Genomic DNA, 44,036 nt, shown 5'->3' on the forward strand with positions numbered 1-44,036 from the left:
AACAGGAGGACACCACCCCCGCAGAACTCACCGCCTGACCGAACAACCGATCACGCGGTGACCAACTCCGTTACACCACACCCCAGGACTTGACCCACCGACAGCCACCGGCACCGTGTGCTGCGCTCGCCGTCGACATCGTCCTCATCCCGCCGCAGAAGCGAGACCACTGACATGTCCCTCGCGCTCTCCGGGATGCCCGACTTCCACGACACCCTGGAATTCCTGCGCCACAAGCGCCAGCTATCCCGCGAATCCACCGCCAACAAAGCAGGATTCGGCATCTCCCGCCTCAACCAGATCATCCAGACCCGCACCAAACCAGGCCCCAAGGTCCAGACGGGCCTGTTCGCCTTCTTCGACGACCTCACCCTCGACCAACAGCGACACCTGCAAGAACTGCTGCACCCCGCCGCCGAGCTACCACCGATCACCGGCCTACGCCAGTACCTCACCAACGACGGCGTCCACCACCACCTCGACTACCTCGACCGATGCGAGGTCATGGGCGCCTACCTCGACCCACTCCAAAACGTCCTGCACGCCAACAAAGTCTTCTACCGGATCATGCCCGGCCTCGATGACGCCGACCACAACATCGTGCGATGGATGTTCACACCCACCGCCCACGACCTCATCGAGGACTGGCACGAACACCTGCCCTACAACATCCGCAACCTACGCACCGCGCTCGGCCGCTACCGCGACTCACCCCGAGCACAAGCACTGTTCCGGACACTGCGCGACAACCCCGGGTTTCGGCAAGCATGGGACACCACACCCCTGCAGGTCAGCTACAACTGGCACCGCGCGATCCCACTCCGTCTCCACCCACCCGGCAACGCGCACCCGATCCAGCTGAACCTCGAAATCGACCAGTACGGAGCATGTTTCGAGATCCTGTCCGTCCATGGCCTCTACAACACCAACGCCATCGCCTGCTGAGGTTCACCTCGACCGTTCCAACAAACCGACACCGCCGGTGAGGCCCCTCGGTTCTGGGCCCCGCCGCGCGGTGGGACATGTTCGTTTGCAATCTCGCGGCGTGTCCGTGTTAGGCGATCGGGTGCCATCCCGACCACGGTCGTGGGCCATAGGTGCCGCGTAGGCAGTCAACTCGATGTTGCGCTTGGGCAGCGTGGTTCGGCTTCGTTCCTGCTGCTTGGGCCGCCATACAGGTCATCCGCAGCTCGCGAATGTCTCTCAACAGTGAGAAGCCCTCCCAAGTCGTGACGTCGTGGCCGTATGCGTCACAGAAGGCACGGTAGCGTTCGGCCGAGATCCAGCCGAAGGAGCTTTGTTTGATCGCGGTGGAGACGAGGTCCCATTCGGGCGGGCCGACCGAGGCTCGCTCCAGGTCGAGGAACGTGGTCACCCCGGCCTCGGTGGTGACCACGTTGCCTTCCCAGGCGTCGCCATGGATCGGCGACCATGGCATGCCCGTCGGCAACCTTTCCCAACCTGCGCGCAGGTCCGCGAGCCGCTGGTACAGCCACCGCCGATCTGCGTGACTCAGCGATGACGCGCTGTCGATGCGCTGCTCGAGCCGGACGAACGGTTGGACTTCGGGTAGGAATGGCGGCGCGGCCAGCTGGTGCAAGGCGCGCAAAGCCCTCCCGATCTCGCGCTCGCTGCCGTTGTGGTGGGGCGGCAACTCTTTCCACAGCGTCACCGGGCGCGAGTCGATCACCGCGAAGTCGGCGCGAGTGCCCATCGGCTGCACAGCCGAAATATGCTGTTCTCGAAGCCATTCCGCGATTTCCACCTCGCGGCGTGCAGCTTCGGTCTGGCCCGCCCGCGCGACGCGGATGACCGTGTGTTGATCAGGTACTCGGAATATCGCGTTCTCAGCGAGTTTGATCGGGACCATCCCGGCTGGGTCGATGCCAGCTGCGGTGCAGGCTGTGCGGGCGATGCGTTCGACCTGCGAGCTGTTCATGTGGTGGTGGTGGCGGGCGTCGGTATCTGGACTTTTGCGCGGTGGGCGTAGCGGCGGAGTTCGGCGATGTCCTCGTTCGCGCGCTGGGACTTGAGGTCACGTGCTCGACCGAGGGCTTGGTTTGCGATGGTGGTTGCCTCGGCCGGGTCACCGGTGGCCATGACCAGTGACGCGAGTTTGATCGTAGACATCGTCCGGGACCGTGCGGCGGTGTCGGCGTGGCCGTCGACGGCTGCGGTCAGCCGGTCGCGTGCCTCACCGACGAAGCTGCCGTGCACGGCGATGTCGAACAGGGCGTGGCCGGTATCGCCCGCGTGCTGCGCACTGTCGTAGTAGCGCATCCACGCCGGATCGTTGCCGGGCACGCACCGGCTGAAGTCGCGGTCGGCGTTGGCGACGGAGGTCAGCGTTGCGGGAACGTCGCCCAGCTTCGCGTGCACCCGTGCTTCGGTGGTGTGCAGCATCGCGCGTTCGGTAGCGGTGAGCTTGTCTGCCTCGGTGAACGCCCTGCGGACGTATCCGAGTCCGTCGTGGTTGCGGCCGGTCCAGATCGCATGGCGTGCCATCGAGGACAGGATCTTCGCTCGCAGGTTCACCGCCCCGGACTCTTCGGCGCAGTCGAGGGCCAGGGCGAACATCGAGTTCGCGTCGTCATGTGCGCAGGCGTCGAAGGCCATGAACGCCGCCGTGTGCGCGAGTGACCCGACAGCCATCTGCAGGGCCGCGCGGTCGCGCGCGGAACAGTTGGCTTTCAGGTAGGCGACCGCTACGCGTAGTTGCGCGACAACGACATCGCGGACTAGGCCGCCGCCATAGGTGGCGTCCCACCGGGCGAATAGCTGGGCGGCTTCGTGAATCTGTTTGATCTCCACTGCGCCCACTCGCGTCGGGTTGACGGTGGTGCGGGCTTGGCTGAGCATCTGGGTGAGGCGGTCCGGTGACACGATGACCGTCGCAGCGGTAGCTGCGGCCACACGCAGGAATCCTTGTCGGTCCACGGGCTCCACGGTAGCGACGTTCGGCAGCTTGAACCACAGCAGATCTGGCGGGATGCGCAGGACAGTTGCCCACCTGACCAGCTTGGAGAGTGTCTCGGGTGCTGGGCCGTTCTCGATTCGGCTCAGCTGGGCCTGGCTCAGGTCCAGCCACTGTGCTACCTGGATCTGGCTCAGTGGTTGCCCGTGGGCGGGGTGATTGCGGTACTCCTCGATGACCGCGCCCATATGCCAGTTCGCCAGTGCCTCGCGCAGCGGGCCGTGAGCCCAGAACTCGGCCGGCATCTCGGGCGGTCCGTCCGCCGAGGCGATGGGCGAGCAGTTGCCACACCACGGGCCGATGTTGAACCGGCTTAACGCACTTCCGCACGTAGCGCATGTGCGCCCATTTCCGGCTGTTTCCGCCATCGCTTCGCTCCCGTCGCTCCGACCCCACACAACGCGAATATTTCGACGCTATCACCAGCACACGCGGCTGGTATGCGTCCGGCGTATATCGGTTATGCCTTGTGCGCGTTGCCCATAACCGCATGGTGGAGCGACTGTCAGTTCGTCCGCATCCCCCACCGACACGGACTCCGTGACTACTGGCAGCCGACCGAGGTGACTAATGACAACCGCCCTCGAAAAAGATGTGTTCGCCCTCCTCCAGCCCGGAGGACCACTGACCGTCGAGACGATCGCGTATGACCTGAGTGTGCCGCCGTGGACCGTCGCGCGGGCGTTGGATGCTCTGCGCCACAACGGCGATGTGTTCCGCAACCGGCGCGCGCAATGGCAGGTTTCGGCGGACAAGCGCCGCCCGGCTCGACAGGCGAGCCGATGAGCCGCCTCACTCTGCCCGGCCCGAGGACTCCACTGTCACGGAAGGAACTACGCACCGCTCTGGAGATAGTGGTTGGAGGCTGTCGGCGCACGGGTGTGGTCACTGTTGCCGTGAACTCGGTCAAGCAAGCTTCATCCCGCTGTTGGACGGAAACTCCTACGGTACGCCAACGCTACGCCAACACTGTGCGGTTACTTCCGATACCGGTGGCGGGCCACGATTTTCACCAGGAACCCAGTCCGGGGGAAGCCGAGGCACAACCGCCCGATCCCGCTTCCCTCCACGTCGGAAACGCCATCAGGGAGGCCGCGCATGAACGGCAGCAACGAGCCGAACGCACCGCAGCCCGCGGTGAGGCAGGCCGAGCCGGGCGAGTCGGCCGGCGCCCTCGCCGGGACAGAGATCCCTCACGCAATCGACTGCTCGCTGCCGACGCTCGTCCAGCATTTCGCCGCGATGAAGACCGCCGGATGGTTGACCGGTGTGACCGAGCCCTCCGGAGAGTTGCAATGACACCGATCTACACGCGGATGCACCCGTTCACCGAGTCGCCCCGCAGCCGGTCCGAGTTCTACCGTCGTATTTGCTCGCTGCCGACCGTGGTCGACCCGCAGACAGGGCGGATCACGATGACGGCGGGATCTCTCGTCGCGGCGGTGATGATGCCGACCGGACTGGCACAACAGGTCAAGAACAGCCTCGACATGCGAGGCGTCACTCCGTTGTCGATCATCGGCCACCCCCGCGCAGGGATGTGGACCTTCCTCGTGCGAGCCGACATGCAGCCCATCGCCGATCCCAGTGTCATCGCGCAGCTGTGGCACGCCCGGGTGGTGGTCATCCGCGACGGAGACATCGCCCTACCCTCCCCGGTCCCGGACTCACAGGTGATCCGTACCTGGATCTCCCCGGCTACCAGCACCTTCCGCCCTTCCGGGGAAGTGGTGATCGAATGCGCCCGAGCACTCCTACCCCGGTCGGCGCGGCAATGACGCCCGCGAGCCGACGGTCACCGCGCCCCGACGAACCCGACGTCCGACTCTCGGTGCTGATTTCCAGCGTCCGAATGGAATTCGCCGCCTGTGTGACCGCCGCGCTGGTGTTCGTCTGCGACGTGGCCGCACACCGCCCCGGAACCGTAGCCGTCTCCCCCTGCCGGTGCACCGGACTGCCCCGGCTGCCGAATGAGCGGCTCTACCTCCAGCCCTGACCCATCCCGTCACGGCCCCCGACCACCTGAATGGCCTCCGGCACGTGAACCGGCGAGAAACCACGACCCCTCCCGGTCCGGGCCCGTGCCGAGGCGGCCCCGGAGTTGCTTCCCGGCGACTCCCGGGCCACCCTCCGAACCCTCTCGAGCCAAGGAACTCCCAGCACCATGTATGCCAAGTTCGACACCACCACCACGCCTCGCTCACACCGCCGCCAATGGATCGCGGCGAGCGTGCTCGGCACCCTCGCCGCGCTGACCACCATCGCGATCGTGACCGCACCCGAGGGCTCCGCGGGCTCGCGCACCGTCACTTGCGCGCAGGTCACCTCCCCTTCGGGAGTGGTAACCGGGTTCGGACCGGGTGACACGTCCAGCGGCCCGGGCGCGATCCTGGGGTTCAACTACGCCTACTACGTGCAACGCTCCGCCAAGCAGGCACGCCAGTTCCTCGCCTCCGACGCCCTCGTCGGTCCTGGTGACCGGTTGCAGGCCGGGATCGACGCCGTCCCGGCTGGCACCCATCACTGCGTCACGATCTCACCGCTGGTCCGCGTAGGTGATGCGGACCTGTGGGCGGTCACCGTAACCGAATACCACCCCGGCAGTGAGCCGTTCGCGCCGCGCCAGATCATCACCACCCGAACCCTCGGCGCGGCGACGCTGATCAGTTCCATCGCCCGCGCCTGACACAACTCGGACCACCTGAATACCTCGGACCAGCATCGCGCGGCCAGCTCGCTGGCCGGTGGGTCCGAGGGTGGGGAACCGCTCCCGGAGGCCGTCTCGACACCCCCGCGCCTCCGGGAGCGCTCCCCCACACCCAGCGACCACACCCGGTGGATACCCACCGGATACCCGAACTTCTGAAAAGTGAATGAAAGGTTAGATCATGTCTTACTCCAGCTGGTACGAGGCGACCGACAACGCGGGCCTGGAAACGTTGCAGCGCAGCCTGATCGACATCGAGGCCGACACCAAATACCAGCGCAGCTACAGCCCCGAGATCCTGCCCGGCCTGGTGCAGACACTCGCCTACGCCCGCGCGATCCTGTCCAAGTGCACCGCCGTGCTCGGCCTGCCTGACGACAGCGAGGCGACCGCGGCGGTGCGGATGCAGCGCCAGGCCGTGCTCGACGGACCCGGGCACAGCTTCCACATGCTCATCGGCGAAGCCGCGTTGCGGCGCACGGTCGGCGACCACGCGGTGATGGCGGCCCAGATCCGCCAGCTCGGCGACATCCTCACCAGCCGCGACAACGTCGAGATCGGCATCATCCCGCTCGACGCCGAATTCATCGGCCAGGCCGACAACTTCGTCATCCACGACGAATCGGGAGTCGCGATCGAGACCGTGACCGGTTCGGTCGAAACCAGCGGCGCCGACGAGATCGCCCTCGCGGTACGCACCTTCGACCTGCTCGCCGGCCAAGCCCGCTACGGCGAGCACGCCCGAGCCCTGCTCGATCGCGCGTTGGCCGAACACGTCGGCCCCGGCATCTGAACCACCTGACCCGCTGCCGGGCCCGACCCGCCCTTGCTAGGCCGCATCCCTCGTCACGGCCGAGAGCGGTCGGGGCCCGGCAGCCCCTCTAACCACTGGAGTTGTTCGATATGGCGGATCACGAGGTCGCGCTGCGACACGACATACCCAGCAGTGCGCGTGTCGCCAATGTGCTGCTCGGCGGTAAGGACAACTACGAGATCGACCGCATCGTCGCAGCCGACGTGAGCAAAAGGTTCGTCGTCGCGCTACGCGAGGGGCGACGGTTCCTGCTGCGTGCTGTGGAATACCTCAGCCGCGAACACGCCGTGCACCAGTACGTCGAACTCGGGTGCGGCATCGCGCTCCCTCCCGACGTCGGTGACGCCGCCACACACCGCGGCGAGTCCGCTCGCGTCCTCTACCTCGACCACGATGTCTTGGTCGCCGCTCACGCTCACGCCCTACTCGCGCACAGCCCGAACCGGCGCTTCGCCCTGGCCGACATCACCGACACTTGCGCCGTCCTCGATCAGATCGCTGGGCTTTTCGACCTCGGTCAACCACTCGCGATCTGCTTGTCCGGCACCGCCGAACTGTTGCCCGACGCCCCGGCGATGCTGATGGAGCTGACCTCCGCGTTGCCACCGGGCTGCTGGATCATCTTCAGCCACATCACCGATGACGTGTTCGGCGAGGACATCCGCGAGTCGGCGGCCCATCTCGCGTTCCACGCCATCCCGTACCGGCCACGCGACCACGCGACCGTGGCCGACATGCTCGCCCCGTACCGGCTGCTGTCGCCTGGCCTCGTCGCACCCCATCGGTGGCGGCCCGAATTCGGCAGCCGCGTGGGTCAGGGATTTCACCCCGTCGAGTGGGAGCTTAGCGCCTATGCCGCCGTGGGTCATCTCCCGGGATGAAGGAGTCGAACAATGGCGCAACGATTCTCGCGAATGCACCGCAGCGGATTCACCCGGGCTCAGGTAGCAGCGGTCTGGGCGTTGGCCACCGGCCCGAAGACCGCCCGCCAGATCGCAGGTGGGCGCGTGGTGGGACCGGTCACCATCACGCTGCGCTGGCTAGCTACCAACGCCTACGCCACGGCAACCGACGATGCCGACACCCCCCGCGCAGACACGGTCTACACCCTCACCGACCAAGGCCACGCCGCCCACCATCGCATCACCAAGCCTTAACAACCTGCCGACTCTGGCCGCGCCCCGGCGGCGCACGCCGCTCGGGACCGGAAACCGGCCCAGGTTTCCGACAGCTGATTCCCCAAATGTTCTCTTGTGAAAGGTGATTCACCATGATCGATTCGACTGACCCTCAGTTCGTCGCTACCTGTACCCGCGAGGGCATCGACGTCGAGGAGGCCGCTGCTGCGGTCGCCAACGGCACGATGGTGTTCTTGCGGTCCAACGACTCCCGCGCCCAGGACGGCTACAGCCCGATCCTCGTCGGTGCCGGGACACGCCGGAAGGTGACCGCGCTGATCGGTCTCGGCCCGCGCGACACCGACCGCGCCGCGATCGTCGACAGCATGGCGGTGATCAACGCCGCCGGACCCGACGCCGTCATCGACCTGACCACCAACCCCGAAGGCATTGCGCTGCGCCGCGAACTCAAGGACGTCGTGGGCGTGCCGCTGGGGTGCTGCCTGACCTATGACCTGTTCGCCCAGCCCCGCAACAAGCTCGGCTGCGCAGAGTTCCTCGAGCGCTTCGAACTCGGCCTCGACTCCGGGGTGGATTTCGTGCTGATCCACGCCGGAATCAACCCCGAGTTGGCGCGGCTGAGTGAGAAATCGGACCGGATCATGCCGACGACCTCGCGCGGCGGTGGGCTGATCGCCCGCTACATGCGCATGCACAACACCGAATCCCCACTGCACGAGCATTTCGACGGGATTCTCGAAATCTGCCGCCGCCGTGGAGTCGTGCTCGACCTGGGCGACATCTTCCGCCCCGGCGCAACCGCCGACGCCGGAGACGAACTGAAATGGCGGGAGATCGAACTGCTCGCCGGACTGCGCAAGCGTGCCCTCGACGCCGGTGTGCAGGTGCTGTGTGAGACCGGCGGACACATCCCGCTGCACCGCATTCCCGAACTCATCCCCGCCTACAAACAAGCACTCGGAGGCGCGCCCTTGTGGCTGGCCGGGCCGATGGTCATCGACAACGCGGTCACCCTGGACTCGATCGTCAACACGATCGGCGTCGCCACCGCGGGTGCGCACGGCGGCGACATGTTCGCCTCCATCACCCAGGTCGAGCACTACCTGATGCCGACCGGAATCGACACCGCCGAAGCGGTACGCAACGTCAAAGTCGCCATCACCGCCTTGGAACTCGGCCGAGGAAACACCACCGAAACCGCACGCCAGCGCGCCATCTCGGTGGCACGGCGAGCCAACGACTGGGAAGTCCAAGCCACCCACGCCCTCTACCCAGGACTGGCCACCAACGCCTTCATCAACGCCGGACTCAAAACCGGCGCACCCTGCACGATCTGCGGATCACTGTGCCCACACCTGACCGCGAAGAAGGACCACGAAGAAACCCCAGTCGCCGCCAGCGCTTTCCCGCTTCCACTCACGATCGCGGAGGATTGACCATGACCACCACAGCGGATACCAGCCGGATCGCCACCCTCGCGGACACAATCACCCGGCGGCTGCCAGACGCCCAAGATCTCGCCGCGGCCGCACACAGAATCGCCGACGATCTGGTCGCCCTCGGACGCCTGGTCCCGAGCGACGACTGGTTGATCCTGGGCGGGTCGATGGCCCGCGGCGAGCCCACCTGGATCCACCACCACGGTGGCCGAGTGCTCATCAGCGACGTCGATCTGCTCTACGTCCACTCCGGGCCCGAACCCGCAACACCACTCGACCAACTACGGGCGATGGCCGAAAGGTGCTTTCCCGCAGTCGACATCATGGTGCTGCCCGAACACCGATACCGCCTCCTGCGCACCTCGCTGGGCTACGACTTCAAAAACCTCGGACTCGACCTGGCAGGCCACGGACTGCCCAAACACACTTCTGTGCGGCTCGATGACCGCGACGCCTACGAGATCCTGCTGTACTACGTGCAAGCCCACTACTGGCACGACCTCAACACCAAATGGCTCGCTGGTTACGACACGACGCAATTCCACCTGCTCGTCAACCGCCTCTGCATCAAAGTGCTACGCGCCACCGCCATGCTGGACGGTGCCTACTCCCACCACGACTTCGCCAACATGGCCCCACACCTGTCCGAACAAATGCGCGCCGAGCTGCGATGGCGCACCAACCCCACACAACCACCGCTGGACCCCGGCAGATTCTGGCACTACCTGCACGACGCGTTCCGCCGCTTCGACTACGTCTTCGGCGGCCCGCGCCCCGACGCCGTGCGGCTGAGCCGCTACGCGGTCACCAGCAGCGGCCAAATCATCGCCCGCCACCACCGCATCGCCCACGACCTCGCCCGCCAAGTCGCCGCAGCCTGGGTAGCGAAACCGCACCCCGGTGAACTCGCTACGGTGGAAGCCGCGATCTGGTCGCGCGTCACCGGCTGGACCGGGACCAAACCCGCACCCGGTCCCTCGGCCTACTTCGCCGCGCACCAACGAGAAATTCATGACCACCTCCTCGCGATGAAAGTGCAGACCACATGAAGATCCTCGTCACCGGTGGCGCTGGGTACGTCGGTGCCACCGTGACCCGGCTCCTGCTCGACGCCGGGCACCACGTCGAGGTCGTCGATGATCTCTCCCGCAACGACGACCAGCAGATCCCCGCCGAAGCAACGTTCCACCAGTTGCGCGTGCACGACATCGCCCAAGTACTCACCCCAGACGCGGGCTTCGAAGCCGTGCTCCACTTCGCCGGGCTCATCGCGGCCGGCGAGTCCATGGCTCACCCGCAATGGCACTGGGACAACAACACCGCCGCGTCACTGGCTCTACTGGACGCGATCCAACAGGCCGAGGTGCCTCGTCTGGTGTTCTCCTCCACCGCCGCCGTCTACGGCGAACCCGACCAAGTCCCCATCCTCGAAACTACCGTGACCAACCCGGTCAACACCTACGGCGACACCAAACTGGCCGTCGACAAAGCGATCGCCTCGATCACCCGCGCCAGCGCGCTCGGCGCGATCAGCCTGCGCTACTTCAACGTCGCAGGCGCACACACCTGCCCAGACGGAACGATGATCGGCGAACGCCACACCCCCGAAACCCATCTGATCCCCCTCGCACTCGACGCCGCCGCAGGACTACGCGACAAATTTTCACTGTTCGGCGATGACTACCCGACGCCGGACGGCACCTGCGTCCGCGACTACATCCACGTCACCGACCTCGCCCAAGCCCACCTGCTCGCACTCGACGCCATCCAGCCCGGCGAGCACCGGATCTACAACCTGGGCAACGGCATCGGGTTCTCCAACCACCAGGTTCTCGACGCCATACGGAAAGTCACCGGTGCGGCCTTCGAGACCGAGATAGCTACCCGTCGCCCTGGAGACCCGGCTGTCCTCTACGCCTCGTCCGACCTCGCACAAAGCGAACTCGGCTGGCGACCCACGCGCCCCGACATCATCGAAATCGTGGCCGACGCATGGAAATTCCATCAGCGCTTCACTGGCCGACAGTCGGCGGCGGGCTAGACGAAGACACTCGCAGCGCTGGACCGTCTACCGCTGCTGTCCGCCACCGCGGCGACTCTGGCTCGCGATGTCCTGGCAGCGGTCATCGATACCCCTTCGACGCGGCTGCACACCGCGCGTCTCGGGGGAACGATCGTCAGTGCGCTGACTCTGGTCATATACACGATTCCCACCGGACTGCGAGCGCGCATCGAAGATGTCGTTGTTGACCAAGCCGCGCGAGGGCACGGCATCGGACGAGACCTGACCAACGTCGCGCTCGCCATCGCGAAGAACCACGGAGCACGCATGGTCGACCTCACTTCGACCCGAAGAGGTCCGCCGCGAACCAGCTCTACCAACCAGCGGTTCGGATTCGCCCCACGCGAGTCCACGACCTACCGCTTGACTCTCTGACCGCACCGACTTGGAACCCGCGCCCACCCGAAGAGTTCCAGGCCATCCGACAGCGCCTCGCCGCCGGGATCACGCCGGCTGATCAAGGCAACTACGCGGGCACCGTGGAACCTGGGCAGAATCATCGCCCGACTCGTCCTTCTGCTGCGGCCTGCCGAATACGTAGCCCGAACGGTGTGAGGCCGCGGGGCTTGAAGACCGCCAGGATCATCGCAGCAGCCAGAACGATAGACGCGGCTGCACCGTGGACAATAAAAGTCGGCGCCCGCAATTCGAGCAGAGTCGAGTCGGGGCGCGAGGCGACAGCCGCATAGTGGTCGACCGTACTGGTGTAGAGGATCAAGATCGCCGTTGCGACCACGTTGAGCACGAGTTTGAACAGCACCCAGTAATGGCGGATGAGACCCCATGGTGTCCCCAGGGATTGAACGATCCCCGTCACCAGTGAGCCCACTGACAGCGGCACCAGTACCCACCACGCCAGTGGTCGGGCGACGAGGTCGATCGCACGCACCAGCTGCACGTCGGAACTGGTGATCCCGACGACGGCCAAGGCCAGGAAAGAGAGGACCGCGCCGAGCCAGCCGACCGAGATGCTGACGTGCACGGTGAGGGCGAGTTTGCGCCCGCGCGGGCTCAGCATCGCACGAGCTGAGCGCTGGCTGGCGCCGCAGCCGACTGACTGTGCCGCCCTGGCCCGTGCTGGCCGCCGCTGATGAGCAGTCCGATGACGAGCACCGCCACCAAGAACGCGACGACGACTCCGGTCACTTTCACCCAGCGGGGCGTATTCGGGCCGTGGGGGCGTTGCGGGGAGTTGTTTGTCATCTGGAGTCCTTCGGTCAGCGCATCATAGTTTTGCAAGACAGTATGTCTCTATCAATTACGATCTGTCTATGCCCATGGCAGGCTGTATCCTGGTTGGGTGCCGAAGCTGTGGAGCGAGACGATCGACACGCACCGCCGCACGGTGCGCGACTCGATCCTCGACACTGCCGCGCGGTTGGCGATCGAGCACGGGGTCGCCTCGATGACGATGTCGGGGATCGCCGAGCAGGCCGGGATCGGGCGGGCGACGCTGTACAAGTACTTCCCCGATGTAAGCGCGATCCTTGCCGCCTGGCACGAGCGCCAAGTCGGTCACCACCTGGAGCAACTGGTGGCGGTGAGTGATACAGAATCCGATCCGTCCCGACGACTGGATGCCCTGTTGGGCGCCTATGCGCGGATTCTTCGCGAGTCCAGGCACCGTCACGACAGCGATCTCGGCGCGATGGTGCACCACAGCGGCCCGCACGTCGACCACGCCGAACAACGACTTCGCCAGTTGGTGACCGAGGCGGTGGCCGCCGCCGCGGCGACCGGGACGGTGAGGACGGATACCCCTGCCGATGAGCTGGCAATCTATTGCCTACATGCGTTGGATGCCGCCGTCGCGGCATCATCCGACGCTGCGGTAGCCCGGCTGATCACAGTGATCCGGGCTGGATTGGGACCCGCCTGAACATCCGCCGAGCAGCAGCAGGCGCGGCGAATATTTCCAGCGGTCGAGGGTAGTCGCGCCTTGTGGGGGTGTGCGCGAGGAGGTGAACAGTGATGCCCGGGATGTGCATGCAGATGATGAACATGCTGCGCGACATGTGGAACATGATGTTCCCGTCCATGCCGATGTGAACGACGCCAAAAGGGTTAGGCTGTGCTGCACTGTCCGTCGGGAGCCACCGATATCTGCGCGGCCCTGCGTGGGTCCCGCGCGGGCCGCTGGTTTGTGTTTCGACGAGAAGATCATGTCCCACTCCTGAGGAGTTCACATGTCTCGACGTTCCATCATCGCTCGAAGGCTCGTTCCGTGTATCGGGTTGGTCGCCCTGGTCGTTGCCGGCTGCGGGAATGACGACGATTCGGCACCGGTCCACCATTCCTCAACGACAACCGCCGTCTCGACGAGTGCGGCTACCGGCACCGCTCCGGCGGGTACCTTCAATGACGCCGACGTAACGTTTCTGCAGATGATGTACCCGCATCACGAGCAGGCCGTGCAGATGGCCGAGCTGGTCCCTTCACGCTCGCAGGATCAGCAGGTCATCGACCTCGCTGCCGGGATCAAGGCAGCTCAGCAACCTGAAATGACCCAGATTCAATCGCTGCTGGCCAGCGCCGGGAAGCCGGATCCCGCCGGTGGCGCGATGAATCACGACATGCCCGGAATGATGTCGCCGGAGCAGATGTCCTCGCTCGAGGCGATGTCGGGGCCGGAGTTCGACAAGATGTGGTTGCAGATGATGATCGACCATCACCGCGGGGCGGTGGAGATGGCGCAAACCGAGATCGCCTCCGGAACCAACTCTCAGGCCAAACAAATGGCAGAGACCATCGTGGCCACACAGCAGCAAGAGATCACGCAGATGGAAACTCTGCTGGGACAAAAGTAGGCATTCTTCGGCCCCTCGACGCCCTGTGGCCTGCGCCGCCCTGTGGCTCTACGGGCCGGTGGATTCGAAGCGGCGCTGAGGCTTGACAGGCTGGCCCGCGAGCGCGACGCGGAGGGCTTCGGCGCCGCAAGCCAGAACGCAGGCCGCGGCGGTTCGGGTGGCGGGATGGCGGGCGACCCGCAGGATCACCGCTGTGAAGGTGTGCATCGTTACCTCGTCTTTCAGGAGAGGGTGGGGCCGCACTTGGTTGTGCGGCCCCACCCTCTTTCTCGATCACATGCTCAGAGCCCTCGTATGCGAGGTAATTGAATCCGCTTTCGGCTATCCGACGAGGACGGGTTCACGTGCTTCGCGGGGCCAGCGTCGGTGTGCGTCGTCGATGACGAACGGGTGGGTGTGCTGGTAGATGCGGTCGCTGATGCGGATCGCGTCGGCCAGCCTGGCGGGGTCGATGGTGCCGACCTCGTGCAGGTGGGTGATCTCGGCGGGTTCGTTGCGTGGCCAGTTCCGTACCGCGACGGTGGCGCCGAGCCCTGCCAGGCCGATCAGCACCACCCAGGTGGTGGTGAATCCGGCGGCGCTGGTCAGCCATCCCGCGATCGGGTAGGTGATCAGCCAGGCCAGGTGCGACAGCGAGAACTGGGCGGCGAACAGTGCCGCGCGATCGGCCGGCTGCGAGGAGCGCCGCAGGATCGCGCCGGTCGGGGTGAGCACGCCGGCGGTGCCGGCGCCGATGAGTGCCCATACCGCGCTCGCGGCGGCCCACCGCCACTGGCCGGCGTCGGCGGTCGAGAGGGCGATGGCCGACCCGAGCCCGAGGATCAGGGTCGCGGCGCCGGCCAGCATCACTGGGCGGGCACCGGTGCGGTCGAGGACTCGCGGCAGCGACAGCGCGATGATCATCGTTCCGAAGCCGTTGGCGGCCAACAGCATCGCGACGCCGGTCTGTGATCCGCCGAGGGTGTCGCGGACGTAGTTGACGGTATTGACCATGATCACCGAGCCTGCCGCGGCGACGACCAGGTTCAGCCCCAGCAGCCCGCGCAGCCGTGGTGTGGCGGCGAATATCCGCATGCCCACTGCGATCCGCTTCGCGAAGCTGCCCTGGGTCGTTGCTCCGGCGTCAGGGATGCGGGTCGAGACCACCAGGGCCGCCGAGACGGCGAAGCCGATGGCGGTGCCGACGAACAGCCAGTGGAAGCTGATCAGGGTCAACGCGGCCGCGGCCAGCATGGGGCTGAGCAGCGTTTCCATGGTCGCGGCGAGCTGAGCGGCCGACAGCGCGCGGGTGTAGTCACGTTCGTCGGGCAGGATGTCGGGAATCACGGCCTGGTAGGTCGGAGTGAACGCGGCCGAGGCGGTTTGCAGGATCGCGATCAGGACATAGATCTGCCAGATCTGGTCGATGAAGGGCAACGCCAGCACGACGCCCCCGCGAATCATGTTGAGCGCGACCAGGAACAGCCTTCGCGGGAAACGGTCGGCATAGGCGGCCACGATCGGGGCAACGGTGACGTAGACGAGCATCTTGATCGTCAGTGCGGTGCCGAGCACCGCGCCGGCGTCGGCGCCGGCGAGTTCGTAGGCGAGCAGTCCGAGCGCGACGGTGGTCAAGCCGGTACCGAACAGCGCGGTCATCTGCGCGGTGAACAACCGCAGGTAGTCGCGGTGGGCGAACAACGAGGTCATCGGGGGTGTCCTTCTGGTCCTGTGTCGGTGCGGGGCACCAGGTCTAGCTGAGGGTGGCGACCGTCATGGGACGCTGCGGGCCCCCGATTCCCGGTCGTCGTGTCACGCCGTGGGCGGGGACACGACGACCGGCCGGGGTCAGCTCTGGACGAGTTCGTAGCCGAGGTTTTCGACGGTGGCCTGGATCAGTGCGGCGTCTGCGGCGCTGGCGCCGGTGACGGTGACCGCGCCGCTGGTCAGATCGATGCCGACGTCGTCGATGCCAGAGAGCTTTTCGAGTCCGGCGCTGACCTTGCCGACGCAGCTGCCACAGGACATGCCCGAAACGACGTAGGTGCTCGTGGTGGTTGTGGTGCTCATGGCCGGGTCTCCTTGTGTGGCGTTGCTTTCCGAGGAGAGACGCTACGACATCATCTCGTGAATGTAAACCCCTAGGGGGTATAGGTATCGAGCCATTTACCCATATACCTAGCGGGGGTATATTGGTGACGTGGGTCACCGGGACTCGCATCGAATCGGAAAGGGGCCTGGCCGTGGTGAAAACACAAGGGAGTGATCGCGCCGGCATCGAGGCGCGAACCGCTGACAGCACCCGAGGCGAGGACCTCGCCATGGCCGCCACGAGCGTCTGGATCGTCTTGGCCGTACACCTGGACGGGCGTGCGCACTACCTGGATTTACCGGACTCGTTCTTCACCTGGTGGCATCTGCTGTTGTATTCCGGCGTCGGCGCAGCGGCTGCCCTGCTGTTGACGATGGGCGTGCGGCGCCGTAGAACAGGTCGATCGCTGATGTCGGCGGCGGTGTCGATGCCGCGGGGGTACGGTGGGTCGCTGGCCGGGGTCGGCGTCTTCGCCGCCGCCGGGCTCGCGGACATGGCGTGGCATCTGAGGTTCGGGGTCGAATCCGGGCTCGACGCGTTGGTCAGCCCGACTCACCTACTCCTGTTCACCGGGGCCGTTCTGCTGTTCTCCGGCCCGCTGCGCGCGACCCAGATCAAACAGCCCTCAGCACCGTTGTGGGCCGTGCCCGCGGTCATCGCCGCGACTGCCATCACCGCGATCGTCGGCTTTGCCCTCAGCTATGTCTCCGCGTTCACCACCGACGCACCACTGCGCGCAGTCGGCGACTTCCCCGAGGGCACCCCGGCGCACTACGCCACCGAGATCCCGGCCCAGGCCGGACTCGGCGCCTATCTGATCACTACCGCGCTGGTCGTGGTCCCGGTTGCGCTGCTGCTGAAGCGGCGGCGATTGCCCGTCGGTGCGATCACAGCCTTCGTCACTGCATTGGCCATCCTCGCCCAGACCGTGCAGAACTTCACCCGCCCCTCGGTCGTGGTGGCCGCCGTCGTTGCCGGGCTGGTCATCGAAGGGCTCGTCGCGGTAGGCACAGCCTGGATGCCCCGGGTGCCGACAGTGGCGGTTGTCGCGGCCGCGCTGCCGACGATGCTGTGGTCGGCGCAGTTCGCGGCCTTGCAGCTCGGCCCGGGAGTCGCGTGGTCGGCAGAACTCGCCACCGGGACGGTAGTGCTGTCCGCTTTGATGTCGGTGGCGATCATCTCTGCTCTACCCGAAAGGCGTGAGGGAACCTAAGCCTGCGGAGGAGAGATCCCGGCGCGCTCAACGGGCAAAGCCGACCGTTTCTACGACTTTCCTACGTAGCATCGCTCTCGGGTGCCCGCAATCGACGTGAACATGATTCATTTCCGCATATCCAGCGCCGTCGTGGCCGCGCCGGATATGCGGCTCGACTGCCCGGGCGCGCCGAGTCGGCGTTCAGCCGAGGGCTGCGATCAATTCCCTGCACGCCGTTTCACAGCGTCGGCATGTCTGCGCGCAGACCCGGCAGTGTTCGTGGGCGGTATGGCGTTCGCATTCATCCGCGCAGCTCGCGCACGCGGTCGCACAGGCTTCGAGAACCGCTCGGGTCAAGTTCGCGTCGTAGCCGGTGTGACGCGACAACACTCTTCCTGTGGTGTCACAGATGTCGGCGCAGTCGAGATCGGATCTGATGCACTTGACCATTTCGGCCACGCTCGGCTCGCTCAAGCAGGCATCCGCGCACGCGGTGCAGGCCTGTGCGCATTCGAAACATCGTTCGATGCACGTGGCAAGTACATTCCGGTCGACCTGGCCGAGATCGGCCGGATACGAGTCGAGCAGTTCAGCGACGGTACCCATGAGTTTCCTCCTCGACGAAAAGTTCCAGCTGGTCGTCGGTGCATTACCCGGCCACCGGGGGGCGAAACCGCAGCGAACCGGCGGACTCGACCGGCCACGGGGCGATCGTCTCGCGGGTTGCGGGAGCCGGCACCCAGCAGGCCATGGCGCGCGCCACACCTCGGATCGGTTGCTCCACACCGAGCCGATATCTACTGTCTAACTACGTAGATATTCGTAGTCCGTTCGACACGAACTCATCGTCGAACCCAGCACAGAGGAGTACCCCACAGTGAGCCAAGCAGGCCGTCCTGTAGTTCTGATCGCCGACAAGCTCGCCCAGTCGACCGTCGACGCGCTCGGTGACGGTGTCGAGGTTCGCTGGGTCGACGGCCCCGACCGCCCGGCCCTGCTCGCCGCGGTCCCCGAGGCCGACGCGCTGCTCGTGCGCTCCGCCACCACCGTCGACGCCGAGGTGCTCGAGGCGGGCAAGAAGCTCCAGATCGTCGCCCGTGCCGGCGTCGGCCTCGACAACGTCGACGTGCCCGCCGCCACCGAGCGTGGCGTGATGGTCGTCAACGCCCCGACCTCCAACATCCACACCGCCGCCGAGCACGCCGTCACCCTGCTGCTCGCCGCCGCCCGCCAGATCCCGGCCGCCGACGCGACCCTGCGCGAGAAGACCTGGAAGCGCAGCAAGTTCAACGGTGTCGAGATCCTCGGCAAGACCGTCGGCGTCATCGGCCTCGGCCGCATCGGCCAGCTGTTCGCGCAGCGCCTCGCCGCCTTCGAGACCAAGATCGTCGCCTACGACCCCTACACCTCGCCCGCGCGTGCCGCCCAGCTCGGCATCGAGCTGCTGAGCCTGGAGGAGGTGCTCGAGCGCGCCGACTTCATCTCCATCCACCTGCCCAAGACGCCCGAGACCAAGGGCATGCTCAACGCCGAGACCCTGGCCAAGACCAAGCCGGGCGTCATCATCGTCAACGCCGCGCGCGGTGGCCTGATCGACGAGCAGGCGCTGGCCGACGCGATCAAGTCCGGCCACGTGCGGGCCGCCGGTCTGGACGTGTTCGAGACCGAGCCGTGCACCGACAGCCCGCTGTTCGAGCTGCCCGAGGTCGTCGTGACCCCGCACCTGGGCGCCTCCACCGCCGAGGCCCAGGACCGCGCGGGCACCGATGTCGCCAAGTCGGTGCTGCTGGCGCTGGCCGGTGAGTTCGTGCCGGGTGCGGTGAACGTCACCGGTGGCGCGGTCAACGATGTCGTCGCGCCGTGGCTCGACGTCGTCCGCAAGCAGGGCGCGCTGCTCGGCGCCATCGCCAACGAGCTGCCCGTCAGCGTCGAGGTGCAGGTGCGCGGCGAGCTCGCCTCGCAGGACGTGGCCGTGCTGGAGCTGTCCGCGCTGCGCGGCGTGTTCTCGGCGCTGGTCGAGGACCAGGTCACCTTCGTCAACGCCCCGGCGCTGGCCAAGGAGCGCGGCATCACCGCGGAGGTCACCACCGCCACCGAGAGCCCGAACCACCGCAGCGTCGTCGACCTGCGCGCCGTGTTCGGCGACGGCTCGACCCTGAACGTGGCCGGCACGCTGACCGAGCCCAACCTGGTCGAGAAGATCGTCAACATCAACGGCCGCAACTACGACATGCGCGCCGAGGGCCTGAACCTGGCCGTGCTGAACTACAGCGACAAGCCGGGCGCGCTGGGCAAGATCGGCACCAAGCTGGGCGAGGCCGAGATCGACATCCTGGCCGCGCAGCTGAGCCAGGACGTGGACGCCGAGGGCGCCACCGTGGTGCTGCGCGTCAACCGCGAGGTGCCCGCCGAGGTGCAGACCGCGATCGCCGAGGCCGTCGGCGCCGCCAAGGTCGTCCTGGTCGACCTGGCCTGATCACACCGACAATCCAGCACTCCTCGAAGTGACGCGCCCGGCGACAAAGCCTTCACCGCAACTACGGACACGAAGCGTAGCGTGACGCGCAGTTCCGCATCCCCAGCGACCGGTCCCCGTTGCACACAATGGGGACAGGTCGGTGACGATACCGGCACGACGTGTCAGGGGCAGAGGGTCGCGTGAACGCCTGGATGCCGGGTATGCGGCTCGCAGGGAACACTGACTGAGGAGGCATACCAATGATTGCTCAGCTCACTCGACTCGCCGCATCCGCGGCCCTGGCGTCCGCAGCGATAGCCGCGAGTGCTGGAGCGGCCGCCGCTGACCCAGGCTCGGTATCGATCGACGGCAATATGCAGGTGGTGGGCATGAACGTGCTCCACATCGACGCCCAAGGCACCGGCGATGGACCGGCGACGGGCACCTATGTCGCGAGCGGCCGGTTGGGGAATATGCCGCTACCGGTACGCGTGACCGGCCCGGTGACCTGTCTGACGATCAACGGAAACACCGTCTCGCTGATCTATCCGATCACGACTGCCGAACCGGTCATGATGTTCGCACCGGACTCGATGGCCATCCAGATCACTGTCACCAAGGGCGTCAACGGGGAACCGAGCCGGATCGGCTACGGAGTCCCGATGCCGACGAACAGCTTCCGGGGATGCCAACCGGGCCCGACGCCATTGATCTTCGACGGGACAATCGACATCAACTGATTGCGTATATCGCGGCCCGACAGCCACGCCAGCTCGCTGCGCAGCGAGCTGGCGTGGCGTCAGGGCGGCATTCGCCCGTCAGCTGTTGCTGGAGCGGAAGCCTCGCAAACGCAGACTGTTGCTGACCACGAACACCGACGAGAACGCCATCGCCGCACCGGCGAGCATGGGGTTGAGCAGACCTGCCATCGCCAGCGGCAAGGCGGCAACGTTGTAGGCGAACGCCCAGAACAGGTTGCCCTTGATGGTGCCGAGCGTCTGGCGCGACAACCGGATCGCGTCCGCCGCGGCCCGCAGATCGCCTCGGACCAGAGTCAGGTCACTGGCCTCGATCGCCACGTCGGTGCCGGTGCCCATGGCCAGGCCGAGGTCGGCCTGGGCCAGAGCCGCCGCGTCGTTGACGCCGTCGCCGACCATCGCGACGACCTTGCCCTGGGCTTGCAGCTTCGTGATGACATCGACCTTCTCGCGCGGCAGCACCTCCGCAATCACCTCCTCGATGCCGACCTCCTCGCCGATGGCCCGCGCCGCGGCCGCGTTGTCGCCGGTCAGCAAGATCGGTGTCAGCCCCAGCGCACGCAGTTGGGTTATCGCGTCGGCGGAGGTCGGTTTCACGGTATCGGCGACGACCAGGACACCGCGCGCCTTCCCGTCCCAGGCCGCCGCGACGGCCGTTTTCCCCTCGGATTCGGCGACGGCCATGACTCGTTCCAAGTCCGAGTCCATGCTTTGCGCTCGCTGCGCCAGCATTCGGCGACGCCCGACGACAACCCTGCGGTCAGCGACTACGCCCTCCACACCCAGGCCCTCGACGTTGGCAAAGCCCTGTACTGGCGCGAGGTCGCCGAGCTTGTCCCGGGCGGCCTTGGCGATCGCCTGCGCGATCGGGTGCTCGGAGGAATCCTCGAGCGCTCCGGCCAGCTCCAGGATCTGCAACTCGTCCTCGCCGTCGGCGGCATACACCTTGAGCAGGCTCATCTTGCCGGTGGTGACGGTCCCGGTCTTGTCCAGCACCACGGTGTCGACCCGCCGGGTCGATTCCAGCACCTCCGGGCCCTTGATCAGGACACCCATCTGCGCGCCGCGACCGGTACCGACCATCAGCGCGGTGGGCGTGGCCAGGCCTAGTGCGCAGGGGCAGGCGATGATCAGCACGGCGACCGCGGCGGTGAAGGCCGCGGCGACAGAGCCTCCGGTGCCGAGCCAGAACCCCAGGGTCGCCACCGACAGGGCGATCACGATGGGGACGAAGATGCCGGAGATCTTGTCGGCCAGCCGCTGCGCCTGGGCCTTGCCGTTCTGAGCTTCCTCCACCAGCTTGGCCATCTGGGCCAGCTGGGTGTCAGAGCCGACACGGCTGGTACGCACCACGATCCGGCCGCCGACATTGACGGTGGCGCCGACCACCGCGTCGTCGACGCTGACCTCGACGGGCACCGATTCCCCGGTCAGCATCGATGCGTCGACCGCGGAGGAGCCTTCCACGACGACGCCGTCGGAGGCGATCTTCTCACCGGAGCGCACGACGAACAAGTCGCCCACGGCGAGTTGCTCGGCCGGTATGCGCTGTTCCTTGCCGTCGCGCAGCACCGATACGTCTTTGGCGCCCAGTTCCAGCAACGCTCGCAGCGCGGCACCGGCCTGCCGCTTGGATCGGGCCTCGAAGTAGCGGCCGGCGAGGATGAAGGTGGTGACTCCGGCCGCCACCTCGAGATAGATGTTCCCGGCCCCACCTTCGCGGGCGATGGTCAGTTCGAACGGGTGCGTCATGCCCGGCATACCCGCAGTACCCCAGAACAGTGCGTATAGCGACCAGCCGAGCGCGGCGAGCGTGCCGATGGAGATGAGGGTGTCCATCGTGGCGGTGGCGTGGCGCAAGTTGGTCCAGGCCGCTCTGTGGAAGGGCAAGGCACCCCAGATCACCACCGGCGCGGCCAGTGTCAGCGACAGCCACTGCCAGTTGGTGAACTGCAGTGCCGGAATCATCGCCATCGCGATCACCGGCACCGTCAGGACCAGCGAGATGAGCAGACGCTCGCGCAGTGAGGCCGTGGGATCGTCGCCTTCGGGTGCTGACGCGTCCGGTTTCCCGGCCTTCGAGATCGGGAGCGCGGCGGTGTAACCGGCTTCCTCGACCGTGGCGACCAGGTCCTCGGGCGTGAGGTCGCCGGAGTATTCCACGCGCGCCTTCTCCGTGGCGTAGTTGACCGTGGCGGTGACCCCGTCGAGCTTGTTCAGTTTCTTCTCGATGCGATTGGCGCACGACGCGCAGGTCATGCCACCGATCGCCAACTCGATCCGGGTGGACGGTTGCGTCGTGGTGCCCATCGCAGGCTCCGTTCCGTACTGGGAAAATCTGGCTAGAGGTAGTGACAGGTTCGATCAGTCGGCAAGCTGATAGCCGGCCTCGCTGACAGCAGCGGCGATGACACTTCGCTCGACGGTATCTGCCGCTTCGATGGTCACGCGCCCGCTGGCGAAGTCAGCCTCCACTGCGGTGACACCCGCAATCTTGCCGACTTCTTTGTTCACCGAATTCGCGCAGCAGCTGCAGGTCATTCCGGTCACGGTCACAGTTGTGGTGGTCATGGCTGATCGTCTCCTTGCTCTGCGGCGCCTCCGACCGCATGACCCCCATCATACCCCCCGCGGGTATTGTGCGCTGCTGCTCTTCGGTGACCGCTCCGGCCGCGGCGATTCCCCTCACATCCGGAGCCGACCCACAGGAGGCGAAATGCAATGTGCGTGACAGTGGACCGACATCCGCCAGCCTGAGAACGCGCCAGCCGAACTGCATCACACCCCCGGGCAGCCCCGTCGCGACCAGGCAGCTGCGGGAGAAGGGCGGAGGTGACGCCCCGACCTCGTCACCTACCGCATTTTCGATGACGGGGGCGGAGGCGAGATGAAGGAAATCGCACGCCTCCGCCCCAGCCGACACCCCCGGTCCTAGGGGTGCCCCTGTGCCGGGATCACCATTTCGGCACAAGTACTATTCTACTCAGTAGAACGGTAGTCAGGGCTGCCGAGGAATGCAACAGCCCCGTTCGGCGATCCACATTCGGACGCGGACGTTGCGATCAGTGTCGGCATTCGCCGGGAAGTTGGACCAACCGCCGCAGCGATCCACGATCGCAGCGCTCCACCGCTGCTCCAGCGCCATGGCGGTGAGGGGATTCGCCGCCGCTTGCGCATCCATAGACCCTCGCCGGTCCGGAGAGTAATCTGTGGAATTGGCGACAAGCTCGGTCTACATGGACACCAGGGAGACGCCATGACGCCCAGACGAGGCTGGGGGACAAAGCGGCAGGCGCTTACGACACTGGCCGCGCTGTCGGCACTGGCGTTGGCGGCATGCAGCTCTGGGGGCGGGGATCCCGGCGCGGCAACCGATCGAGAATCCGCCATCACATCGAGCCCGGGCAACTCGACACAGATCGCCGTCAGCGAGAACGAGTTCTCCATCAACATAGCCAACCCCCCATCGACTGCGGGTGCATACACGTTCGTCGTCGAAAACTCCGGATCGGTCTCCCACGATCTCGCGATCGAGGGTCCAGGTGTGGAGTCGCGGCGCACACCGCGGATCGAAAGAGGCGAATCCGGTGAGCTGGCCGTCGATTTGGAGCCCGGCACCTACACGCTGTGGTGCTCGGTGGGAAACCATCGAGAACTCGGCATGAGCACCGAAATCATCGTGAGCTGATCGGAACCCAGGCTGCGGCAACACTTTCCGGCGACGGGGTCATGGCGGGAAACGTGGCCTGCGTTCGCCGCGGGCGGCCATACGGCGGACGGCCCGGGCGGCCCTGCTAGTAGAACAAAAGTGAGGGCGACGCCACGAGTCGTCGCCCTCACTCCCGAAGGCCGGCTCCGAGCGCGCGAGATGAGGGGATCGCGCGCCCAGAGCCGTGACCAACGCCCCTGGCTCTTAGGGGCGCCCGCGCCGAGAACGGCGCAAGTACTATCTACGTCAGTAGATAGTAGATAGTAGATACGCGGAATGCAACTACCCGGCAGATGATCGGTAGCGGCGCCGCGGCGGCGCGATCATTGGCCGCCTTCAGGGGCCGATAGTATGTTGGCGAGCCGCAAATGCTGTGTACAACGCCCGTATCTCGACCCGGCAGAGGAGCCAATCGGTGCCATCGATGTTCGTGCGTACGGTCGTGGTCGTCGATACAGATACGCCGCGGGCGCTCTCATGAGTGTGGCACTGTGCCTACTGGCCTACACCGTGGTCGTGGCGGTGCTGGCGCCGCCACTGTTGCTGCGCACGGCCGGCGACGGGCAACATCCCCGCTTGGGCCTGGTAGCCTGGCTCAGCGCTATCGTCTCGGTCCTGCTGTCCTGGGCCGTCGCGGTTGCCTTCCTCGGCGTCGATGTCGTCCGCGATCTGCTCGCCGATCAACATCTGGATCTCGGACGTTGTTTCAGGCAACTGCACGACGCCGCGGCCGGCTCGTACGGAATCGCTGTCCAGATCGGCCTGTGGACGCTGACAGGGCTGGCGGCACTCGCGGCTTTCGTCGCGGCGTGGCGGCTGTGCCGTTCGCTGGTCCGGGCTCGATCGGTGACTCATCAGCATGCGCAGGCGGCACGGATGGTCGGTCGCCGTCATGACCGCCACGACGCGGTGGTGCTCGATCATCCCGAACCGGCGGCCTATTCGGTGGCAGGCAACCCGAACACCATCGTGTTGACCCAGGGCATCGTCGCCACCCTCGACGAGGAACAGCTGGCCGCGGTCATGGCCCACGAACGCGCCCACCTGCGTGGACGCCACCACCTGCTACTCGCCTTCACCCGAGCACTCGCCTCGGTGTTCCCCCGCATCGAGTTGTTCGCCACCGGCGCCGCGCAGGTGGCGCGCCTGACCGAGATGATCGCCGACGACGCCGCCGCCGACATCTACGGACCCATTACTGTCTGCGAGGCGCTGGTGACCTTGGCCGACAATCACGGCATGGCCCCGGTCGCGGCCACTGAAGTGGGGCTGGTCGATCGGGTTCGCCGCCTCGCGGATCCCCCGGCACCCACCCGGATCAATCGTGTCGCCGCCTCGGCCGCTATCGCCGCGGTCGTCCTGGGACCGATGATCGCGACCCTGGCCGCGGCAGGTGGGATCGGTGTCTGCGCGCTGGGCACCTGAACCCGGCAAGGGCCCGCCGGTCGCGGGGCAAGCTCGGCTTGCGTCCGGCGATCGCGCTGGCGGTTGTTCGGCGTCTTGTGAACTACGTCTTGTATCCAGGAAGGTGAAGGAGTCGATGATGGCAGGTCGGTCCTTGGTCCCCGACGCCGCCCGCTGGCCCGGTGGTGACCGGTTGCAGTGGCTGACGCTGTCCGCTCTCGTATTCCTCGGCGGCGCCGCGGCGCTACGGGTTGTCGGTGTCCCATCGGTAGATCTGCACGGACCGACGCATTTCCTCGGGCTCATGGACCCTTTCTGCGGCGGAACCCGGGCCACCTACCTGCTGCTGACCGGCGAAGTGTCGGAGTCTCTTCGCTACAATCCCGGCGTCCTTGTCCTCGCCGCCGTCGCCCTCCTTGCCCTGGCGCGCGGCGCGATCGGAGTGCTCACCGGCCACTGGTTACAGATCGCGCTGCGTCCAGGACTACGCCGCGTATTGCGGATCGTCGCCGTGGTCGCGGTGCTGGGGTTGTGGGTGCGCCAGCAGGTCAACGCCGACCTGCTGACCCAACCCTGGCCGGTCCCGTAACTATCGAGTGACCACCGCGGTGTAGCCCAACTCGGTGATCGCGGCGATCACGTCCTCGACGGTGGTGACCGCGACATCGAGCTCCACGGTACTGCGGCCCTTCTTCATCGAAGTCTGCGTGCCGGCCACGCCGGGCAGGTCTTCGAGGGTGTCGTCGATGAGCAGTGCGCAGCTGCCGCAGTGCATGCCCTCGATCCGGAAAATGTGGGTGGTCATGCGGAGTTGCCCCTTCAGAGGATGGTGATCATGCCCGAGTACATGCCCATACCGCAGGTGTAGTCCAAGCGGCCGGGCTGCAAAGTGCCCAGGTCGATGCGGGTTTCGCCGCTGGTCGGCAGCGTCGCGGTGATGCCGAGACTCGGAACAACCATCGACCGAACACATCCTTGTGTTCGGTTGGTCTTGACGACGAGCGTGGTCGGGATGCCCGCGACGGCTTCGATATTCTTGGGACCGTAGGAGCCGGTCTTGGCGGTGATTGTCAGGGTCTGCACACCGTCGGCGACGACAGCGGCCGAGGCGTCTGCTGCTGGGGGTTCGAATCCGATCGACTCGGTGATCCGGCTGGCCGCTAGCGGCGAACCGGCGAGCTTGAGGCCTCCGTTGAGTGTGTAGAAGCCCATCGCGAGCACCACGACACCGGTGGCCAGGGCCAGTCTGCCCCGCCACACCGTGGCCGCGACCCGGGCGGCGTATCCGAGGATCGCGAACAGCGGGCTGGTACCGAGCACGAAGACCGCCATGATCGCCGCACCCCACCACGGCGAGCCCGAGGCCAAGGCCAGCGCCTCCACCGACAGCGTCACCCCGCACGGGATCAGGACCGTCGAGACACCTAGCACCGCCGGAGCAAGCGCGGCCTGCGAACGTGCCCGCTTGCGCAGTACCCGCATCCAGGACGCGGGTGGTTCGACCACGATGCCTCGGAACCCCGGCACGCCCAGCTGCGCGAGACCGAAGACGATGATCAACAGCCCTGCCCCGATCTGCAGCCAGGTCCTGGCACCGGTCGACAACTGCACGGCACCTCCGACGGCACCCAGGACCGCGCCGAGCACGGTGTGCGACAACAATTTCCCGGCAAGGAACCCGCCGACCGGGGCGAGATCATCGACGACCCGTTGGCCCCAACGCGGCTGGCCCGTCGTTGTCCCAGCGGCACTGTTGGAGGCCGATGCAGCGCCGACACCCGCCGCTGCGGCGGCGCGCTGACGGGTGATCAGACCGGTGAGCAGACCGCCTTGCACGGCAGCACACGACACACCGCCGGCGAACAAGCCGGTCACCAGAACAGGAAAAAGATTCACGAAAGACTCCTGCGAGGAAAGGAAAGACAACGGCATGACAGTTCGCGCCGACGACAGAGTCGGCGGCGCGAGACCCGAGACGGTCACAACATCGGACACATCCCGGGCGCCCGCTCCTATGTCCGCAACACGCAGAGTTCGGCCAAGGTCGGTGCACGCGGCAGGACCGCCCGCACCCGTATCATCGCGACATCCGGGGCTCGGCGAAGCACAGTGGCAACGACGTCGCGCCGCGGAAAGGCGAGTGTCGCCAGCATCGCCAGGAATGCCGCCAAACACGCCATCACCAGACCCACCGGCGGGGCAGGCACGGCATCGTCGGCCACCGTCAACGGCGTATCGGCAGCCTGGACGCCCACCCCGGAATCAGGGCCGTGATCATGCTCGTGGATTCCGGCATCACCAACCTGCGCACCACCACACTGACCCGCCACACCACCGACCATGGCGGCCGAGTGCGCCATCGTCATCGGCATGCCGGTCTGGCACTGCGCCCCGTGCACGAGGGCGATCGCGACGAACGCCGACAGCGCCACCGCAAGCCGCAGCAGCGCGGCTCGTCGTGCAGTCATCGGCGCGAAGATCACGCGGTGATCCTACTAAGCGATCCAGTAGGACGCGCAGCCCGCCCGCGATCACTACGGTCGTGTTCGTTTGCCGCCCTCGACGCCAGCGGCCTCAACTCAGGCTGAGACTTCACAGCCCGGCACTCCGGGTTCCACTTGCCTTGGTGAGCGCGGCGGCGCCCTGGGCGAAGGCATGGCGGCATCGCAAAGGCGACAGCGTGCTGCCCGATTCTCGGCGAATGCTGCCACGTCCCCGAACAGTGCCGTGCGTGGCCTTGTCCAGGCCAGTGAGTGCTAGCGCGGCTGTTTTCTGCATCTGCACCCACTGGCCGCTCAGTGACTATCGAGTGGTACGGCGGGTGCGTGCCAGTGCGGCCACCGCGACGGCCGCGGCGATCACGCCCAGTCCCAGCCCGCCCGCAGCCATCCAGCGCGTCGCCGAATCAGTGCCGGTCTCGGCATCGTGCTCGTCCTGGGCTGCCGGGGCGGCGGCGTGGGAGTGTCCGTGTCCGTCGCCGGCGGGAGCGGGTGCCAGAGCCAGGACCGGCAGCGGGAATTCCGGTTCGGGTGCGCCCTCGGTGCTGGGCTGGTCCCAGGTGACGACCTTGCCGTCGCTGTAGGTCTGAACGGCGCGGAAGGCGACGGAGTCCTGGGTGGGCAGCGGCCCGGCGTAGAGATCGAAACGCTGGAACTGGCCTGGGCCGACACCGGCCCCTGGATCCGCTGTCCAGGTGACCGAGGTTGCCATCTTGGCCGCATCCCGGTTCACCGTGGCGGTCCATCCGGGCAGCGGTTCGGTGCGCGCGGTTTTGAGGCCGGGCAGCTCGACCGTCAACGCGGTGGTCGAGGCCTGCTCGGATTCGTTGGAGATGCGGAAGGTCAATACCGCGGAGGTGTTTTGCTTGGCGCCGGGGGCTTCGACACCCAGGTGCGCCGAGGCGATACCGCCGGCGAGCACGGTGGCGGCCGCAGCGGCGCCGAAGGTGACGGCCAGGCGCCGCAGAACTGTGGTCATGTCATATTTCCTTGAGTAGGTGGTGAGCAACGATCAGAGGCCGGGACCCGATGGGAGGGCCCCGGCGCTCGACGACATCACCGGCCTGGCTGTGGAACCAGGCGGGCCTCACCGCCTGGTTTCCGGTCCGGCGGCGGGATAACGCGAGCGCCGGTCCTCGGCAGAGGAGTGTGTGCGGGGCGCCGGTGGTTGGACCCGGCGGTGTCCGCGTCGCTCGGGCTCCGAACCCGGCCACGGGCGCGGCGCGCCGTTCGGGAGACGAGGCCCGGGACCGTGTCGGTCTTCACCGACGGCTGTCCGCGGCCGCGGCGGTAGGGGCTGGCGGCGGTAGGTGCGCTGGTCGGATTCTGCCGCCGGTCGGGGCTTGGTCGCCGTACCGAGCCGATTCACCGGTTCGATGCCGCGCCCGGATCGGCGGCGCAATGGGGTGGTCACCGGATCCGAGCCCGCAAAGGCGGGTTCGGTGAGCCGGTGGCGTCCGCTGGGCAGACGATGACGTCCGGTGACGTGCTGCTCGGGCGCGGTCGCGGTGCGGTCGGATCGTTCCAGCCGGGCCAAGGCGTAGGCGGCGATGACGCCGATCGCGGTCAAGCCCGCCCAGACGACCCAGTCCAGTCCGGCGTCGCGCGCGGCGCCGACGAGGGTACCGGTGGCCAGGTTGCCGACCAGGATGCCGACACCGACGACGGTGTTGTAGAAGCCGTAGTGGGTGGCGACCAGCTTGTTTCCCGACAGCGAGACCACGGTGTCCATCTCGAACGGGAACACCGCCGCCGTGCCGATCGCCAGCAGCGTGGTGGTGACCAGCAGCGCGGTCACCGCGGCCACGGTGCCGAAAAGCCCCGTGGTGGGCACGATGATCAAGGGGATGAACGCCGCAGCGAGCACGGCCATGCCGGCGACCAGGCTCTTGCCCGGCCCCCAGCGGGCACGCAACCACGCGGTGATGCGCAGCTGACCGGCGACAGCGACGACGCCGGAAACCACGAACAAGGCCGAGACCAGGGTTTGCGAGCGTGCCCCGGCGATGAATTCCGCTTGCAATGGCAAGGCCAGATACACCTGGAACGACAAGACATACGAGCCGATCATCGCTACCGAGAACGCCAGGAACCGCCGGTTGGACATGACCCGGCGCCAGTCGTCGAGCACCGAGGTCTTCTCGGCCGGGGCTTCACCGCGGCGGGCGGGCAGGGCGAACAGCTGAGCGATGGTCAACGCGGCGAACACCGCCGCCGCGACCCCGGCGGTGACGCGGAAGTCGACCGCCATCAACGCCAGCCCGACCAGCGGTCCGGCGAGGATGCCCGCTTGATAGAACATGTTGAAGACCGCGAACGCCTCGACGCGGCGCTCGCCGGTGTCAGCGGCCAGATAGGCGCGCACGGCCGGATTGAACAACGCGCCCGCGAAGCCGGTCGCCGCGGAAGCGATCAACACCGCGGGCAGGGATTCGGCGAAGACCAGCAGCGCGAAGCCGCCGGTACGCAGCAAGCATCCGGCCACGATCAACGGTTTGTAGCCGAGCCGATCAGCCAGGGTGCCGCCGATGAGGAACATGCCCTGCTGGGAAAAGTTGCGTACACCCAGGACCAGTCCGACCGCCCACGCCGCGAGCCCCAGTGGGCCGGCCAGGTATCCGGCCAGGTACGGCATCAGCATGTAGAAGCCGAGGTTGATGCCGAACTGGTTGATCATCAACAGCTGCGCGGGCCGGTCGAAACTGGCGAATTTGGTGACCACGGTCACGAGGCGAGTTCTCCTTCTGCCATTGCCGTCGGCGAGACCACCGTGGTGCAGCGGGTCCAGCGCTGCACGACCCGTTCACCGGGGTGGCTGATCGCTTCGGGCGCGATCGGCGGGGTGGTGTCGAGGAGCCCGTGCTCGGCGCAGTAGGCGTCGTTGTAGATGGTGTCGAAGTAGCGGTGTGGCCCGTCGGGGAACACCGCGGCGATTCGGGTCGACGGCGCGGCGACGCGGGCGGCCCATCCGGCGACCAGCGCGACCGCGCCCACGCTCCACCCGCCGGTGGCGTGGTGTGTCGCTGCCAGTGTGCGGCACGCCCACACCGATTCCGCCGGGGCGACCCAGTGGACTTCGTCGAAGGCCGCGTAGTCGACGTTGGCGGGGTAGATGCTCGAACCCAGGCCGCGCATCAGCCGCGGCCCGGCCGGTTGGCCGAAGATCGTCGAGGAGATCGTGTCGACGCCGACCAGTTTCATCTCCGGGTTGTAGCGGCGCAGCACGCGCGCGACTCCGGCCGAGTGTCCGCCGGTGCCGACCGCGCACACCAGGACATCGACGGTGCCCAGCTGCTCGATCAGCTCCAAAGCCAGGGATTCGTAGCCCTCGACGTTGTCGGGATTGCTGTACTGATCCGGGCACCAGGCGTCGTCCTCGGCAGCCAGCAGCTCGGCGACCCGGTCGCGCCGCGCCTGCTGCCAGCCACCGACCGGGTGCGGTTCGGTGACCAGGTCGACCGTGGCGCCGTAGGCGGCCAGCATCTGGGCGACGATCGGTTCCAGCCCCGGGTCGGTGACCACGGTCACCGGGTGCTGGTACACCATCCCGGCCAGCGCCAACCCCAGGCCCAGCGTGCCGCTGGTCGATTCGACGATGCGCGCGCCAGGCGCCAGATCGCCGCGTTCGCGCGCCTTCTGCACCATGTGCAGCGCGGGACGGTCCTTCATCCCGCCAGGGTTGAACCCTTCCAGCTTGGCCCAGAACCCGCGATCGGCGCCGGCCAGAGGTTCTCCGATCCGCAGCACCGGGGTGTTGCCGACCAGACCGCGGGGTGCATCGATGGCATCTGGGGCGCCCAGCATGCGACGGGTGTGGGCGAGTTCGAGGGTGGGGAAGGTCGAGGTGTTGTTCACGGTTGCTGTCTCTTCTCTGCACAGGCGACCGCTTTCGCGGTACGCCACGACGATGGGCAGCGAGCACCGGCCGGACACGACGGATCGGCCTGGCGCTGACCGATCAGCGTCGGGAAATACAGAACAGAGTCAGTACAGTGCGCCCATCAGGCGAACGCGGCGCAGTAGGCGGCCCACGAATACCACCAGCGCGGGAGTCCGGTGTCGACGCCGGCGTCCAGACCGCGGTGAAAGCGGCGAGCACCAGAGCGGCCAGCGTCAGCGACACGATGCCCGGCGGCAGCGCCTTGTCCGGGCAGTGCCCGGCGTGCGCGATGCACAGCTGGGTCGCGTCGACGGTAGGGAGGGCGTGGTCGTGGCCGGTCGCGGCGTCGAAATCGGCGTGGTCGTGGTCAGTCGCGCTGACGGGCGCGGCAGCGGTGAGCGCGTGATGGACACGTGAGCCGGTCTGATCATTGAAGAGCAGGCAATCGGCGGCAGGAACGATCACCAGGGCGGCCAGCAGCAGAACTGCCAACCAGCTACCCCTGCGCATCCGACCGAGAGAATTCACGATGCCGCGACAATAACGAACACATAACGGCGAACGCAATGGCGCCGCCGCCACATCCACAGCGTCGCGATGGGATCGTGTGCCCGTCTTCGTGTCGTAGACCGGCGCGGAGAGCCCCCACGCTGCCTTGCTGCGCAAACTCCACCTCCCGAACTCGATCACGCTGGGCACCAATACTTTTGGCGGTTCCTACCCTATCCGCAAGCGGAGGGTTGGTTGACAACCACAGCGATCAATCTACTATCTCGGTACGTAAATAGTTTGTGTTGTGTGATCAGGCGCACGCCTCGGCGTGTCGGACCACAAGACCTTGCGCGAGTCACATCCGTGACATGCCCCGGTGACGAGCACGTGACGAGCACCGTTTGTTCGTCCGAATGCGGCTAACCCGCCGCCCGCCGGCGGTAAACCGCACCGGCAACGATGAAAGGGACCATCATGACCACCACCGCCCGACCCCAGCGACATCGCCTTCCCGCCCGCCTGCTGGCTGCCACATCGATCGCCGCGGCTGCGACCTTTCTGGTCGCTGTTCCCGCGACCGCGGCACCGTCGGCCTCGGGGACCAGCGGCCGACCCGCGGGCGCCGATGACGGCCGGGGCACCGCCTGGCATGGCAACTCTCGCGTCGACAACGGCCACAGCACCGATGGTGGTCCACGCGGGCACGGACACGATCGCGCCGACGCCGGTCGCCACGACCCGTCCGACGACGGCGGCCACTGCACACCTCGCGTGTGCTCCGGACCCCGCTAGCCGCTGGAGTCGGGGTGATCGATCCCTCGCGGCCGCTGCCGCAGCGCCTCACGCAACCGCTGCGATTGCGCGGGGGTCATCCTTTCGATGAACCGGGCCAGCACGTCTTCAGCGCGGCCGCCCGCATCGAGCGCGGCGCGCATCAGTCCGGCGCTGTACTGCTCGCGAGTCAGAGTGGGCCAGTAGAGGTAGGCCCTACCATGGCGTTCACGGTCGAGCCAGCCCTTGCGGTGAAGGTTGTCCATGGTGGTCATCACCGTGGTGTAGGCGATCTCACGCCCGCCGGCGATCACCTCGCGCACCTGGCGAACACTGACCGGCTCGCCGGCCGACCACACCGTGTCCATGACCACCGTTTCCAGCTCGCCGAACCCGCCGCCTGCCACCCGAACCTCCTCACCTTCCGGCTTACCCGCACCGAGCGGGCCGCGCAGATCTCGGCGACGAGACGCGCGCGACAGCCTGGCCGTGATCGTAGGACGAATTCGTTTCACTCGCGCGGCAACGAGGTGAACAACCAACACGCCCGCTCACGTGCCTCTCCCCACACACGAGCGCCCTAGCATGCGACGAGAAATCCTCTTCACCTGCACAAACCCAGTCATTCACCGGCCAGTCGATCACCGGTATCGACACGACGAAGGAGACGCCCATGTCGTCACCACCCAACCTCGGCATGCTCAGAACCCGGCGCAACTTTCTGGCGCTGAGCGCCGGTGCGGGCACAGCCGCACTGCTGGCGGCATGCGGGAATTCCACCTCGCCTCAGCGTTCTCCGGTCGGCCCCGATTCCGAAGCGGTCCGATCCGCCGAGGACACCCGGCGATCGGCCACCGCGGCGGTGCGCGAGGTATCGCTGCGTCCCGCGCCGAGCACGGTCGATCTCGGCGGGGTCCAGGTCCAGACCTGGACCTACGACGGCTCCCTGCCCGGGCGTGAGATCCGGTTGCGCCGCGGGGAGGTGCTGCGTGCCGAACTGAGTAATGCTTTGCCCGCGCCGACGACGGTGCATTGGCACGGCATCGCCTTGCGCAACGACATGGACGGCGTTCCCGAGATCACCCAGGACCCGATCGCCGCGGGCGCGAACTTCCGCTACGAATTCACCGTTCCCGATGCGGGCACCTACTTCTTCCACCCGCACGTCGGTGTCCAGCTCGACCGCGGCCTCTACGCCCCGCTGATCATCGAGGACCCTGACGAGGGATCCGACTACGACACCGAAGCCGTCATCGTGCTCGACGACTGGCTCGACGGTGTCGACGGCCGCGACCCGGACAAGGAGCTGGCGAGGCTGCGTGAGCAGGGCATGGCCGGAATGGACATGGGAGGGCAATCCGGCGGCATGGACCACGGCGGAATGTCGATGAGCGGCTCGGCGCCGATGTCGGCACCCAGTGACCCGGCGATGCCGTTGGGCACCGACACCGGCGACGTGCAATACCCCTACTACCTGATCAACGGGCGCCTGGGCACCGACCCCGTGGTCCTGCAGGGCCGCCCGGGACAGCGGATGCGGCTGCGCATCATCAACGCTGCCTCCGACACCGCCTTCCGCGTCGCCCTCGGTGGTCACCAGCTACGGGTCACCCACACCGACGGCTTCCCCGTGGATCCGGTGTCGACCGCCAACATCCTCATCGGGATGGGCGAACGCTACGACGCCGTGGTCGAACTCGGCGACGGGGTGTTCCCGCTGGTCGCCTCCGCCGAAGGCAAGACCGGTCAGGGCTTCGCGCTCATCCGAACCGGATCCGGCACTCCACCACCGCCGGATGCTCGCCCCACCGAACTGGCCGCGATCCCGCTGTCAGCGGACAGGCTGAGCGCGGCCGAGGCCGTCCGGCTGCCCGACCGCAAACCTGATCAGATCCTCGATGTGGTCCTGGAAGCCGACGTGAACAAATACATCTGGACGATCAACGGCAAAGCCTTCCCCGACCATGCCCCGCTGGATGTGACTGCCGGGCAACGGGTCCGGCTGCGGTTCAACAACAAGACGATGATGTGGCACCCGATGCACCTGCACGGCCACACCTTCCAGGTCGTCACCGGCTCCGGGGCCGGGCCACGCAAGGACACCTTGATCGTGGTGCCCAACCAGACCGTCGAAGTCGACTTCGACACCGACAACCCCGGCCAGTGGATGCTGCACTGCCACAACGTCTACCACGGTGAAGCCGGGATGATGGCCGTCGTCTCCTACGAGCAATAACCCCAGGCCGAGTGCCGCTGCCCCATGCCGCGGTTTCCACCGCGCGTCAGTGCGCGTACCGCCCACCGATACCTGATGCCCGCCACCGATGCGAAAGGAGGTGACCGACCGATGAACCCGATGAAGATGTTGTGCGACTGGATGTGCTCGATGATGGCCTCGTGCTGTCAAATGTGACCCCCAACGGGTCACGTGGGTCGGCCGTCGAGTCGCCAGTCGGCCGACCCACGAAATTCCACCAGGGCGACGTGACAAGCAAACTACTATCTGCGTACGTAGATAGTAGTTCTACGAGATAGGCCACTATGAACACCAAATCCTCACCGCAGAGCACGCGCCGGATCGCCACTAGCGTCGGCCTTGCGATCTTCACCGTCGCCGCCACTGCCACGCTCGCCTCTCCGGCGCTCGCCGACGCCGGCACCACCGCATCGGCCACCGAGGTCTCCGCCGCACACGACAACCGCCACCGTGACCACCACCCGGGCAGTCGCCACGGCAACCACCGCAACCATCAGGCCCCGCTGCTCAACAACTACCGGCCCGGATTCCCGCTTCCGCGCACCGGCAGCTGGTAACACAGGCCTGGTCAGATGAGGGTCGATCCCACGATGGCGATCGACCCTCATCTGCACTTCGACCAGGTCGAAGTGACAGAACATCACCGAACAACCTACGATATTGCTACGTAGATTTAAGGTTCCTGTCAGGAGGTTGGTCGTGGCACACCGATTCGGCGATCTCGAAGCCGTCGTGATGGAGCGCGTGTGGGCGGCCGAAGACGACCTCACCGTCCGTGACGTCTACGAAAGTTTGCTGCTCGAACGCGAGATCGCCTACACCACGGTGATGTCCACCATGGACAACCTGCACCGCAAGGGCTGGCTCGACCGCGAACGCCATGGCAAGGCATACCTGTACTGGCCCACCCTCACCCGCGAGGAATACAGCGCACAGCTCATGCGTGATGCCCTCGAAGGCACGCGCTCCGATCTCGTGCTGGCGCATTTCGTCGACCAGATCAGCGAGGATGAATCCGAGGCCTTGCGCGCCCTGCTCCGCCGCGGAAAATCCAACCGATCCAAAAGCTGAGCCATCCCGTTCGCCCTGGTCGCGGCGAGTTCGGCCGCGGCTGCGCCCCTGCCGTCGACCCAAAGGAACGTCAGCGCATGTCCAGCGATCACCTACGCTCCGACGCCGACCCAGCGACCGCCCACACTCACGAACACGGCGGAAGCCGTGGCCCTGACCACAACGAGGCCTCGCACCCGAGACCCGAACATCACGAGCACACCGCCACCTCCGGCCACGATCACGGTGCGCCTGCACCCGACCACGGCACCCACGACGATCACGCCGGGCACACAGGCCACGGCGGGCACGCGGGCCACGGCGATCACGTCGCGATGTTCCGGCGCCTGTTCTGGGTGATGCTCGCCCTGGCCGTGCCGGTCGTCGCCGCGGACATGATGTTCGCCGACCTCATCGGCTACACCGTGCCCACCGGGTTGCAGTGGGTGTCCCCTGCGCTGGGCACCGTGATGTTCTTCTGGGGCGGACGGCCCTTCCTGACAGGGGCGGTCAGCGAGATCCGTTCCCGTCAGCCAGGGATGATGCTGCTGATCGCGCTGGCGATCACCGTGGCCTTCGCCGCCTCCTGGGGCTCGACACTGGGCCTGCTGGCCCACGAGCTCGACTTCTGGTGGGAACTGGCACTGCTCATTGTGATCATGCTGCTGGGCCATTGGATCGAGATGCGTTCGCTCGGCCAAGCCTCCAGCGCGCTGGAATCGCTGGCCGCGTTGCTGCCCGACGAAGCCGAACGTCTCGGAGAGGACGGCACCACCGCCACCGTGCCGGTCACTGACCTGCGCACCGGCGACCTGGTCGTCGTCCGCCCGGGCGGACGAGTCCCTGCCGACGGCAGCGTCGAGACCGGCAGCGCCGACGTCGACGAATCCATGATCACCGGCGAATCCCGCCCGGTCCACCGTGGCCCCGGCGACCGGGTTGTCGCCGGAACCGTCACCACCGACTCCGCTCTACGGGTCCGGATCACCGCAGTCGGTTCCGACACCGCGCTGGCCGGAATCCAGCGCCTGGTCGCCGAAGCGCAGAACTCGACCTCACGCGCCCAGGTGCTGGCCGACCGCGCCGCGGCATGGTTGTTCTGGTTCGCTTCCGGCGCAGCGGTCATCACCGCGATCACCTGGCTGCTGCTCGGGCAGCCCGAATCCGCGGTCACCCGCACCATCACCGTGCTCGTCATCGCCTGCCCCCACGCCCTGGGACTGGCGATCCCGCTTGTGGTCTCGATCGCGACCGAACGAGCTGCCAAAGCCGGTGTGCTGATCACCGATCGCCGCGCTCTCGAAAGAATGCGCACCGTCGATGCGATCCTGTTCGACAAGACCGGCACCCTCACCCGCGGCGAACCCGCCGTCGTCGCCACCACCTCGACCCAACCCGGCATCGGTGACGACGAAGTCCTGGCCTTGGCCGCAGCCGCAGAGTCCGACAGCGAACACCCCTTGGGTCGCGCCATCGTCAACACTGCTACCGAACGCGGCATCAGCATTCCCACCGCGACAGATTTCACCGCCCAGAACGGTGTCGGAGTCACCGCCACAATCAACGGCACAAAGATCAGCGTCGGTGGGCCCGCGATGCTCGACCAGCACAACCTCGACCCAGCACCCGCTGCGGCCGAGTGGTCCGCGCAGGGATCGACCGTGCTGCACGTCCTGCGCGACGGGAAGCTCATCGGGGCACTAGCTCTGGCCGACGAGATCCGCCCCGAATCCGCCCAGACCATCAAGGCCCTGCACGCTCGCGGCATCCACGTGGCCATGATCACCGGCGATGCCGAGCCCGTCGCCCGCACTGTCGCTGCCCAACTCGGCATCGACGAAGTCTTCGCCGGAGTCCTGCCCCAGGACAAAGGCGCCAAAGTCCAAGCCCTCCAAGACGCCGGGCACACCGTGGCGATGGTCGGCGACGGCGTCAACGACGCCCCCGCCCTCGCCCGTGCCGACGTCGGCATCGCCATCGGCGCCGGCACCGACGTCGCTATCGCTTCCGCCGGTGTCGTGCTGGCCTCCGACGACCCCCGCGCTGTCTTATCGGTGATCAAACTGTCGCACGCCACCTACCGCAAGATGATCCAGAACCTGGTCTGGGCAGCCGGATACAACATCATCGCCGTGCCCCTGGCCGCGGGCGTGCTCTCGCACTGGGGCATCACACTTCCGATGGAAGTCGGTGCCCTGCTGATGTCGGCCTCTACCGTCGTCGTCGCGGTCAATGCCCAACTGCTCCGCCGCCTGGACCTGAGTCCGGACGCGGTGCTAGCTGACTAAGCCGAGTCGCGTCCGCTCGAGCCATCCTTTGCGGTGCAGGTTGTCCACCGTCGTCATGACGGTGGACAACCTGCACCGTCGTCATGACGGTCGTGTAGGCGATCTCTCGGTCACGAAGCAAGTCGCCGTACACCTGCCGGACCGTGATGGTGTCGTCGGCCGACCAGGCACGGTCCATCACAACCGCTCCCCAGTTCCCCGAAACGATGCCCCATCGCCGCTCTCCCGGCCCGACGTGCCGACGGCTCGCGGACCGGCAGCACGCAAGATGCACCTACTATGTCTCTACGTATTAGACGCCGAAAACTGGACTGCCCGGTCTCACAACTCGGCCGACGGATACCGCTCCCAAGACTGAGCGGAGACAGCCCAGAGATCGTGATCGCGGCGCCTACCACCGACGCTGAGATAGCTGACCATCGTGCCTTCACGCACCAACCCGATCCGGCGAACCAATCGACTCGAGTTGACATTGTCCACATCTATCGGCGCAGTGACGCGCGCGAGATCCAGTTCATCGAAGGCATACCCGACGATCAGACGCCCCGCCGCCGCACCGATGCCGCGCCCGGACAGTCGAGAGTCGACCCAGATACTGAGTTCGCCACGCTTGTCGTGAGGCTGTATCCACAGGTCGCATTGTCCCGCGAATCGGCCACCGACCTCGATGACCGTGCGCACGATACGGTCGGCCTTCGCCTCCGCTCTCGACCATAGCCACTCGTGAATCCACACCCGCTCGCGGTGGCGCGATTCCCAGCTCCGCTCGTCGGTCAGCCAGAACGGCTCGATCGCCGAACGGTCGGCGATTCGGATCGCGCGCCAGGTAGACGCGTCGGACAGTCGCGGAGGGCGCAGAATCACCGGCTCACCACTGGAGGTTCGGCCGACAAGAATGACACGACGCGGAGTGCGTAGCGAGGTGACCACGAGACGGAGTACACGCGATGCGCAATAGCGCGCCACCGCGACCACCATCACCAACGCCGGTCTACACCTCGACACGACGCTCCGACGAAGGCTGCCCGCGCGCACTCCCGTTTGAGCTGGCAACCCGTCGGAAGTTGCAGATGCGGGACGCCGATTCACGCGAACGGGGCTGCTGCAAGATCGGGTGACAGTGGTTAAGCAGCCTGTCGGGCTGCTGGGGACATGATGGTTTCGAATTCGATCGGGGTCAACCGGCCGAGCCGAGCTTGTCGGCGCCGACGGTGATAGGTGCGTTCGATCCAGGTGACGATGGCGATCCGGAGCTGATCGTGGGTTTCCCCAGCGCTGCCGGTCCAACACGTTGCGTTGCAGCAGGCTGAAGAAGCTTTCCATGGCGGCGTTGTCGCCGGCCGCGCCGACGCGCCCCATCGATCCGACCATACGGTGACGGTTGAGCGTGTGCACGAATCTCCTTGACCTGAACTGAGATCCGCGATCGGTGTGCAGAATGCAACCGGCCACATCACCTCGCCGGGCGACAGCATTGTTCACCGCGGTCACCGCCAGCCGGGACTTCATTCGTGAATCGATCGAATAGCCGATGATCCGGTTGGAGAACACGTCTTTGACCGCACACAAATACAGCTTGCCTTCACCGGTGCGATGTTCGGTGATGTCGCTGAGCCACAAACGATTTGGTGCGTCGCTGCGGAAGTTCCGCTGCACCAGATCATCGTGGACAGGCGGCCCTGGTTTGGCGTTCTTGCCGCGCCGGGACTTGCCGAACGCGCTCCACCACCGATTGCTCGAGCAGATCCGCCACGCGGTCCGCTCGGCCATCGTCTCACCGGCTTCGTGGGCCTCGTCGGCGAGAAACCGGTAGCCGAATTCGGGGTCGTCGCGGTGCGCATCGAACAACGCATTGGCTCGATACGCCTCGGCGACCTCGGCGGCGGTCACCGGATCGGCCAGCCACCGATAGTAGGGCTGGCGAGCGAGCTGCAGCACCCGGCACGTCACCGCCACGGGGATCCCGTCGGCGGCAAGCTCTTTCACGAGCGGGTAGAGCCTTTTCCCGGTATCTGAGCCTGGGACAAATAGGCAGCCGCGCGCCGCAGGACCTCGTTCTCCTGCTCCAGCAACCGGATCCGGCGGCGGGCATCACGCAATTCGGCGGACTCGCTGCGAGTGGTTCCCGGCTTGTTCCCGTCGTCGACGTCGGCTTGGCGCATCCACTTCGACAACGTCATCGGATGGACGCCGAAATCGGCCGCGATCTGGTCGAGGGTCACCCCGTCGTCGCGGTTGCGGGCGACCCTGACCACGTCGTCGCGGAACTCTTTCGGATACGGCTTGGGCACTGTGACATCCTCTCAGGCCCGCCTCCCGGCAAGCCATCTCGATTGTCACCTACACCTGCAGCAGCCCCGAACCTATCCCGGGTCACGCGTGACTGCATCTTCGTTGTGCCTCACCCGCAGGCACAACGTAGATGGGAGCGCGATAGAATAGGTCGCGGCCGGACAGCATCGCTAGATCGGGTAGGAATCCGCGATGACCAGGCGTTTTCCGGTTGCCCATGTTTTGTGTGTCCTGCCGGGGGCGCCAACCTGCGCATCATTTGCGCAGGTCAGGGCCGTTTGGACGAGATCGAGATGCTAGAGAGCGAGGAAAACCCCAGGTGACGGGTCGCAGGTTGGCGCCCTAGGGGGGTTAGCTGACAGCTAACGACACGCCGACGGAATCCGGCGACACGCCGGAGGTCCGATTTGTCAGACGGCAGCGTAGATCGGTGGCACAACATGAGAATGACCGAGAACACAGCGCCACCCGATCCGAACGCCTCCAACGAATCCCGACAGCGGCGTCCGCCACTCGAAGCGGTCTGCGAGATACTGATTGCCAAAGACCGAGACAGCGAGCAGTTAGCACGGCAGCAGGCTGAAGCTCTCCTCGACGTCCTGCGATGGCATGCCACACAACGCCCATCATCTCCGTAATCCGCTGGCCGACATCCGCATATTCGCTGCGCACCGACAAGCGAGATTCGGTTGAGATCTCGCTGAGCGGCCGCATACGAACCGAGTCAGTGTGACGAACGACTTGTCGGCCGACACTACGCTCGCCCGAATCACCTGACGTCAGCGTCATCGTCACGATGGGCCTGCGATTCCGTGGACATGCTTGTGTGCTGGGACTTCTCCGGTTCCGGGCCCACCGGCGGGGCCGCCAATTTCGCTACCCGGGCACCAACAGCCGATCACGTGGATACCGTTGTCTACGTGCGTGATCTGCTCGGTGGTTCGGCGACGGCGGTCGCGCTCGCGCTGGGCTGTTACGGTGCCGGATCGATGGTGGTGGCCTGACGCTCGTGCCCCTCACCCAAGAAACACGGCCTAGCGGCCAGCTACGCCTCGCACGGGCGCTGCTCCGTCTGCGCAGGTGAGTGCGCCTGCGATGTCGAAATAGCGTGGGCTGATCCGTCGAGCTCGCTGGCGCGCGTGATCGATGCGATCACTTCGTCGGCGGCCAGTTTGGTGTCGCCGTCAGTTCGAGCCTCGCGCCCTGGTTGTCGTGGCGCGAGGCTCGATTAGGTTGACCGTGTGCGGGGCTTTGTCAGGCGCGCGTCGGCAGCAGCTCGGCGACGAGGGCTTCGACGCGGGTCTTGATCTCGTCGCGGATCGGCCGCACGGACTCGACTCCCTTGCCTGCGGGGTCTTCCAGGACCCAGTCCCGGTAGCTGACGCCCGGGAAGGCCGGGCAGGTGTCGCCGCACCCCATTGTGATCACGACGTCGGAGGTTTCTACCGCGTCGTAGGTGAGGATCTTCGGGGTCTGGTCGGAGATGTCGATACCGAGTTCGGCCATCGCCTCCACTGCGGACGGGTTGATCGTCTCGGCAGGGGCGCTCCCGGCGGAGCGGACTTCGATCGAGTCGCCGGCGAGGTGGGTGAGGAATCCGGCGGCCATCTGGGAGCGTCCGGCGTTGTGGACGCAGACGAACAACACGCTGGGCTGGGTGCTCATGTGGGGCAATGCCTTTCAGTTGGCGGGGAGGTCGAGTTCGGTAAGCAGGAGCCGGACGCGGGTTTCGATCTCGTCCCGGATGGGTCGGATGGCGGTGATGTCGAGGTCGGCGGGGTCGTCGAGGTCCCATTCCTCGTAGCGGCGTCCGGGGTAGAACGGGCAGGCGTCGCCGCAGCCCATAGTGATGACGACGTCGGCGGCTTGGATGATTTCCTCGGTCCACGGTTTGGGGAACTCGGCGGTGATGTCGATGCCGACCTCGGCCATCGCGGCGATGGCGGCGGGGTTGATCTCGTCGCCGGGTTCGCTGCCGCCGGACCAGGCCACCGCGCGGTCACCGGCGAGGTGGGTGAAGAACCCGAGGGCCATTTGGGAGCGTCCGGCGTTGTGGGTGCACAGGAACAGCACTGTGGGAGTGCCGGTGTGGGCTTTGCCTTCGACGCGGGCCAGGGCGTGCAGGCGTTGGCGGGCGAAGCGTTCGGCCAGCAGCGGCAGGTAGTTGATGACGGTCGCGCGTCCGGCGAACTGGTCGTAGGAGGAGTGCAGGAACCGTTCGATGGTCTCGACGCCGAAGGTGCCGTCGAACTCGCGCTGCAGGTGCGTGGCGGCGGTTTTCAGGGCGAGCTGCTGATCGATGGTCAGGTCGTGGCGGGTGTGGGTGGGCGCGAGTGGGCTGTCGCTCATGATGTGGTCCGTTGCTCGGCGGGTGTGGTGAGTTCGGTGAGCAGGTTGTTGACGCGGGCGGCGATGTCGTCGCGGACCAAGCGCATACGTTCGATGCCGTCGATGCCGCGTTGGGAGGGCTCGTCGGTGTCCCAGTTGACGAGCCGCACCCCGTCGACCGGGTCGATGTGTGCTTCCCACCCGAGCGTGACGACCAGGTCAACCGAACGCAGTAGGTCCGGATCGACGGGTTTCGGGATCTCGGCGCTGATGTCGACACCGACTTCGCGCAGCGTTTCGGCGGAGAGTGCGTTGATGGTGGTGCCGGGTGCGGTCCCGGCGGAATGGATCTCGACGCGATCACCGGCGACGGCTCGCATCAGCCCGGCCGCCATTTGCGATTTGCCACCGTTCTTCACACAGACGAACAGCACGGACGGGGTGGTGCTCAACGCGGTGTCACCTCATCGGTTGTCGCGGCGCCGGTGCGCTGGGTTGGCTGGAATCGTTTCCGCAGGGCGAGGGACACATAGACCAGCGCCACGAGCACGGGGACCTCGATGAGCGGGCCGACGACTCCGGCCAGGGCTTGGCCGGAGGTGGCGCCGTAGGTGGCGATAGCGACGGCGATGGCGAGTTCGAA

The 44,036-nt window shown here is 66.6% G+C and carries 46 protein-coding genes and 2 pseudogenes; 24 read left to right on the forward strand and 24 right to left on the reverse strand.

Going from position 1 to position 44,036, the window contains the following annotated elements:
* Positions 1 to 174 precede the first annotated feature (174 nt).
* Complete coding sequence (locus tag DFR74_RS33560; protein WP_054811656.1) at positions 175 to 945, forward strand: MmyB family transcriptional regulator; 771 nt, start codon at positions 175 to 177, stop codon at positions 943 to 945.
* A 109-nt stretch (positions 946 to 1,054) separates the two neighbouring features.
* Here the strand turns inward: DFR74_RS33560 and DFR74_RS33565 are convergent, their stop codons facing one another.
* Both DFR74_RS33565 and DFR74_RS33570 read right to left on the reverse strand, forming a co-directional pair.
* Complete coding sequence (locus DFR74_RS33565; RefSeq protein WP_054811657.1) at positions 1,055 to 1,939, reverse strand: phosphotransferase enzyme family protein; 885 nt, start codon at positions 1,937 to 1,939, stop codon at positions 1,055 to 1,057.
* Positions 1,936 to 3,219, reverse strand: coding sequence for a helix-turn-helix domain-containing protein (locus tag DFR74_RS33570; RefSeq protein ID WP_104362240.1), 1,284 nt, complete (start codon positions 3,217 to 3,219; stop codon positions 1,936 to 1,938). Before DFR74_RS33570 ends, DFR74_RS33565 begins: the two co-directional genes overlap by 4 nt.
* 325 nt (positions 3,220 to 3,544) lie before the next feature.
* Between DFR74_RS33570 and DFR74_RS33575 the strand changes: the two genes are divergently transcribed.
* From DFR74_RS33575 to DFR74_RS33625, 11 genes are all read left to right on the forward strand, one after another.
* The gene (locus tag DFR74_RS33575) at positions 3,545 to 3,760 is read left to right on the forward strand and encodes a hypothetical protein (RefSeq protein WP_054811658.1); all 216 of its coding nucleotides are present in this window, start codon (positions 3,545 to 3,547) and stop codon (positions 3,758 to 3,760) included.
* Between the two features lie 312 nt (positions 3,761 to 4,072).
* A complete protein-coding gene (locus tag DFR74_RS33580) occupies positions 4,073 to 4,273 on the forward strand; it encodes a hypothetical protein (RefSeq protein ID WP_054811659.1) in 201 nt (66 codons plus the stop codon).
* Complete coding sequence (locus DFR74_RS33585; protein ID WP_054811660.1) at positions 4,270 to 4,752, forward strand: hypothetical protein; 483 nt, start codon at positions 4,270 to 4,272, stop codon at positions 4,750 to 4,752. The genes DFR74_RS33580 and DFR74_RS33585 overlap by 4 nt, the downstream gene beginning before the upstream one ends.
* A 386-nt stretch (positions 4,753 to 5,138) precedes the next feature.
* Complete coding sequence (locus tag DFR74_RS33590; RefSeq protein ID WP_054811662.1) at positions 5,139 to 5,660, forward strand: hypothetical protein; 522 nt, start codon at positions 5,139 to 5,141, stop codon at positions 5,658 to 5,660.
* A 202-nt stretch (positions 5,661 to 5,862) separates the two neighbouring features.
* A complete protein-coding gene (locus DFR74_RS33595) occupies positions 5,863 to 6,474 on the forward strand; it encodes a DUF5753 domain-containing protein (protein WP_054811663.1) in 612 nt (203 codons plus the stop codon).
* A 110-nt stretch (positions 6,475 to 6,584) separates the two neighbouring features.
* The gene (locus DFR74_RS33600) at positions 6,585 to 7,376 is read left to right on the forward strand and encodes an SAM-dependent methyltransferase (RefSeq protein WP_054811664.1); all 792 of its coding nucleotides are present in this window, start codon (positions 6,585 to 6,587) and stop codon (positions 7,374 to 7,376) included.
* Between the two features lie 12 nt (positions 7,377 to 7,388).
* On the forward strand, positions 7,389 to 7,652 hold the full coding sequence (locus DFR74_RS33605; RefSeq protein ID WP_054811665.1) for a hypothetical protein: 264 nt from the start codon (positions 7,389 to 7,391) through the stop codon (positions 7,650 to 7,652).
* Positions 7,653 to 7,765: 113 nt separating this feature from the next.
* Positions 7,766 to 9,070 (forward strand): phosphomethylpyrimidine synthase ThiC, encoded by a 1,305-nt coding sequence (locus DFR74_RS33610; RefSeq protein WP_054811666.1) that lies wholly within the window; start codon positions 7,766 to 7,768, stop codon positions 9,068 to 9,070.
* Between the two features lie 2 nt (positions 9,071 to 9,072).
* Positions 9,073 to 10,122, forward strand: coding sequence for a nucleotidyltransferase domain-containing protein (locus DFR74_RS33615; protein ID WP_054811667.1), 1,050 nt, complete (start codon positions 9,073 to 9,075; stop codon positions 10,120 to 10,122).
* Positions 10,119 to 11,114 carry a UDP-glucose 4-epimerase GalE gene (gene galE / locus DFR74_RS33620; RefSeq protein WP_054811668.1) on the forward strand — a complete coding sequence of 332 codons (996 nt, stop codon included), beginning with the start codon at positions 10,119 to 10,121 and terminating at the stop codon, positions 11,112 to 11,114. The genes DFR74_RS33615 and galE overlap by 4 nt, the downstream gene beginning before the upstream one ends.
* A gap of 84 nt (positions 11,115 to 11,198) precedes the next feature.
* On the forward strand, positions 11,199 to 11,510 hold the full coding sequence (locus DFR74_RS33625; protein ID WP_325051003.1) for a GNAT family N-acetyltransferase: 312 nt from the start codon (positions 11,199 to 11,201) through the stop codon (positions 11,508 to 11,510).
* Between the two features lie 121 nt (positions 11,511 to 11,631).
* Here the strand turns inward: DFR74_RS33625 and DFR74_RS33630 are convergent, their stop codons facing one another.
* On the reverse strand, positions 11,632 to 12,153 hold the full coding sequence (locus tag DFR74_RS33630) for a DUF2269 domain-containing protein (RefSeq protein WP_084538107.1): 522 nt from the start codon (positions 12,151 to 12,153) through the stop codon (positions 11,632 to 11,634).
* Complete coding sequence (locus DFR74_RS33635; RefSeq protein ID WP_082392791.1) at positions 12,147 to 12,338, reverse strand: hypothetical protein; 192 nt, start codon at positions 12,336 to 12,338, stop codon at positions 12,147 to 12,149. Before DFR74_RS33635 ends, DFR74_RS33630 begins: the two co-directional genes overlap by 7 nt.
* A 97-nt stretch (positions 12,339 to 12,435) precedes the next feature.
* Here DFR74_RS33635 and DFR74_RS33640 point away from each other — a divergent pair, with 97 nt between their 5' ends.
* Both DFR74_RS33640 and DFR74_RS33645 read left to right on the forward strand, forming a co-directional pair.
* Positions 12,436 to 13,014 carry a TetR/AcrR family transcriptional regulator gene (locus tag DFR74_RS33640; protein ID WP_054811670.1) on the forward strand — a complete coding sequence of 193 codons (579 nt, stop codon included), beginning with the start codon at positions 12,436 to 12,438 and terminating at the stop codon, positions 13,012 to 13,014.
* Positions 13,015 to 13,321: 307 nt separating this feature from the next.
* Positions 13,322 to 13,942 (forward strand): DUF305 domain-containing protein, encoded by a 621-nt coding sequence (locus tag DFR74_RS33645; protein ID WP_082392782.1) that lies wholly within the window; start codon positions 13,322 to 13,324, stop codon positions 13,940 to 13,942.
* A gap of 48 nt (positions 13,943 to 13,990) precedes the next feature.
* On the opposite strand, the gene DFR74_RS36415 is transcribed toward DFR74_RS33645, so the two are convergent.
* From DFR74_RS36415 to DFR74_RS33660, 3 genes are all read right to left on the reverse strand, one after another.
* Complete coding sequence (locus DFR74_RS36415) at positions 13,991 to 14,149, reverse strand: hypothetical protein (protein ID WP_156370593.1); 159 nt, start codon at positions 14,147 to 14,149, stop codon at positions 13,991 to 13,993.
* Between the two features lie 114 nt (positions 14,150 to 14,263).
* Positions 14,264 to 15,631, reverse strand: coding sequence for an MFS transporter (locus DFR74_RS33655; RefSeq protein WP_054811671.1), 1,368 nt, complete (start codon positions 15,629 to 15,631; stop codon positions 14,264 to 14,266).
* Between the two features lie 138 nt (positions 15,632 to 15,769).
* Complete coding sequence (locus DFR74_RS33660; RefSeq protein ID WP_054811672.1) at positions 15,770 to 15,991, reverse strand: heavy-metal-associated domain-containing protein; 222 nt, start codon at positions 15,989 to 15,991, stop codon at positions 15,770 to 15,772.
* Positions 15,992 to 16,242: 251 nt separating this feature from the next.
* On the opposite strand from DFR74_RS33660, the gene DFR74_RS33665 reads away from it, so the two are divergent.
* Positions 16,243 to 17,226 (forward strand): hypothetical protein, encoded by a 984-nt coding sequence (locus tag DFR74_RS33665; RefSeq protein ID WP_146088985.1) that lies wholly within the window; start codon positions 16,243 to 16,245, stop codon positions 17,224 to 17,226.
* A 183-nt stretch (positions 17,227 to 17,409) separates the two neighbouring features.
* Here DFR74_RS33665 and DFR74_RS33670 read toward each other — a convergent pair whose 3' ends face one another.
* The gene (locus DFR74_RS33670) at positions 17,410 to 17,814 is read right to left on the reverse strand and encodes a four-helix bundle copper-binding protein (protein WP_054811674.1); all 405 of its coding nucleotides are present in this window, start codon (positions 17,812 to 17,814) and stop codon (positions 17,410 to 17,412) included.
* Between the two features lie 271 nt (positions 17,815 to 18,085).
* Here DFR74_RS33670 and serA point away from each other — a divergent pair, with 271 nt between their 5' ends.
* Both serA and DFR74_RS33680 read left to right on the forward strand, forming a co-directional pair.
* Positions 18,086 to 19,684 carry a phosphoglycerate dehydrogenase gene (gene serA / locus DFR74_RS33675; protein WP_054811675.1) on the forward strand — a complete coding sequence of 533 codons (1,599 nt, stop codon included), beginning with the start codon at positions 18,086 to 18,088 and terminating at the stop codon, positions 19,682 to 19,684.
* A gap of 242 nt (positions 19,685 to 19,926) precedes the next feature.
* Positions 19,927 to 20,406 (forward strand): hypothetical protein, encoded by a 480-nt coding sequence (locus DFR74_RS33680; RefSeq protein ID WP_067513555.1) that lies wholly within the window; start codon positions 19,927 to 19,929, stop codon positions 20,404 to 20,406.
* Positions 20,407 to 20,484: 78 nt separating this feature from the next.
* Here DFR74_RS33680 and DFR74_RS33685 read toward each other — a convergent pair whose 3' ends face one another.
* On the reverse strand, positions 20,485 to 22,734 hold the full coding sequence (locus tag DFR74_RS33685) for a heavy metal translocating P-type ATPase (protein WP_054811677.1): 2,250 nt from the start codon (positions 22,732 to 22,734) through the stop codon (positions 20,485 to 20,487).
* 54 nt (positions 22,735 to 22,788) lie between these two features.
* Positions 22,789 to 22,995 carry a heavy-metal-associated domain-containing protein gene (locus DFR74_RS33690; RefSeq protein ID WP_054811678.1) on the reverse strand — a complete coding sequence of 69 codons (207 nt, stop codon included), beginning with the start codon at positions 22,993 to 22,995 and terminating at the stop codon, positions 22,789 to 22,791.
* 685 nt (positions 22,996 to 23,680) lie between these two features.
* Between DFR74_RS33690 and DFR74_RS35705 the strand changes: the two genes are divergently transcribed.
* The 3 genes from DFR74_RS35705 (at position 23,681) to DFR74_RS33700 (ending at position 26,126) form a co-directional block, all read left to right on the forward strand.
* Positions 23,681 to 24,112 carry a hypothetical protein gene (locus tag DFR74_RS35705; protein ID WP_146088986.1) on the forward strand — a complete coding sequence of 144 codons (432 nt, stop codon included), beginning with the start codon at positions 23,681 to 23,683 and terminating at the stop codon, positions 24,110 to 24,112.
* Positions 24,113 to 24,610: 498 nt separating this feature from the next.
* A complete protein-coding gene (locus DFR74_RS33695; RefSeq protein WP_054811680.1) occupies positions 24,611 to 25,558 on the forward strand; it encodes a M56 family metallopeptidase in 948 nt (315 codons plus the stop codon).
* A gap of 118 nt (positions 25,559 to 25,676) precedes the next feature.
* A complete protein-coding gene (locus DFR74_RS33700) occupies positions 25,677 to 26,126 on the forward strand; it encodes a DUF2752 domain-containing protein (RefSeq protein WP_082392792.1) in 450 nt (149 codons plus the stop codon).
* Here DFR74_RS33700 and DFR74_RS33705 read toward each other — a convergent pair whose 3' ends face one another.
* From DFR74_RS33705 to DFR74_RS33740, 8 genes and pseudogenes are all read right to left on the reverse strand, one after another.
* The gene (locus DFR74_RS33705; protein ID WP_054811682.1) at positions 26,127 to 26,342 is read right to left on the reverse strand and encodes a heavy-metal-associated domain-containing protein; all 216 of its coding nucleotides are present in this window, start codon (positions 26,340 to 26,342) and stop codon (positions 26,127 to 26,129) included.
* 14 nt (positions 26,343 to 26,356) lie between these two features.
* Positions 26,357 to 27,412, reverse strand: coding sequence for an urease accessory protein UreH domain-containing protein (locus tag DFR74_RS33710; RefSeq protein ID WP_084538108.1), 1,056 nt, complete (start codon positions 27,410 to 27,412; stop codon positions 26,357 to 26,359).
* 137 nt (positions 27,413 to 27,549) lie between these two features.
* On the reverse strand, positions 27,550 to 28,020 hold the full coding sequence (locus DFR74_RS33715; RefSeq protein ID WP_054811683.1) for a hypothetical protein: 471 nt from the start codon (positions 28,018 to 28,020) through the stop codon (positions 27,550 to 27,552).
* Positions 28,021 to 28,339: 319 nt separating this feature from the next.
* On the reverse strand, positions 28,340 to 29,014 hold the full coding sequence (locus tag DFR74_RS33720) for a YcnI family copper-binding membrane protein (RefSeq protein WP_054811684.1): 675 nt from the start codon (positions 29,012 to 29,014) through the stop codon (positions 28,340 to 28,342).
* Between the two features lie 498 nt (positions 29,015 to 29,512).
* A pseudogene (locus DFR74_RS33725) lies at positions 29,513 to 30,763 on the reverse strand (MFS transporter); the annotation flags it as partial.
* Entirely contained in the window at positions 30,760 to 31,839 is a 1,080-nt protein-coding gene (locus tag DFR74_RS33730; protein WP_054811724.1) for a PLP-dependent cysteine synthase family protein, read from the reverse strand. The pseudogene DFR74_RS33725 and the gene DFR74_RS33730, both read right to left, overlap by 4 nt.
* 154 nt (positions 31,840 to 31,993) lie before the next feature.
* Complete coding sequence (lpqS, locus tag DFR74_RS33735) at positions 31,994 to 32,407, reverse strand: putative copper homeostasis (lipo)protein LpqS (protein ID WP_054811686.1); 414 nt, start codon at positions 32,405 to 32,407, stop codon at positions 31,994 to 31,996.
* 788 nt (positions 32,408 to 33,195) lie between these two features.
* Positions 33,196 to 33,585: a BlaI/MecI/CopY family transcriptional regulator gene (locus DFR74_RS33740; protein ID WP_082392784.1), complete on the reverse strand. Its 390-nt coding sequence runs from the start codon at positions 33,583 to 33,585 to the stop codon at positions 33,196 to 33,198.
* A gap of 266 nt (positions 33,586 to 33,851) precedes the next feature.
* On the opposite strand from DFR74_RS33740, the gene DFR74_RS33745 reads away from it, so the two are divergent.
* The 4 genes from DFR74_RS33745 to DFR74_RS33765 all read left to right on the forward strand — a co-directional run bounded on the left by DFR74_RS33745 (position 33,852) and on the right by DFR74_RS33765 (position 38,773).
* The gene (locus tag DFR74_RS33745; protein WP_054811688.1) at positions 33,852 to 35,414 is read left to right on the forward strand and encodes a multicopper oxidase family protein; all 1,563 of its coding nucleotides are present in this window, start codon (positions 33,852 to 33,854) and stop codon (positions 35,412 to 35,414) included.
* Between the two features lie 305 nt (positions 35,415 to 35,719).
* On the forward strand, positions 35,720 to 35,992 hold the full coding sequence (locus tag DFR74_RS33750; protein WP_054811689.1) for a hypothetical protein: 273 nt from the start codon (positions 35,720 to 35,722) through the stop codon (positions 35,990 to 35,992).
* Between the two features lie 142 nt (positions 35,993 to 36,134).
* On the forward strand, positions 36,135 to 36,506 hold the full coding sequence (locus tag DFR74_RS33755; RefSeq protein WP_169812125.1) for a BlaI/MecI/CopY family transcriptional regulator: 372 nt from the start codon (positions 36,135 to 36,137) through the stop codon (positions 36,504 to 36,506).
* 77 nt (positions 36,507 to 36,583) lie between these two features.
* Entirely contained in the window at positions 36,584 to 38,773 is a 2,190-nt protein-coding gene (locus DFR74_RS33765; RefSeq protein ID WP_371391982.1) for a heavy metal translocating P-type ATPase, read from the forward strand.
* A 321-nt stretch (positions 38,774 to 39,094) separates the two neighbouring features.
* Here DFR74_RS33765 and DFR74_RS33775 read toward each other — a convergent pair whose 3' ends face one another.
* From DFR74_RS33775 to DFR74_RS33800, 6 genes and pseudogenes are all read right to left on the reverse strand, one after another.
* On the reverse strand, positions 39,095 to 39,751 hold the full coding sequence (locus DFR74_RS33775) for a GNAT family N-acetyltransferase (protein WP_054811690.1): 657 nt from the start codon (positions 39,749 to 39,751) through the stop codon (positions 39,095 to 39,097).
* A 146-nt stretch (positions 39,752 to 39,897) separates the two neighbouring features.
* Positions 39,898 to 41,064: pseudogene (locus DFR74_RS33780) on the reverse strand (IS3 family transposase).
* Positions 41,065 to 42,319: 1,255 nt separating this feature from the next.
* On the reverse strand, positions 42,320 to 42,730 hold the full coding sequence (locus tag DFR74_RS33785) for an arsenate reductase ArsC (RefSeq protein ID WP_054811692.1): 411 nt from the start codon (positions 42,728 to 42,730) through the stop codon (positions 42,320 to 42,322).
* Positions 42,731 to 42,745: 15 nt separating this feature from the next.
* A complete protein-coding gene (locus DFR74_RS33790) occupies positions 42,746 to 43,414 on the reverse strand; it encodes an arsenate reductase ArsC (RefSeq protein ID WP_054811693.1) in 669 nt (222 codons plus the stop codon).
* Positions 43,411 to 43,845 carry an arsenate-mycothiol transferase ArsC gene (locus DFR74_RS33795; protein ID WP_082392786.1) on the reverse strand — a complete coding sequence of 145 codons (435 nt, stop codon included), beginning with the start codon at positions 43,843 to 43,845 and terminating at the stop codon, positions 43,411 to 43,413. The genes DFR74_RS33790 and DFR74_RS33795 overlap by 4 nt, the downstream gene beginning before the upstream one ends.
* Positions 43,842 to 44,036 (reverse strand): arsenic resistance protein (locus DFR74_RS33800; protein WP_411720540.1); only part of this gene is annotated, 195 nt, incomplete at its 5' end. The genes DFR74_RS33795 and DFR74_RS33800, both read right to left, overlap by 4 nt.

The sequence above is a fragment of the Nocardia puris genome (genome assembly GCF_003315035.1).
GTDB classification, from domain to species: domain Bacteria; phylum Actinomycetota; class Actinomycetes; order Mycobacteriales; family Mycobacteriaceae; genus Nocardia; species Nocardia puris.

Bases quoted from the DNA above. Each gene is read 5' to 3' on its own strand.
- DFR74_RS33705 (WP_054811682.1), bottom strand. From the start codon at position 26,342: ATGACCACCCACATTTTCCGGATCGAGGGCATGCACTGCGGCAGCTGC.
- DFR74_RS33680 (WP_067513555.1), top strand. From the start codon at position 19,927: ATGATTGCTCAGCTCACTCGACTCGCCGCATCCGCGGCCCTGGCGTCC.
- DFR74_RS33580 (WP_054811659.1), top strand. From the start codon at position 4,073: ATGAACGGCAGCAACGAGCCGAACGCACCGCAGCCCGCGGTGAGGCAG.
- DFR74_RS33635 (WP_082392791.1), bottom strand. From the start codon at position 12,338: ATGACAAACAACTCCCCGCAACGCCCCCACGGCCCGAATACGCCCCGC.
- DFR74_RS33610 (WP_054811666.1), top strand. From the start codon at position 7,766: ATGATCGATTCGACTGACCCTCAGTTCGTCGCTACCTGTACCCGCGAG.
- DFR74_RS33560 (WP_054811656.1), top strand. From the start codon at position 175: ATGTCCCTCGCGCTCTCCGGGATGCCCGACTTCCACGACACCCTGGAA.
- DFR74_RS33720 (WP_054811684.1), bottom strand. From the start codon at position 29,014: ATGACCACAGTTCTGCGGCGCCTGGCCGTCACCTTCGGCGCCGCTGCG.
- DFR74_RS33750 (WP_054811689.1), top strand. From the start codon at position 35,720: ATGAACACCAAATCCTCACCGCAGAGCACGCGCCGGATCGCCACTAGC.
- DFR74_RS33785 (WP_054811692.1), bottom strand. From the start codon at position 42,730: ATGAGCACCCAGCCCAGCGTGTTGTTCGTCTGCGTCCACAACGCCGGA.
- DFR74_RS33645 (WP_082392782.1), top strand. From the start codon at position 13,322: ATGTCTCGACGTTCCATCATCGCTCGAAGGCTCGTTCCGTGTATCGGG.
- DFR74_RS33575 (WP_054811658.1), top strand. From the start codon at position 3,545: ATGACAACCGCCCTCGAAAAAGATGTGTTCGCCCTCCTCCAGCCCGGA.
- DFR74_RS33745 (WP_054811688.1), top strand. From the start codon at position 33,852: ATGTCGTCACCACCCAACCTCGGCATGCTCAGAACCCGGCGCAACTTT.
- DFR74_RS33590 (WP_054811662.1), top strand. From the start codon at position 5,139: ATGTATGCCAAGTTCGACACCACCACCACGCCTCGCTCACACCGCCGC.
- DFR74_RS33655 (WP_054811671.1), bottom strand. From the start codon at position 15,631: ATGACCTCGTTGTTCGCCCACCGCGACTACCTGCGGTTGTTCACCGCG.
- DFR74_RS33765 (WP_371391982.1), top strand. From the start codon at position 36,584: ATGTCCAGCGATCACCTACGCTCCGACGCCGACCCAGCGACCGCCCAC.
- DFR74_RS33730 (WP_054811724.1), bottom strand. From the start codon at position 31,839: ATGCTGGGCGCCCCAGATGCCATCGATGCACCCCGCGGTCTGGTCGGC.
- DFR74_RS35705 (WP_146088986.1), top strand. From the start codon at position 23,681: ATGACGCCCAGACGAGGCTGGGGGACAAAGCGGCAGGCGCTTACGACA.
- galE (WP_054811668.1), top strand. From the start codon at position 10,119: ATGAAGATCCTCGTCACCGGTGGCGCTGGGTACGTCGGTGCCACCGTG.
- DFR74_RS33665 (WP_146088985.1), top strand. From the start codon at position 16,243: ATGGCCGCCACGAGCGTCTGGATCGTCTTGGCCGTACACCTGGACGGG.
- DFR74_RS33790 (WP_054811693.1), bottom strand. From the start codon at position 43,414: ATGAGCGACAGCCCACTCGCGCCCACCCACACCCGCCACGACCTGACC.
- DFR74_RS33685 (WP_054811677.1), bottom strand. From the start codon at position 22,734: ATGGGCACCACGACGCAACCGTCCACCCGGATCGAGTTGGCGATCGGT.
- DFR74_RS33615 (WP_054811667.1), top strand. From the start codon at position 9,073: ATGACCACCACAGCGGATACCAGCCGGATCGCCACCCTCGCGGACACA.
- DFR74_RS33660 (WP_054811672.1), bottom strand. From the start codon at position 15,991: ATGAGCACCACAACCACCACGAGCACCTACGTCGTTTCGGGCATGTCC.
- DFR74_RS33630 (WP_084538107.1), bottom strand. From the start codon at position 12,153: ATGCTGAGCCCGCGCGGGCGCAAACTCGCCCTCACCGTGCACGTCAGC.
- DFR74_RS33600 (WP_054811664.1), top strand. From the start codon at position 6,585: ATGGCGGATCACGAGGTCGCGCTGCGACACGACATACCCAGCAGTGCG.
- DFR74_RS36415 (WP_156370593.1), bottom strand. From the start codon at position 14,149: ATGCACACCTTCACAGCGGTGATCCTGCGGGTCGCCCGCCATCCCGCC.
- DFR74_RS33605 (WP_054811665.1), top strand. From the start codon at position 7,389: ATGGCGCAACGATTCTCGCGAATGCACCGCAGCGGATTCACCCGGGCT.
- DFR74_RS33690 (WP_054811678.1), bottom strand. From the start codon at position 22,995: ATGACCACCACAACTGTGACCGTGACCGGAATGACCTGCAGCTGCTGC.
- DFR74_RS33700 (WP_082392792.1), top strand. From the start codon at position 25,677: ATGGCAGGTCGGTCCTTGGTCCCCGACGCCGCCCGCTGGCCCGGTGGT.
- DFR74_RS33565 (WP_054811657.1), bottom strand. From the start codon at position 1,939: ATGAACAGCTCGCAGGTCGAACGCATCGCCCGCACAGCCTGCACCGCA.
- DFR74_RS33775 (WP_054811690.1), bottom strand. From the start codon at position 39,751: ATGGTGGTCGCGGTGGCGCGCTATTGCGCATCGCGTGTACTCCGTCTC.
- DFR74_RS33595 (WP_054811663.1), top strand. From the start codon at position 5,863: ATGTCTTACTCCAGCTGGTACGAGGCGACCGACAACGCGGGCCTGGAA.
- DFR74_RS33670 (WP_054811674.1), bottom strand. From the start codon at position 17,814: ATGGGTACCGTCGCTGAACTGCTCGACTCGTATCCGGCCGATCTCGGC.
- DFR74_RS33695 (WP_054811680.1), top strand. From the start codon at position 24,611: ATGAGTGTGGCACTGTGCCTACTGGCCTACACCGTGGTCGTGGCGGTG.
- DFR74_RS33570 (WP_104362240.1), bottom strand. From the start codon at position 3,219: ATGCCGGCCGAGTTCTGGGCTCACGGCCCGCTGCGCGAGGCACTGGCG.
- DFR74_RS33585 (WP_054811660.1), top strand. From the start codon at position 4,270: ATGACACCGATCTACACGCGGATGCACCCGTTCACCGAGTCGCCCCGC.